Raw genomic sequence first — 57,671 nt, 5'->3', positions numbered from 1 at the left:
ATATTTTTTGGGCCGGGATTGGCGCAGGCATTGTTTCAGACCTGATGAATATTGTCCAAGTTTCTTGGGAGGAAATTCCCCGGAAAAACGCATTGGGGAAGTGAGTGGTGCTATTCGGCCCGGTTCCGCGTTGCTCCGCAACGGGTGCAGCGGTAGCGATTGAGCAATTTTCCCTGTTTGACATCAAACACCTGCGCTTTATCGATGGACCACTTATGATGGCCATTCCGACAGAGTGTATTTCCCTTGTGACGTACACTGGCCTTGGGCTTTTTAAAAGGGAGGATATTTGACATATCAATCGATATAAAATTCCTGCTTCAGTGTTGCCTTGGCAGCACGTTCGCTTCCCTCGGGTGTGATCTCCAGGACGAAGGTGAGCATCTCGCCATCCACGATCGGAAAATCGCCAATATAGTAGATAGCATTGCCTTCTTGAATCTGCTTCAGATCAATATGGTGCCGACGCCCAATCAGGTTTATGGCATAGGCCGAAACATTAGCGCTGACGGGTTGGCCTGTTGTTCCTGGCACATCCTTTATCACGCTGATATTCAAGAGCCCGCGATATTTGCTGCGGGTGATTTTATAACTGCTGGCTACGTCGGGTGTGAGTATTGCCGTGGGTATGGCGTTATGGTGGATGGTAAAGCCATTAAACTGTGTGCTGTTCTCAGCCATTGTGGCTGTTGCCAGTAGCAACAAGGTGAGAAAAGTGGCGACGCGAATTTTCTGGGCTAACATGGTCTTGCCTCGATATACAGTGTGTTGTTAACTAACTTGACACGCTGCATTAAGGATAGCCTTTTATAGCGGGGGTGGAAATTGTTTATGCTGGCAGTGACCTTGTTAGCTGCCTGTTTTTCTCTCTGAAACGAGCTTTGGTTTGGGCCGTTCTGTGCCATCCAGTGGGTAGTTGGCATTCAGTGTATTGTGGATGTTGCGCAATATTGTCAGTTGCTTGGCAACAGCATTATGCTGATTTTCCAGCTCATTAACCCGTGACTCAAGGGTATCCCGTGAGCGACTGATTTTTTGCAGATCGAACAAGCGACGCTCCATCATCTCCTTGTGTTCGCGAATCTGGAAAGTGAGGGGTTCGAGCGCAGTGCTGAGCCAGGTGTCAACCTCTTGCCTGGCCTGGAAAAATATATCTCGGGCACGGCTAACCATGGCGACAAAGAATCGCTTCACCACAAAGTGCTTCTCGGTCATCGCGGTTACAGGGCTTTTGCGGAAGATCTCCGCCTCTTGATAAAGCATCTCCAGTTCAACCCGATAACGCATGATTGAGAACATCTTGGGTTGTACAACAGAAAAGCCGTGTTCATTCTGAAATCGCCGGTAGATGCTGCGGATCAGTTTTCTTGCCTGCTCACTCTGATCCACCACGATCTGCATGTTTCCGCGCATGTCATCAAACAGAGACCGCATGCTGGATTGCAGTCCCAGGGTAGTCCAGTTATCGGCCATGGCATTGTGCGTGGCATTGATGGAGCGTTCCAGCTTCTTTAAGTCCAAGGCTTCCCTGAGTGTAGTGGCTTGGTCTTTAAGAATCTTCCGGCTCGCCTGAAAGCTGTTCACATTGCGCATGTACTCCGCTTGTTCATTGCGGGTTTTGATCATCATGTGCTCTATCATGTCTTGGCTCTTGCCACTGAGTTGGCGCAACTCATCCAGTTGAGACTGAATGCCATTCAGCTTGGTCACCACAATACCTCGGGTGTTTTCTACCATTTGGCTGATTTCAGCCGTTACAGTGTCTTTGATGATCTCCTGCCGGGAATCCATGATGTCGTTCGACAGATAATGCTCAAGCTCAAGTAGCCGGCTCTGTTCCATCAGCTGGCTGTCTTGCTTGATCTTGGCCAGCAGACCCTTATGTGCAGAAACCGGGAAGATGGCATTACGGCTGACGCCAAGAATTTGGGCGGTGTGATTGCGTTGCCGGTTTATGGCGTCGTCAATACTTTCCTGGTCTTGCAGTTCATCCCAGAGCGTATCGATCTTGTTCAGTACCACCATCAAGCCGCGTTGGCGACTGCGGTGAAAACCCTTGATGTGATTCTGCCACATCTCCAAATCACTGCGTGTGACACCGGCATCCGCCCCCAGTACAAATAGGACGGCCTGTGCCGAGGGGAGCATTTTCAGTGTCAGTTCCGGCTCACTTCCCAGTGCGTTGAGTCCGGGTGTATCGAGAATCGTCAGTCCCTGCTTCAGTAAAGGGTGAGGGAAGCTGATCATGGCATGACGCCATTTTGGGATCTCGACAAAATCGGGTGGCCGACTCTGATTGGGGTGCTGTTGCGGATCGTACATGCCCAGGCGTACCGCCTCTGCGAGCGTTACTTTACGGGTCTTGATCACTTCCTGTAAGCAGTCTTCAACCTGGTCCACTGATTCCAGGTCCAGTGGGTAGGTAACCCAAAGGGCCGGTTTTTTCTTCAGTTCACGAATGCCGGTATCCTGGAGGCGGGTCTCGATTGGGAGCAGTCGCACATAGGCCTGATCGGCCTTTTGGTCATAGAACAGCTCTGTTGGGCACATGGTCGTGCGACCGGCTGTAGAGGGGAGGAGTCGACGACCAAAATCAGAGAAGAAGATGGCATTGATCAATTCGGTCTTGCCACGGGAAAACTCTGCAACAAAGGCGATGGTGAGTCGATCGCTATAGAGCGATGCCAGGCACTCCCTGATCCTTTTTTCGCTCTCTGCTGTGGCCAGACGGTGTTTGCTCAGCCAGCTAAAATAGAGCTTGACCGTGCGGATGATGTCCGCCTTCCAATGCTCATAGGCCTTGAGCTTCTGTTCCAATCGCGATCGTTCCACAGAGTTTTCCTTTTATTGCATTACCCGATATTACTACAGGGATATCTCACTATTCGAGAAATTATAGGTAGTATATTGGCTACTGCTTTGAATTTTTGAGGAAAACTTTTCAGTTTTTTGTGGGTTTTGTGAGGGGGATTGGAAATTTCACCGGCTTTTCAATGCGGAAGCCTTTGTTTTTGCAGCTTTCTCCTGAGACTAAGGTGACCTGGTCTCTGCCGACACCAAAGGCTTTTGCCAGAAAGCGTATCAGGTGCGCATTGGCCTTGCCCTCGACAGGCGGTGCAGTAATACGCAGCTTGTACTGTTCGCCATAGGGTGCTACGAACTCATCCTTGCTTGCTCTTGGCTGGACCCTGAGAGAGATATAGAGGTTTTCTCCCTCCCAGCGGAACCACTGTTCACTCACCGATAGGCCTCAATTCAGAGAAACAGGTTTGTAACAAGCAGCTGCATGGGCGGGAGTAGTAGCATCTTTAACAGCTGTAAGCCAACAAGAACAACCATAGGTGACAGGTCAAGCCCACTAATCGGTGGTATGAGGCGTTGTGCCGGTCTTAAGATGGGCTGGGTAATGCTGTGCAGCAGTGCGGTTGCTGGATTGTAATTGCCTGGATTGACCCAGCTCAGAATGACTTGTATCAAAATGGCAAACAGGAAAAAGTTTATCGCAAGCTCAAGCAGGTCTGGGATCGCAAAGGCCAGGGCGGCAAGTGGATGAGCCCCCTTACCAGAAACCAGCATGATGAGGGTGAGTTCAATCGATTTGAGCAGGAGCATCAGGACGATTGAGGCCACATCAATACCCGAGATTCCCGGTATGATTCTCCGTAGTGGTCGAAGGGCCGGGGTGGTCACTTTTACAGCAAACTGGGAGATTGGATTATAGAAATCCGCATGAACCAGTTGCAGGATAAAACGTAACATCACCACCATGATATAGAGGTCGAATATTATCTGGATCAAAAACGCCAGTGGATCGGTGAGATAGTTACTGCCCATCAGTGATTGCCTAATAGCTCTGATAGCTCTTCTGAGCGTTGGCGGGCACCCGTAAGCGCTTCGGAGAACAGCGCTTTCAGATTACCCTGCTCCAGTATCTCCAAGGCGCGCTCTGTGGTGCCGCCCGGGGAGGTGACTTTTTTCCTGAGTGTAGCGGGTCCGTCACTGCTTTCGATCGCCATGCGGGCAGCGCCCAGAGCTGTCTGAATCGTTAACAGGCGCGCGGTGTCAGCGGGAAGTCCATTGTCGATGGCCGCCGCCTCCATTGCTTCCATAACCAGGAAGAAATAAGCGGGTCCACTGCCTGACAGCGCCGTTGCTACATCCATTAGGTCCTCGTTATCTACCCAGCGGGTGAGGCCGACTGCTCGAAGTATCGACTCAGCCAAGTCACGCTGATCATCTGACACGCCCAGACCGGCATGCAGTGCGGTTGCTCCCGCTTGCAACATGGCCGGAGTGTTGGGCATGGTACGAACCAAGGCGATATCGCCACCCAGCCATTGCTGCATGTCCTTTTCCCGGATGCCGGCTGCAATGGAGACAACCAGTGGTTGTTGTTGTTGAACGGCGTCTGCCAGGTCGCAGCAAATTGTCTTTAATATCTGAGGTTTGACTGCCAGTACCAGTACATCCGCCTGTTTGACGGCTGCGTGATTGTTCTGGGCAGACAGAATGCCAAAACGTGCTGACAGATCAGCCAGCTTTTCGCTGTCTGGGTCACTGGCTATGATTTTTTTCGGGTTGTAGCCATCAGCGACCAGGCCAGCAATGAGGCTGGTTGCCATGTTTCCGCTACCAATAAAGGCGATCATCTTGTTTTTCATAGTGGTTGTTCAACTTGTAGCTAATACAGATGCCCGGAGGCTTTGTTCATATCCTATCGCATTCGTATGCGCTGACATATCCCTGAGCGTTCATTTGGCCGGATAGTTTCTTGGACCAAAGATGGCGGTGCCTATCCTGACAAGGGTAGATCCTTCCGCAATGGCGGCCTCTAAATCGTCACTCATGCCCATGGACAGTGTCTCCAGCGGCATGGCTTCAGTGGCCAGTTGGTCACGTAGGAGACGCAATGTTTTAAACGGTTGGCGCTGCTCCTCCAGATTTTCAGCGGGGGCAGGCAGGGTCATGAAGCCCCTGAGTAATAATCGGGGGTAATGCGCCATCTCATCAATGATGCACTTTGCCTGTTCAGGGGAAAGTCCGGCCTTACTCTCTTCGTCATCTATTTTGATCTGCAAGCAGATATTGAGTGGCGGTAGAGCCTTCGGTCGTTGCTCATTCAGTCGCTTAATCTGTTTGACGCTGTCGATACTGTGAACCCAGTCGAAGTTTTCTGCTATGGACCGGGTCTTGTTTCCCTGTATCCTGCCTATGAAGTGCCATTCGATTTGCAGTGCCTTGAGTTGGTCGATCTTGATCAGGGCTTCCTGGATGTAGCTCTCGCCAAAGCGGTGTTGCCCTGCGGTGACGGCCAAGGCGATCTCTTCAGCGGGTCGGGTCTTGCTTACTGCAAGAAGGCTCACTGAATCGGCATCACGATGATACTTTTTTATGGCGTGCTGGATCTGTTGATTTACTGCTTCAAGGCGCGTATTGATTGCGGACATGATCTTGGTGAGCCTGTGTGTCTATAATAGGGTATGGGTGAACGGGTTTTACTGTTTAGCTATTAAAACAAAAAAACGCCAGATTCCCCAATTGCGGCCGCTATCCGTTCAGGGAGACGTCCAGGATGGCTGGTAGTGAGGGTGTTGGCGTCTCATATGCAAATAACACAATAACGGGAGATGGGGTGTATGGATATTGCTGAGCTTCTTGCCTTTAGCGTTAAGCATGAGGCCTCAGACTTGCACATTTCTGCGGGACTGCCGCCGATGATCCGGGTTGATGGCGATATTCGCCGGATCAATGTGCCAGCGCTGGATCACAAAGTCGTACATGGTTTGGTGTATGACATCATGAACGATAAACAGCGGAAAGATTACGAAGAGTTTCTTGAGACGGATTTTTCGTTTGAAATTCCAGGGCTTGCCCGATTCCGTGTGAATGCCTTCAATCAGGATCGCGGTGCCTCTGCGGTGTTTCGTACCATTCCTGCCAAGGTGTTGACCCTGGAAGATCTGGGTTGTCCGGAAACCTTTAAGGACATCGTCAATGTTCCACGGGGGTTGGTGTTGGTGACAGGGCCTACCGGTTCTGGTAAATCCACCACACTTGCGGCGATGATGGATTACAAAAATGACACCGAGTATGGCCATATTCTGACCATTGAGGATCCTATCGAGTTTGTCCATACCAGTAAAAAATGTCTGATTAACCAGCGCGAAGTGCATCGGGACACCCTTGGTTTCTCGGAGGCCCTGCGTTCTGCGTTACGTGAGGACCCAGATATCATTCTGGTGGGCGAGTTGCGCGATCTGGAGACCATTCGTCTTGCGCTGACGGCAGCTGAGACCGGGCACTTGGTGTTTGGTACCTTGCATACCAGTTCAGCGGCCAAGACCATTGACCGGATTATTGACGTATTTCCAGCCGGTGAGAAATCAATGGTGCGTTCCATGCTTTCTGAATCATTGCGCTCGGTAATTGCCCAGACGCTGATGAAGAAGGTGGGTGGTGGTCGAACTGCGGCTTGGGAGATCATGGTGGGTACTCCGGCAATTCGCAATCTGATTCGTGAAGACAAAGTGGCGCAGATGTATTCGGCCATCCAGACTGGGCAAGCAACAGGTATGCAGACGCTTGATCAGCATCTTCAGGAGTTGGTGAAAAAGGGTATGATTAGTCGGTTGGATGCGCGTATGAAGGCGGCCAACAAAGAGATTTTCTCCTGATCTAGTGCAGTTTATGGAACCGGCTCATAGCCGGTAGCGAGGGAAAAGTGGATTTTAATGCAATATTGAATTTAATGGCCCAGAAAAAGGCCTCGGATCTCTTTGTTACCGCCGGTATGCCGCCTTGCATAAAGGTCAATGGCCGCATTATGCCTGTATCGAAGAGCAAATTCAGTGATGAGCAAGCCAAGGAGCTTGTCGTCAGCATCATGTCACCTGCCCAGCGGGAAGAGTTTTCCCAGACCAATGAGTGTAACTTTGCCGTCAGCTCAAAAGGTGCGGGACGCTTCCGTGTGAGTGCCTTTGTACAGCGTGATGCGGTGGGTATGGTGTTGCGGCGGATTGAGACCCGCATCCCAGAGATCCACGATCTGCTGCTTCCCCCTATATTGAAAGATCTTGCGCTGGCGAAACGGGGGCTGGTGATTTTTGCCGGGGCAACCGGTACGGGTAAATCCACCTCCCTTGCCTCACTGGTCGGGTATCGAAACCGCAACAGTTCGGGTCATATCATTACCATCGAAGATCCGATCGAGTTTATTCATAATCACGATGGCTGCATCATCACCCAGCGTGAAGTGGGCATTGATACCGAATCTTACCAAGTAGCCCTGAAGAATACCCTGCGGCAAGCACCCGATGTGATTTTGATTGGTGAAATCCGTACCCGCGAGACGATGGATCACGCGATCGCCTTTGCCGAAACTGGCCATCTGGTACTGTCCACGCTCCATGCCAATAACGCCAATCAGGCGCTGGATCGTATTATTAACTTCTTCCCGGAGGATCGGCGGGATCAGGTATTTATGGATCTCTCATTGAATCTGCGGGCTATAGTGGCCCAGCAATTGGTGCGGCGGCCGGATGGCAAGAGTCGTCGCCCGGTGGTAGAGACGCTGATCAATACCCCTCTGGCTGCGGATTTGATTCGCAAAGGGGAGGTGCATAAGCTGAAAGATCTGATGAAGCGCTCTACCGAACAGGGCATGATGACGTTTGATCAGGCGCTGTATAAACTCTATACCGAAGGTGAGATCACCTACGAAGACGCCATCTTGCATGCTGACTCGGCCAATGAGGTGCGGTTGATGATCAAGTTGGGTGGTACAGACGCGGAGCGCTATGCCGCTCGAATGAACACCGTTACCCTGCTGGACCAGGAAGAGGGCTGACTTTTTTACCCCATCAGCGAACTGATGGGATAAGCCTTAGCTTGGAAAAACCGTCCGCGAATCGAATACCGGGCCATCGACACAGACCCGCTTCATTGCAGGCCCTGTCGCTGTCTCGACCTCTACAACACAGCCCGCGCATCCACCGACACCACAGGCCATGAACTCTTCCAGGGAAACTTGGCAGGGAAGGTCGAACTCGGCGGCCAGTTTTGCAACACCTTCGAGCATTGGATGGGGTCCACAGGAGAATATCTCCACCTGGGTGCGTGCCTCCATGGAGAGTTCGCTAAGCCAATGTCTCGCCAGGTCGGTTACGTAGCCCTCATGACACCCAGGAAAGCCTTGCAAACTCGCCAGGCGACTCGGGATATGCCAGTCATCAAGCAATGGCATGCTGGCGATTACCCCTTCAGGCATTTCCGGTACAAGGATACTTGAAGGTTGCGGCTTAAATGGGAAGGGTACTTCGGAACCCAGGATTACCATCGGTTTATAGGCTGGGTTTCCGGCCAGCGTTTCAGCGATGAATATCATGGGTGGCATGCCGACCCCGCCCCCGATCAATAGGGGTATGGATCGTTCAGGATTCAGTTTGAAGGGCACCCCGATCGGTCCCAGCATACTCAATAGTTCGCCCTTTTTTCTCTGGGCCAGGAGACGCGTACCTTCACCGACCGCTTTGTAGAGAAAATCCACCCAGCCCTGTTTGGCCGATGCGCGCATGATCGATATAGGACGGCGCAAGGGTTTTGATCGGTCACACTGAATGTGGACAAAACTGCCCGGCAGGGCCCGCTCTGCACACAGAGGCGCTTGCACACGGAGAATATACTGTTCGCCTGCATAGGCCTCGTGAGAGAGAATTTCAGCCTCTTCCAGGAAGATGGTGTCGCGATGGGGTTTGTGGCTTGTCATAGATCGTCTTACGCTGCAGTTGTGCTGTCTGATTGGAATACAATGCGTCCCTCAAACAGGGTGTAAGTTACTTTGCCCTGGAATTCCCAGCCGATGAAGGGTGTATTACGTCCCGCGCTTGGAATTTCGTCTTTCTTGAGTAACCAGTGGCGATCCGGGTCGAAGATACAGATGTCCGCACTGCTACCGGGATTGAGTCTGCCATAGGGCAGGTCGAGTATGTCTGCCGGACCGCAGGTGACGCGTGCGATGGCCTCCGATAATGAAAGCACTCCCTCATCGACCAGCTTGAGGGTCAGAGGCAACAACGTCTGTAAACCGGACATGCCGGTTTTGGTCGATGGGAAAGGCGCCTCTTTGGCATCGTCTTTTAAAGGTTGATGGTCTGAGCAGATCGCACCAATCACCCCTTTGGCCAAAGCTGAACGTAAGGCGTCGCGATCCGCCAGGCTGCGCAAGGGTGGATTGAGATGACAATTGCTATCGAAGTATTCAATGTCCATCTCAGTCAAGTGCAGTTGATGTGCCGCCACGTTGGCAGTAACGGGTAACCGCTGCTGCTGTGCCTGCTCAATCATCCGTGCGGCTGTGCCGCTGGAGAGTAGGTGGAAATGAATGCGGCAGCCGGTATGTTCAGCCAGTGCGAGATCGCGGGCAACGGCTACGGATTCAGCCGCCTCCGGTATCCCGGGAAGCCCGAGCCGCGCGCTGACCGGCCCTTCATGGGCATAGCCGTTGTTGCGTAGATGCCGATCTTCTGGGCGCAGAATAGCGGTAATGCCAAAAGTGGCGGCGTATTCGAGTGCGCGTCGCTCAACCAGTGTATTAGCGAGTGGGGCATAGCCGTTGCTCATGGCGACACAACCAGCCCGCTTCAAAGCCACCATTTCACTGAGATGCTCGCCCGCCAGTTTTTGAGTCATAGCCCCGATAGGTAATAGTCGTGCCTTGGCTGCGCGCTTGGCCCGCCGCAGCATCAGCGTGACTACCGCGGGTGTGTCAACAACCGGGTCAGTATCGGGTGGACAGCAGAGTGTTGTGATTCCTGCTTTGGCGGCAGCACTGGTTTCGCTGCTGATGGTGGCAATATGTTCTTCGCCCGGCTCACGCATGCGTGCACTCAAATCAACCAGACCAGGACAGACGATCTGTCCACTGGCGTTGATGGTAAGGTGCGCAGTGAAAGCCTCTGGAGGATCACCTACGGCGATAACTTTCCCATTGTTAATGTAGAGATTGCTGATCTCATCGATGCCGTTGGCAGGATCAATGAGCCGTCCCCCGAGGATTGCAATGCTGTTGGTCGTACTCATCGTCCAGCGGCTCCCTGGGCCAGAGTTCCCATGGTCATCGACATGACCGCCATGCGGACAGCGATACCGAAGCTGACTTGCTGCAAAATGACTGAGCGAGGTCCATCGGCGACTTGCGAGTCCATCTCCACGCCTCGGTTGATGGGGCCGGGATGCATGACAATGGCATCCGGTTTAGCCGCCTTAAGTCGTTTTTCAGTCAGGCCGTAAAGCTGAAAATATTCGTGCTCGCTGGGTAGCAGGGCGCCGGTCATGCGCTCTTTTTGAAGGCGTAGCATGATGACCACATCCACATCCCTGATGCCCTCTTCCAGATCGTGGAAGACATGCACACCCATGGTGCGGGGGTCAGAGGGTAAGAGTGTGCGCGGTGCGATAACCCGAACTTCCGAGGTGCCCAGAGTATTCAGGGCCAGTATCTGTGATCGGGCAACCCGCGAGTGGAGAATGTCTCCGACAATCGCAACGCGTAGCCCGGTGAAATCCCCTTTGTGGCGCCGTATGGTAAACATGTCCAGCATCGCCTGCGTGGGGTGTGCATGCTGACCATCACCGGCATTAATGACACTGATGTGCGGCGCGGCATGTGTGGCGAAGAAGTGTGCTGCGCCGCTGTCTGAGTGGCGTATCACAAACATATCGACATGCATGGCTTCCAGGTTTCGCAGCGTGTCCAGTAGCGTCTCACCTTTGGTGGTTGAAGAGGTGCTGACGTTCAGGTTGAGTACATCTGCCGAGAGTCTCTTGGCCGCAACTTCAAAGGTGGTGCGGGTGCGGGTGCTGTTTTCAAAAAACAGGTTGCAGATGGTTTTTCCACGTAAGAGCGGTACTTTTTTGACGACCCGTTCTGAGACCCCGGTAAAGGATTCCGCGGTGTCCAGAATTTCCGTGAGCATCTCTCTTTTGAGACCATCGATGGTGAGGAAATGTTTGAGTCTGCCACTGCTGTCGAGTTGGATGTTAGGCTTGCTCACGATATTCCCCTGGTCTCCTGTTTTGATGTGCCGATGATGAGGCTGAGTGGATCAGGCCCCGTCAAAGTGATCTGCTGCTCGTTGGTCAGGGGAGGGCGTACGCCCACGACGCTGGGTTGGATGGGGAGCTCGCGCCCACTCCGCTCAACCAGTGTTGCCAGCATAATAGAGGCAGGACGACCGTAGTCAAAGATCTCATTCATGGCGGCACGGATGGTTCTGCCAGTTTGCAGGACATCGTCCACCAGAATGATATGTTGGTCTTCAACTTCAAACGGTATCTGGGACGGCTTTACTTTTGGGTTCATGCCGATGCGGGTAAAGTCATCCCGGTAAAAGGAGATGTCCAGGGTTCCCAGAGGACGGTTTATATGGAGCAGCTGGTGCAGGCGTTCTGCGAGCCAGACGCCGCCGGTATGTATGCCGATCATAACCGGGTCTTTGGCTTGCTGTACTTCAAGCCGGGTTTTGATTGCCTGCGCCATCTCATGAATGAGTCCATCGATGGCCTCGGCTTGCATGTAGGGTTTATTGTCTTTCACTTAACCAGGTTTCCAGAATCAGTTTGGCTGCTATTGCATCAAGTTCGTCATATTTTTTTACGGACCGTCCCAGTTCCTGTCTGGCAACCTGAGAGGTCAGTCGTTCATCGGCCATATGCACCGGGAGCCGGTAGCGCCCTTCTAACTGTCGGGCAAATCTTTTTGCCAGCGGGGCAATTTCGGCTTCCGTGTCATCCATGTCGTAGGGCAGGCCCACCACTAAGGCCTCAGGTTGCCAGCTTTCGATCAGTTGACTGATCTTGTTCCAGTCGGGTTTCTGTTGGATGGCACGAAGAGTCATCAATGGAGATGCCGTGCCGGTCAGTGTCTGGCCTACCGCGATGCCTATCTTAGCGGTGCCGTAGTCAAAGCCCAATAGTGTACCCATTATGCGTGGCTATCGCTGTCTATGCATGCCCGGCTTCACCGGAGAGTAGATTTAAATCTATCCCGAGGGCCTTGGCGGCGGCTTCCCATCTGGCTTCTGCCGGCAGATCAAACAGCACATCTTCGGGTGCAGGTCCATTTAACCAAGCATTGGCGCTGATCTCCTGTTCCAACTGACCCTCTCCCCAACCCGCATACCCCAACGCAATCAGGCTCTTTGCAGGCCCTTTTCCATGTGCGATAGCCTCAAGTATGTCTCTGGAGGTGGTAATGCTGATATCGGGTGTTATTTGCAGTGTGGAGTCCCATTGCCCGCCGTGGGTGTGCAAAACAAATCCCCGGTCAGTCTGCACCGGACCACCTATATAGATAGGTTGCTCTGCACAGGGTAACTCACTGCTGCTGATATCCAGTTGATCAAGGATGTCATTGAGGCGTAATCCTGAGGGGCGGTTGATCACGATGCCCATAGCGCCTTCGTCGCCATGCTGGCAGAGGTAGGTTACGGTATGGTGAAAATTATCGTCTTCCAGCCCTGGCATGGCGATCAAAAATTGATTCGTCAGGAATTCACTACTGTTCATAGCGCTATAGTATCGGATGCAGGGGATGGGTCCGCAACTATTAGCCGAGTTTATTTTGAAAAAAGTTGGTCGTTATTTCTGAACTGCCAGGTTCGAATGATATCGATGATGTCGGCTTCTTTGCGGATTTCGCCGGGAAAGGGGGCGAAAGGCGCTGCAAGTTTGACTATTCTAATTGCCGCATCATCCAGTAACTTATGGCCTGAGGATTTTCTAATGTTTATGGCTTTGACCGTGCCATCCGGCCTGAGAGCAACATGCATGACCAGATTGCCATAGAGTTTGCGTCTTTTTGCTTCATCCGGGTAATTCAGATTACCCACTCGTTCAACCTTGCGTCGCCAGGCATCCAGGTAGTTGGCATATTTGTATTCCTGCGTCCTTGCGGAGAGCGTTTTCCGCCTGGGGCGTTTGGCGTAGGCATGGGTTTTTCGATCGAGTTCCGCTGTCAGGCGGGCGATCTCTTGTGAGGAGCTGGCAAGCAGTTGAGCGGCCGTCACGACCTTTTTCGGGCGTTCCGGCTGCTTTTCAGGCACTGTTTCAACCTTTTTGGTACTGGGTTGTTGGTTTGTCAGTACCTTCTTTGGCTGTTTTGCTACAGGTTTTGCTGTAGGCGGGGGCGTGGGTGCCGTGGCTTGAATGTGTTCCTGTGTACGTGGTGGTGCAACAGGCGTCGCCTCCGTTTTTGGGCGGATTTTCTCTTCCTGGTTGCCGCCACCCTCCTGGCTGGCTTGTGCGAGAAAATCAGGCCTTTCAATCGGCTTCTGTTGTTCCATTTTTTTGGGGTTTTGTACCACCATGATTTCCAGGGTGCGATCGGTTGGTGGGCTTTTCTGTGGTTTTTCGAGTGTAAAGGTAACGCCCAATATGGCTACGGCATGCAGCGTAACCGCTATGAACAGTGTCAGGCCCATACGGTCGATCGAGGTAATCATGCCTGCTCTCTTCATTCTTTGACGGCCGATTCCTGATTGCTTTCGGCACTGAGTGGTGGGCTCAGTTTTACGCTAAAATTATGCTCAGTCAGTTCTACACGTTTTTGCATGGCTGGATTCATGTGAATGTTGTTATCGCTGTCAACCAGCAGTACATAGCCTAATCCCATGCGATTTGCAATTTCAAACCAACGAGATGGCCCGGCAATGAACAGTGCAGTTGCGGCTGCATCGGCAGTTGTGGCGTCATTGTGGATTACCGTCACAGATCGTGTGCCGGTGGCAGGGTAGCCGGTTCTTGGGTCAATAATGTGATGGTAACGTTTGCCGTCCCAAGTGAAATTGCGCTCATAATCACCCGATGTGAAGATGCTTTCACTGCCCTGGGTTGCGATGACACCGAGAACGCCTTCGCCACTTGGGTGGCGGATGGCTATACGCCAGGGTTCCCCGTTCTTAGATCCTATCGCGCGGAGATCCCCTCCGGCATTGAGGATGGCGTTACTGACGCCCAGCTCTTTGAGGTGTTCCATGGCCAGATCGATGCCATAACCTTTACCAAAAGCACCAAAGTCGAGCTTCACCGCGGTATTGGTGCTGTGCATCTGAATGCCATTGAGTCGCAGATTGTTCATGTTGGGGGCTTGTTGGAGTAGTTTTTCAATTATGGCTTGTGACGGTGGCTGGTGTTCAGATGGATCATTACGATGAAATCCCCAGGCATCAATAAGTTGCCCAATGGCAGGGTTGAAAAGGCCGTCACTCTGCTCTGAGAGCACTATTCCCCGGTTAATCAGAGGCAGTACCGAAGGGGGTGTTGAGAAGGTCACGCCAGTCTGTATCAGCCTGTTTACCCTGCCCAGTGGGCCTGGATCCCATGCATGCCAGGAGCGGTGCATGCGTTTGAAATCTTCTTCGATAATATCGGTTGCCGCCTGGGCGTCCTGCTCCATGAGACCGGCAATTGTGATGTCCACGAGGGTCCCAAAGGCGAGGAACTTGCCTTTGTAAAGGGGAGGTGAAGTGTCACAGCCGGTAAGGAATAGTGATGCGAGTAACAGCCAAACGATGGCCAAGGCTCTTTTCATGATGTGAGCTTCTCTTCAATGCAGTCCATTAATTGGGCACTGATATTGAGCTCAAACTGAGCATCGAGTTCCCGGATACAGGTGGGACTGGTGACATTGATCTCAGTGAGGTAATCGCCAATCACATCTAGCCCCGCAAACAGGATGCCTTTCTGCCTCAGGCTGGGCCCCACTTGAAGGGCGATCCAGCGGTCTTGCTCTGAGAGGGGTATTCCCTGTCCTGTTCCACCGGCGGCAAGATTGCCACGGGTTTCTCCCGGTTTGGGAATACGGGCAAGGGAGTAAGGTACCGGTTCGCCGTCAATCATCAGGATACGTTTGTCGCCTTGACTGATTTCGGGCACAAAGCGCTGCACCATAGCATAACGCCGACCATGATTTGTCAGGGTTTCAATAATGACATTGGTATTGGGGTCGCCTATCCGGGAGCGGAAGATGGAGCTGCCACCCATGCCATCCAGTGGTTTGAGGATGACATCCTTCTGCTGATCTATAAAAGTCAGAATGCGCTCTTTATTGCTGGTTACCAAGGTTGGTGTGCAGCACTGAGGAAACCAGGCGGTATACAGCTTTTCATTGCAGTCACGCAGGCTGGCGGGCCTGTTGACGATCAGAACGCCACGCTCTTCGGCCTTTTCAAGGAGATAGGTCGTATAGATGTAATCCATATCGAAGGGTGGGTCTTTACGCATCAGGATGACATCCATCTCGTCCAGTGGAAGTGTTGTCTCGCTTAAAAAGTGGAACCACCCCTGAGGGTTTTCTTCCACCTGTAGTCCCCTTGTCCGTGCAAATGTGCGGTCATTTTCAAGAAAAAGATCACTCTGCTCCATGTAGCAGATGCTCCAGCCGCGTCGCTGCGCCTCTATTAACATGGCAAAAGTGCTGTCTTTTTTGATGTTGATGGACTCGATGGGGTCCATCACAACGCCGAGCGTGATAGTCATGGCTTAATAGTACCTGAGGGTCGGTCGTTTGTCGGTGGCAGTGGAGCAACTTTTGAACCCCGATGTTGCAGTACGAGGTGTCTGTTGCTATTTTCTCTTAGGTTGTAGCTGTAATAAAGTGTTATAGCTAGAAAAATCAGATTCACCCAAGGACCTTATTATACAAAAAACTCAACGGATGAGCGCCGGGCTGAGGCTGGAGCCGATCTCGATGGTGGGGGTGTGGATCTCTATCAAAAGAAATGGGAGGTATGATTCGTTATGGTTTTAAAGGCATATCGATACAAAAACGACCGAAAGCCGCGTTATTGGGCTATTGCTGCAATGACAATTTCTATTTTTGTGACCCCGTTCTCAGTGATGGCCGCTGGGGATGATGATTATCTGAGCGCGCTGAAACAGGAAGCCAAAAAGGTCGACAGCAAGGGAGGGTCTTCCACGGCCTCTGCCGCAACAGGTGATGCGGGCAATGCGGTCAGCCGGGAGGTATTTGAGGCCGAACTAAAGGATAAATATGCAGGAAGCGCCGTTTTTTATGGCAAATTGCCAGCGAGTAGTCAGGAAGAGATTTTTCTTGAGTATCAGGGCGGAGCAACCATCTCTGAATTGCGTAAAAAGATCATGGATCGCTTCCTTCATCGATAAATTATAAAAAAAAAATTCAGGTTAACCCACCACCGGACGATATAAAGCAAAATAAAAGCGTAAAAAGATTATTTCAGGCTACGTCAGATAGCCAGATCATCAGGGAGGCTAAATGAGAATATCTAAGGTCATCATGGCCGCGTCAGTTGCCATGTGTGTTTTTGCTGGACAGGTTTTAGGTGCAGAAGAAGAGGTGGTGGTAGGTGCACAAGGTGCCGTTATTCCACTCTATAAAGATAAGCCTTATCTTCATGTAATACATAAGGGGCGTTCGGTAAAAGTCCAACGAGTTCAGGATACGGATTTTGAACTCCATGGCTATTTTGCCAAAACCAGTCGTCAGTGTCCCCCTTTCTGTCTGGGACCGATGGAAGTACATCCACAGGTCAAGACAGTCGGTGAAATAGAGATTTTTCACTTCATGGAAAATCAGCTGCGGGACGGTACGGGATTACTGATTGATGCGAGAACCCCTGAATGGCACGCCAAAGGGACTATTCCAGGCTCTGTCAATGTGCCGTTTACGACATTGAGTAAGGCTATTGACGACCTAGAGATGATAGAGGCACTTGAATCATTTGGTGCGAAGCCTCGTGAACCGGTAGGTGCAGTCACTAAGACACTCGAAGAATGGGGTGTCATGAAAGCAGAAAATATGACAGACAGTTGGGATTTTACCAATTGCAAAGAGTTGGTGCTTTGGTGCAATGGCCCCGCTTGTGGGCAGTCACCTCGGGCGATTACAGGTTTGTTAGAAGTCGGTTATCCGCCAGAAAAGATTCATTATTACAGGGGCGGTATGCAAGTCTGGCAGCTATATGGGCTTACGACGATAAATTAAGCCGATGGTGCATGTGTCGTGCTGCATGATCGAGGTTTACTAATAAATAGTGTGGAAAAACAGGGTATGTCATTGGCAAGGAGTCACTGTGTCCCTAGTGTAAGGGAATGTGTGAATCAGAGGATGCTGGGAATGAATGAAGAGATCGATATCTCCGGTAAGAAGGTGATGGTCATCGATGATAGTAAAACGATCCGTAGAACGGCGGAGAGCCTGCTTAAAAAAGCGGGTTGTGAAGTGTTTACAGCCAATGATGGTTTCGAGGCACTCTCAGTAATCGCTGATAGCAATCCGGACATTATCTTTGTCGACATTATGATGCCACGTTTAGATGGTTATCAAACATGTGCACTCATTAAACATAACAGTGAGTTCAAAAAGACGCCTGTAATTATGCTCTCTTCCAAAGATGGTCTGTTTGATCGGGCGAGGGGGCGCATTGTCGGTTCGGAAGAGTATCTTACCAAACCGTTTACCAAAGATGAGTTGCTGGGTGCCATACGTAAGCACGTAGTTAAGGCGGCTTGAAATTGAAAGCGTACTGATAAAGTACATTAGCCAGAGTTACAGAGAACAGATTATGAGAAGTTTCTTTAAGAAAGGTAGTGCAGGACAATCGGGTGAAGTGGCTGGCATTGATGCGACCATTTTGATCGTCGATGACTCTCCAACAGAGACGCACATTCTCAAAGGAATTGTTGAGGGCGGTGGTTATAAAGTCATCACAGCAGTGGATGGTGAATCCGGTTTGACAGTGGCTAAGGAATCAAAACCCGACCTTGTATTAATGGATGTGGTGATGCCAGGCCTTAACGGTTTTCAAGCTACTCGACAACTGAGTAAGGCACCCGAAACACAGGATATACCTGTCATTGTGGTGACCACCAAAGATCAGGAGACTGATCGTGCATGGGGATTACGGCAAGGGGCCAAGGATTATGTTGTTAAACCGGTTGCTGCAGAGGAGCTGCTTAGCAAGATCAAGGCTGTTCTTGCGGGTTGATTGGGAATCATGACGGAAACAACATCGGCCGATTTGCTACGACTTCTACAAAATATTGAGAGTAGAAGTCATCAGTATGCAGTGGGCCTTCCTAAACAGAAAATACAGCAGTACTGGGAAGGCGTGCTTTTCAGTATCTCGGGTATGGGTGTTATAGCGCCGCTTGAGGAGGTCAAAGAGATCCTCAATTACCCAGAGGGGGTTACTCGCGTTCCAGGCACCCAGGCCTGGATGCTTGGTATGGCCAATATTCGAGGTAATCTGTTGCCACTCATTGATCTGCAAAAGTTTCTGGGCGGCGCCCCCGTTGTTATTGGCAGACGCAGTCGCGTCCTGGTGATTAATCATCAAGGGCTTTACTCCGGTCTGCTGGTGGGCGATGTACAGGGTATGCGACATTTTCTAGAGGAGCAGCGATCAGTTGTTCCTGCATTACCTGACACGATTAGGCAGTTTGTACAAGGTGCCTATGAAATTGAAGGTGCTATCAGGCCTGTATTCAGTATGAATCTACTTTCAGAAAATACTGAATTCAGGGTTGCGTCGGTATGATTTTTCTCGGGCAAACCCTCACTAGAGAATTGCCTTTATATTAAATGGACGCTTTACAATAACAAGCCTCTTGCGGGAGAGAGACTAGATGAATACCAGGGCTACCAAACGAACAGGTGGTGGAGCTGCCTCAAACAAGCTTGTAGTTGTTTTGTCAATCGGGCTGCTCGTCACACTGTTGGCTACACTTTTGGCGTTTGCCAATGTGGCGAAGTGGGCGGCAAACGATGAGGCCTATATCGTACGTTCAGAGGAACAGCGTGTTGTCTCCCAGGAGATAGCAAAAAGCGCGCTCTCTGCAGCGGCAGGTAATCAGGCGGCATTCCCCCAGTTACGCGACTCCAGGGATAAGTTTGAACGGCTGATGGCTGAACTCAAGCAGGGCGATCCAGCCATTAATCTTCCCGCATCACCAGCGCCTGTGTCAGCACAGTTGCGCGAGGTTGAAAATACCTGGCTGGAGTTGAGGCAGAATGCGGATGACATTCTCTCAAACAAGGATGCGATTCTTTCAGTGCAGGAGTTTATCGGTGTTATTACCGAGTTTATGCCACAACTTCAGGAGCTGTCAGAGCAGGTTGTGAGTGACCTGGTGACAAACAAGGCTGATCCCGCCCAGATCTCTATTGCATCCCGTCAATTGATGCTTTCTGAGCGTATTGATAAGAACGTTAACAAGGTGCTTGCGGGTGGACAGGCAACGGCGGCTGCTATTGACCAGTTCAGTCGTGATTCTGATCGCCTGGGTCGAGTCCTTGATGGCATGCTTGAAGGCAGTCCGTCATTAGGTATTGAAAAAATCACCAACCCAGATGCGGTGCAGAAGCTTCGTGAAGCGGCGATGCTCTTCAGCTCAATTAATGATCATGCTGAGGAGATTATTGAAACGGTTCCTGCAGTGCTACCTGCGCTGGAAGCCGCCGGCCAGGTAACCACCGTATCTGACCGCGTGAATGATGCGGCAGAGAAACTGGTAGCTGCCTATGGTGAGAACCCCGGACTGGTCTCTGTAATGGGCATTAAAGCGGGTCCAGTGCTGATTGCTGTATTGGGTGGTTTATCTATCGCACTCCTCGTTGCCTTGGGATATATCCTGCTTTTGACAGCGCGTCGCCGGGAGGTTGAGAGTAGCCAGCTGAATGAACGAAACCAGCAAGCTATTTTACGACTACTGGATGAGATGGGCGATTTGGCTGATGGCGACTTGACGGTAACCGCCACCGTTACAGAGGATGTGACGGGCGCGATCGCGGACTCTATCAACTACGCTATTGAAGCGCTCCGCAGTCTGGTTACCACCATTAACGAAATTTCCGAACAGGTGTCGACATCGGCTCAGGAGAGTCGTGCGACAGCTATGCATCTGGCCGAGGCAAGTGAACATCAGGCCGATCAGATTGCGTCCGCAACATCTTCTATCAACAGCATGGCAACGACCATTAACCAGATGTCTTCTGATGCTACCGAATCCGCATCCGTTGCACAGCACTCGGTAGAGATTGCAGCCAAGGGCAATGAGACAGTAAGACGCACCATTAACGGCATGGACACCATTCGTGAGCAGATTCAGGAGACCTCCAAACGAATCAAGCGATTGGGTGAAAGCTCGCAGGAGATTGGAGATATCGTTGAGTTGATTGATGATATTGCTGACCAGACCAACATTTTGGCTTTGAACGCGGCGATGCAGGCGGCTATGGCCGGTGAAGCGGGTCGTGGTTTCGCGGTGGTTGCAGATGAGGTACAGCGATTGGCTGAACGCTCAGGTAATGCGACCAAACAGATCGAGGCGCTGGTAAAAACTATTCAGGCGGATACCAACGAAGCGGTCTCCTCTATGGAAGCAACAACGACAGAAGTGGTTGCGGGTGCCAAGTTGGCAGAGGACGCGGGTGAGGCGTTGAAAGAGATTGAGAGCGTATCAAATCAGATCTCTGAACGTATTCAGCGTGTGGCTGATTCGGCCCAACATCAGTCAGAAGAGGCCTCCAGGGTTAACGATACCATGAGTGTAATCCAAGAGATTACAACGCAGACATCAGACGGTACTAACCAGACCGCTGCGTCGATTGGCTCGCTGGCAGACATGGCTGACGAACTGCAACGATCGGTAGCCGGTTTCCGACTCCCAGAATATAACTAACGGAATGTGACCAGTAATGAATGGATGCCCAGGAAAAGTCATGCTTGAGTTATTGAGCCCGTTGCTGGGTTCAAGCTCAACCCAAAGTGGTTATGACTGTTCGTCATCTGTTGAATGCCAGATGAATACTGGGATTGTGAATCTACTACTGGCGTATATGAAGGCTTAGTATGAGTGACGCCCAAGATCATAGTGCGCTGAAATGGATCAAGGCCGAGCTTGATTCTTCACTGGAAAAGGCGAGGCATGCGTTAGAAGCGTATGTGGACGAGGAAGGTCCAGAATCCGAACTGGATAGTTGTATCGCTAATATCCATCAGGTTCGTGGCACACTGCAACTGATTCAGTTGTATGGTGGTGCCATGCTGGCTGAAGAGATGGAGTTAGTGGCCAATGCACTGAGCAGTTTGGGTGAGCAGAAACGCAAAGAGTCTGCAGAAGCCCTGATGGTTGGATTGGCCCAACTGCCGGATTATTTGGAGAAGATTGAGTCCGGTGCCAGTGATACACCGCTCTTGTTACTCCCGCTGATGAATGAACTACGGGCTGCGCGTGATGCTGCCCTGCTCTCAGAAGTGGCACTTTTTTCGCCTAATCTGGACCAAAAGCTGCAGCCCGCTGATGGTAGTGAGGAGGGTAATGTTGAATTACCCAAGCTGGCTCGAAAACTTCGCTTTCAATACCATAAAGCACTGCTGGATTGGTACCGTGATGTTGACATGTCGGGTGGCTTACGGCGTATCGCTGACCTATTTAAAGAACTTGGTGAAAGTGCCGGAACGACCCAGGTCAGACAGCTTTTTCAGGTAGGTGAGTCGACTGTCAGTGCCTTGCATGATGGAAGCATTGACTCAGGTATTGCCACCAAGCTGCTTATTGGAAAAATTGATCGCGAGATCAAGCGCATTATAGACGATGGTGAATTGGCGGTAGCCGAGAAACCCGCGAATGACCTTATTAAGAACCTGCTTTACTATACCGCATGCGCCAATTCATCCAACGAGGCGGTGCAGCGGGTTAAGCGGGAGTTTGACCTTGATACGGGCTTGTTTGGTCAATCGATTCAGGGTGACGATCAGAGTGATTTGCATGCCCCTGGTCGAGACTTGTTGGAATCGCTGCGCAGCGCAATTGGCGCTGATCTGACTGCGATCAAGGATCAACTGGATCTCTTTATCAGGAGCAAACAGGATGATTTGAGTCGTCTACAGGCACAACAGGAACCGCTGAAGAAACTGGCTGACACCTTGGGTATGGTAGGTCAGGGTGATTTGCGGAACCGATTGATGCGTCAGGCGGATAAAATCACTGAGCTTGTTGCGGCTAACACCTATCCCGATGAGCAGGATCTGATGGCGATGGCCAGTGATATCCTGTTTATAGAAACATCGCTGGAAAATCTTTCTGTTGTCAGGCGTTATGCCAAACAGGAGAAGGGTGATCAGGCCGTATCGACTTTGCCAGCAGGCGAATTTGAGCGATTAGTTGACTCGGTTATGCATGAAGCTGGCATTGATATGGCCCGTAACAAGGAAGCCATAATCAATTATATTGAGCAGCCTGAGAATAAGTCATTACTGAAAGATGTACCGCGGCGTTTTAATGGTATCGCGGGTGCCTTCAGCGTATTGAATTTGTCCGATGCGGCCGAACTGATGAGTCGGCTGAATCGCTATGTAGAACACAATCTACTGTTCGACAGTGGTGTGCCAACCGTTGCTGATCTGGATATCTTTGCGGATGCTGTAACGGGCATTGAATACTATATGGAAGCCGTGACGGAAGGTCGTGGCATTCATCCGGAAATTTTGGATGTCACCCGGGACGCGCTGTCGCAACTTCATGTACCAGAAGTCGAAACAACAGGTCTGGGTGAGTCTGCAAGTGAAGCGCATGTTGAATCACCGGCTGATTCTGTAGCTCTGGAAGTCGTTGAGCTACCCGATGTTGAAGCTGTTGCTGATCAAAAGGCAGAAATCCGTACCCCATCAGCCGATAAGCCTTCGCTTGAAGACATTGATCCGGAAATACTCGAGATCTTTATTGAAGAAGCAGAAGAAGAGTTGGCAGTCATCGAGGAGTACCTGCCGCGTTGGTGTGATAACAGAGATGACCGCGATGCCCTGACCACCTTCCGTCGTTCTTTCCATACCCTGAAGGGTAGTGGACGTCTGGTCGGTGCTAAAGTTATTGGTGAATATGCCTGGTCTGTAGAAAATCTACTGAACAGAATTATTGATGAGACGGTCGAAATATCGCCTGACGTCATAGACCTATTGCTGGAATCGATAACTGTTCTTCCTGTATTGATTGAATCACAGAAGCAGGGAACTGTCCCGGATATCGATACACAGCCACTTATTGATAGGGCTGAAGCACTTTCAAAACCGGAAAAAAGCCAGACTTCATCTACCACTGATGAAGCCCAGACTTCGAGTAATGAGCAAACCGCTACGGAGCGGAATCTGGACGCTCTGGAAAATGAGATTGCTTCGGATGAAGTCAGTCCGTTTTCAATGTCTGACGAGATGGAAGATGCGTCAGAGGTAGATCAGGCACAAGAACAAGATCAGGAAGCGGACTCAGCTGAGCCTGCATCTTTGGTTGGTACTATTGATGAAGCTGCGGCACCTGAGGCTATTGATGAGCCTGAAGAAGAGATAGCGCCTGCTCCGATCACCATGGATGAGACACTGCTTGAGATTTTCGAAGCTGAGTCCCTCACGCATATCGATACACTTAATCATTTCCATGATACATGCAGTGAGAATCCACTTGCCTGTCGGATAGACAAGGAGTTGGTGCGTGCGCTGCATACACTGCATGGCAGTGCTGAGATGGCCGGTGTTGACTCCATCGCTCAGGTCAGTACAGCGCTTGAGTCTATGGCATCACTACTGAATGGCCTTGGAAAGCCAGTCGATTCGCCTGCGCTCGAGTTGATTGATCGTAGCGTGGATTTGTTCAGGACCACATTGGGTTCGATTAACGTTCCTGGCGCTGAGCTCCCGGATTGGCGTGAGTTGATTGATGATATCCATCACTATCGGCGAGATCCTGGTTTGGTGCCGGAGTCTGACGATGAGGAAGATTCATCACTCGTATCGGTAGCCGACGAATCGATAGCACACTTGCCTCTTGAACAAGAGAGTAATGATGACCTGTCATGCATTGATGAGGATTTTCATGCTGCCGAGGCATTGGGTGAGAATGATTTATCAGCGGTTGGTGACGAGTATTCTGAGCCCGAGGCGGAAACTTCGGAATCAGTAGAGGCGCATTCCACTGAAGTTATTGATCTAACACTTCTGGAACTCCCAGAAGAATCAACTGATGAAATTGTTTTAGACGGTGCCAGAGAGATAGAGATCAATCTTGATGATGCGCTTGAGTCTGAAACAGAAGCACTTGAAGAGCCTGATCAGGATGACAGCATCGGTGTCGATGCTCTGTCCGTAGACGAGTCGGTATTGGCCGCTGAAGACGCGGTGGATGAAGAGGTCGCGTTTCAGGAAGAGCCCCAGGAAGATATTGCGGTTGAGGCATCGGCATCTGAAGCCGATGAGTCAGTGGAGGCGGCTGTATCAGATATCTCTATTGAAACACCAATAGCTGAAACGGCTGATGAAAAGGTGTCAGACCCTGCAGTTTCCCACATGGTGGCGCTTGAAGGTGATCCTGAGCTGGTGGATATCTTCCTTGAAGAAGCCAGAGAGTTACATGAATCACTTGAAAGCACACTCCAGTCGGGCAACTTCAATCTTGCCGATAAACAAGTATCAGAAGAGTTACAGCGTACACTCCATACACTGAAAGGTGGTGCGCGGTTAGCCGGGGCTATGCCCATCGGTGACTTGAGTCATGGTTTTGAGTCATTGCTGACGGCGGTTGATCAGGCACGTATTCAAACGGGAGAGGCCCTAACTTCACTTACACATGAAGTTATCGATCGACTGGCAGAACAGATTGATGACCTTGGGCATGGTCCAGAGTTACGCAGTGCTGAGGATCTGGTTGCTAAGCTCGACCTTTGGCTGAAAGAGGGTGGGGAGCCTCTGCCTGAAGATGAGCCTGCTGAATTAGCGGCAGAGGCTGACTCCGAGATTGTCGAGACAATTGCGGCAAAGCCGATCGACAAGATAGTTGAAACGACACAGGAAGTGTTGGAGGAATCGACGGAGTCTCAGGCGATTCTTGATGAATCGCTATCGGAGCAGATAGAAGCTATTGACGAAGCAGTAGCGGCGACGGAAAACCCTGAACAACAGTTACCTGTTGAGAGTGATGTGCCAGCAGAGTCTGTGCTTAGCCTAGCCATGGATGATGCCCGGGCAATTCAATCGGGTAGCCGGGGGCAGCGTGAGCAAGTTCGTGTTCGTTCAGACCTGCTTGATCGTTTGGTGAATTATGCGGGTGAGGTCAGTATCTACCGTACCCGTATTGAACAGCAGAATGGTCAGTTGGGATTCAACCTCACAGAGCTTGAACAGACCATCAGTCGTTTGCGTGAACAGCTAAGGCAACTCGAGATCGAGACTGAAGCGCAGATTTTGTTCCGCTACGAACAGGATCGTGGCGATGAGGCTGTGCACGACGCCACTTTCGATCCGTTGGAGTTGGACCGTTTTTCTGCCATGCAACAGGTCTCCCGAAGCTTGATGGAGACGGTTAACGATCTTGCCAATATCAATGGGTTCCTTGAGGACCTGCAATCGGATACCGATACGTTGCTGTTACAGCAATCGCGTATTACTACGGATCTGCAAGACGGTTTAATGCGCACGCGCATGGTTCCTTTTGCGCAGATTGTGCCGCGTTTGCATCGGGTGGTTCGTCAGACCTGTAATCAATTGGACAAGAAGGCGGAGCTGGTTATTCAGGGTGGAGGCAGCGAGATCGATCGCGGTATTCTGGAGCGCATGATCGGGCCACTGGAGCACATTCTTCGCAATGCGATTGCACATGGGATCGAGACGCCTGCAGAGAGACGAGACTCGGGTAAGAGTGAGACGGGCAAAATCAGATTACAGCTGTCACGTGAGGGATCAGATATCCAGCTGATCATTTCCGATGATGGTGCCGGCGTGAATATGGCTAAAATCAGGGCGCAGGCGATAAAGAGTGGTTTGCTCGATCCCAATGCGGAGGTGTCGGATACTGATGTATTACCCTTTGTGCTCGAGCATGGATTTAGTACGGCGCAGGAAATCACTCAGATCTCCGGTCGTGGTGTTGGGCTGGATGTAGTGGTCAGCGAGGTTAAGCAGCTGGGCGGTTCTCTGGATATCACCTCGCAGTCTGGTGAGGGTGCCCGGTTTATCATCAGATTACCCCTGACATTGGCTATTACGGATGCTCTGCTAGTTGAGTTGGGCGGCGAAATATACGCTATACCACATACCAGTATCGAAGGTGTGGTGCGGGTCTCGCTTCAGGAGTTGGAGGCTTGCTACAGCGGACGGCAAAAAGTCTATAACTATGCGGGACAGGATTATCAAATCCGCTATCTTGGCAGCATGTTGAATGTGGCTCAAGTGAGTCTCTCTGATCAGCGAAAATGGTATCCGCTATTGCTGGTGCGTGCCGGCGAGCACCATGTGGCGCTACAGGTCGATGGCCTGCTGGGCAATCGACAGATTGTAGTGAAATCAGTCGGCATACAGGTCGCCACTGTACGGTGGATTTCTGGCGGAACGATTCTAGGTGATGGGCGTGTGGCCTTGATTCTGGATGTGACCGCGCTGGTCAGATCTGACATGGCTCATGCGGCAGCGCCAAAGCATGAAGTGGCACGCGTCGAAACGACTGCGCAGGAACCGGGTGTCGGTCGAACAGTTATGGTGGTCGACGACTCCATTACTGTACGTAAGGTTACCGGCCGATTACTGGAAAGACACGGTATGAATGTAATCACGGCAAAGGATGGTGTGGATGCCGTGGCCACCTTGCAAGAGCAGCGGCCAGATATCATGCTTCTCGATATTGAGATGCCACGGATGGATGGTTATGAACTGGCCAGGCATATGCGTAACTCTGAAGCACTAAAGACAATCCCGATTATTATGATTACCTCACGAACGGGAGATAAGCATCGTAACCTGGCAATGGAATTAGGCGTTAGGCGTTATCTGGGTAAACCGTATCAAGAGAATGAATTGCTGGATAATATCTATTCTGTATTGGGTGAGGAGGCAAGATGAGTGTTGCACAGGCCTCCGGTGAGGTGAGGGGTGTATTACTGCCATTGCAAGAAGGGCAGTTACTGTTGCCCAATGCAGCGGTCTGTGAAGTGGTCAGCTATCGGGCACCCAGCGCCATTGAGAATGATAAGCCTAACTGGCTTCTGGGTAAGTTCAGCTGGCGCAATAATGATATTCCCTTGGTGTCATTTGAGACCCTTTTAGGGCGAGATCCAGGAGCAATTGGTCACCGGGCGCGGGTTGCCATCTGCAATACATTGAATGGTGATGAAACACTACCCTACATCGGTATTTTGCTCCGCTCAGCGCCGCATCTTGTGCGAATTACCGAAGAGGCAATTGCGCCCTTCCCTCATTCTGATCCACTCAATGAGATGATTTCCAGTCATGTTGTTGTTAACGGTGTTGAAGCCTTGATCCCGGATCTTGATGCACTGGAACTGGTGCTTACTGATATCCAGTTCTAGATCCGTTATCGCTTCCTTGGGATGATCTGGGAAGCATTTTTCTTAGGTGAGCACCCTGTTATTTTTAGGTGCTCGCGTGTAAGATCCCCGTTTTTCTCCCTTCTCCTGCGTGGCCCGCTATGCCTGAACTTCATTTAAAACAGAAAACATCGAATAACTTCAATAAGTTAAAGAAGCGTCTGCAGCGTGAAGTCGGTAAGGCTATTGGCGACTACAACATGATCGAGGAGGGCGATCGGGTTATGGTCTGTCTCAGCGGGGGCAAGGATTCCTACACTTTGCTGGATATCCTGTTGACGCTCAAGTCGCGGGCACCGATTAATTTTAGTCTGTTGGCGATGAATCTTGATCAGAAGCAGCCGGGCTTTCCTGAGCACGTGTTGCCAGCATATCTTGATAAGCTCGGTGTTGAGTATCGTATTGTTGAAGAGGATACCTACTCCATCGTTCAGGATAAAATCCCTGAAGGGAAGACCACCTGTTCACTCTGCTCGCGGTTGCGCAGGGGTATTATTTATCGGGTAGCCAGTGAAATGGGCGTGACCAAAATCGCACTCGGCCACCATCGAGATGACATTGTAGAGACGCTTTTCCTGAATATGTTTTTTGGTGCCAAGCTCAAGGCAATGCCGCCAAAGCTGCACACGGATGATGGCCGTCATGTGGTGATTCGTCCTTTGGCTTATTGCACTGAGCGGGATATAACCCGCTACAGTAATCAGCGTGAGTTTCCAATTATTCCCTGTAATCTGTGTGGCTCTCAGGAAAATTTACAGCGCAAGCAGATCAAACAGATGTTGGCCGACTGGGAGTTACAGTACCCTGGCCGCATGACGAGCATTTTCAATGCGCTTTCCAATGTGGTGCCTTCACATCTGGCCGATTTGAAGCTTTTTGATTTTCAGACGTTGGGAACCACCGCGCCGGAAGAGGATACGGTCTTTGATCCCCCCGAGATTGCCGCGCCGGCACTTGGCATCTATAAGATTGGTTGAGCATTTATAGCGCTAGTTGAAATCCCCCCAGAGGGTTTGGATGGCCGCGATGGCTGCAAGAGGTGCAGTCTCTGTTCGCAACACCCGAGGTCCAAGGCGAATGCCCATAAAGCCACAGGTTTTCGCCTCTCCTCGTTCGGCCTCCGATAATCCCCCTTCTGGCCCAATTAATAGCCGGATATCTCTGGAGGGTCTTGCCATATCATGCAGCGATCTGTTTGCACGATGATCAAGCAAGATACCCATTGAATCGTTATCTGCAACGAGCCATTCATTCAGTGATATGATTTCCTGACAAACAGGTACCCTTTTTCTATGCGATTGTTCACAGGCTGAAATGATGATTTGCTGCCAATGCGACACTTTTTTCTGCTGCCGTTCACTGTTCAATCGCACCATGCAACGTTCGGTAATCAGTGGCGAGACACTAGCTACTCCCAACTCAACGGCCTTCTGAATAGCGAAGTCCATGCGTTCACCCTTGGAAATGCCAATCGCCAGATGGATGTCGCAAGCTGTTTCGGGTTCGATGGGATCTATACGGGAGACGACTCGTGCCATCACGTCACGCCGTAAGGCCTGGGTGAGCGTTGCAATATAGTCGTAGCCATCCCCGTTGAACAGGATGAATTCAGTGCCTGGTTTTATGCGGAGCACCTGAGTCAGGTGTCGGGCAGGGCCCTCTTCAAGGGAGAGTTCCTGATCCACAATGAGGGGTTGATAGGTATGGATGCGGCGGTGTTGCATGTCAGCTCCTGGTCGCCTGATCGATTCCTTCTGTCGCTATTTGAGCGAGTGTCTCGATCTGCTCCGGGGAAATCACATAGGGTGGCATCAAGTAGGTGACATTCCCTAATGGTCGTAAGAGTGCGCCTTTTTTTAATGCATGCTGATAGACACGTAGCCCACGACGCTCTTGCCAGGGGAAGGGCTCCCGAGTCTGTTTGTTTTTTACCATCTCAATTGCCACGATCATTCCGTGCTGCCGAACCTCGGCTACATGGGGGTGATCTACCAGGTGGGCTGTTGCCTCGGTCATTACCTTGGCTAAACACTGATTGTTGGCGATGACGTTATCGTCCCGGAAGATATCCAGGCTGGCCAAGGCAACAGCGCAACCCAAGGGGTTGCCGGTGTAACTGTGGGAGTGCAGAAAGGCAGTCAGGTTTTCATAATCATCATAAAATGTACGATAAGTCTGTTCGCTGGTCATTACCACAGAGAGGGGCAGATAACCTGCCGTTAGGCCCTTTGAGAGGCAGAGGAAGTCGGGTGAGATTTTGGCCTGTTCGCAGGCGAACATTGTCCCTGTCCGGCCAAAGCCGACCGCGATCTCATCGGCAATCAGGTGTACCTGGTATCGGTCACAAGCTTCTCGAAGCAGCGTCAGATAGATAGGATGATACATGCGCATATTCCCGGCACACTGTACCAGTGGTTCTACGATTACCGCACTAATCTCATTGCCTTTGTTTGCGAGCAGTGTTTCCATTTCGGCAAACTGGCGGATTGAGAAAGACTCCCAGGATTCGCCCGGTTCACGTCCAAAGCAGTCGGGTGAGGTTACCGTGTCGACTTTCATTAACAGGGGTTCATAGGTCTCTTTGTAGAGTGCGACATCACCCACGGCCAAGGCGCCCAGCGTCTCTCCGTGATAGCTGTTGGAGAGTGTGACGAAGCGGTGCTTGCCTTTATGGCCCTGGTTTTTCCATGAGTGGTAGCTCATTTTTAGGGCGGCTTCTACGGCGGATGAGCCGTTGTCGACATAGAAGCAGCGGTCGAGTCTTTCGGGGGTAATCTCTACTAATCGCTCTGCGAGTTGTATGGCGGGCTCATGTGAAAAACCGGCCAGCATGACGTGTTCCAGTTGATCAACCTGTGACTTGAGCGCGGAATTAATACGGGGGTTGGCATGGCCAAATAGATTCACCCACCATGAACTAACCGCATCGATATAACGATTCCCGTCAAAGTCCTCCAGCCAGACTCCTTCGCCTCGCTTGATGGGGATCATGGGGAGCCATTCATGATCTTTCATCTGAGTGCAGGGGTGCCAGAGTACGGAAAGATCTCGAGCGGCTATTTGTTGATTGTTGCTCATGGTTTTATGACAAATCTTCCTCAGATAGCTAAAGCTTTTGGGGCGTTTTGTAAAAAAAGGCCATCACTACCCGAATAATATAGTGTAAGAGGCCAACGAGGATCAGAAGTAATCCCCATCCTTGTTCTGCAAGTATTAGCAGGCCTCCCAACATAAACAGTGCTGAGCGCCCAGCACTGTGTCTTCCCAATAGTATACGCAGTTGTAATTCTCGATCACGCTGTTGTGCCTGTGTCATCCACAGGGGCAGCAGGTGGCTACTTGCTCCCGTTACCAACGGAAGCAGAAATAGTGGGATGAATGCCTGAGTTGTAGGGGGCGCCGATAGCCATCCCAAACTATGAGCCCCCCCGCTTAAGAGCAGTATCAGCAACCCAATGACGGCGCATGCCAGGGGTGTGGTGGCGCCATGCGGTTGCCAGATCACCAACCGATGAGTTGTGATCAGTGGCAATAAGAACTGGCCCATCGGTATCAACCAAACTATTAAGCCAAAGAGGGCGAGTGGGGAATACCACGCCGCTCCTATTGCAATCAGGAGTGTCCCACCCACAAGCCAAGGCCACTGACGAAGAAGCCAGACACCGGCTTGTGGATCGGGGTAACTGCCGGTGGTTGGGAGGAGCACGCGCAGTGTGCCTAGAGCAGTGAAGCCGATAAATCCGAGTATGTTGACATGCAGATGAAATCGTCTGAGTGCTGCCCAGTGATCCGGCATGAAATACCCCGCCAGAATCGACACCAGGCCTAGCAGTAATGCGCCGAGCGCGAGTTGATACCAGAGTAGACCGGGATGAGGATTTCCCAGCATTGCCCGCTTTCGTCCGCGAATCCAAATGAGCTGCCAAATCACCGCGATCAATCCGGTGATTGCTGCATAGGGATAGATGCTGAATGAGTAAAACAGGCTGAAACTGACCAAGCTACCTGCAATGAGAGCCAGTAAGGTGGGGGCAAGTGATTGGGGTTCTGCCGTACGGGAGCGCGTTAAGACCGGTACAAAATAGGTCATGGCGCCGAGTATTAAAGGTAGTATGCCAATAGCGAAGATCAGGTGAAGAGGGGCTGAGGGCCGCACGGAGAAAAGATGCGGTAAGAGCAGGCCTGACACAAATGAAACGAGGCCAATGAGCAGCAAAGCGATTAAAAACTGGAATCTCCTCACCCTTGGTTCACTTCCATTCCCTGCCAGGTGACTTTAAGTAACTCCTCATAGAACGTGGGTAGCGGTTGTTCAATTACGCCGTCAAGGCGTAAGTGGATCATTCGGATGGCACCACCAAATACGTTGGCGGCAGCTACCCACGGGTCACATTGGCGTATCTCGCCATTCGCCATTCCAGTTTGCACAATATCACGCATTGCCTTGAAGGGCGTTGCACTGCAAACGGGGGGTTCTTCTGGTAAGAATTCACGATGCTTGGCATGGAGAACAAAGGAGATAGTATTGCGCTGGCTTTCAGTCTGTTCAAACAGCAACCGGATCAGCTGGTTACAGCTTTCTACGGCCCCTAATTTCTGTGCCACTACGCTATTGACCAATTCTTCCATCTCACTCAGGACATGATAGTAGAGTGCCTTTGCAATACCTTCTTTGCCGCCAAAATGGTTGTAAATCGAGCCAATGCTGACGTTGGCCTGCTTCTGGATGTCGTGAACTGAGACATTGTAATATCCACACTCAACAAACAGATCAAGCGCTGTATTAAGAATTCGGCGATCGATTGACTCGGAGGCCTCTCTCAGTTTCATTATGTAGGACATGGTGAGTTATTCGCGAAAGATAGGGAATAGTATACCAACATACCCGCCCGATGATTATAGATAATGCACTGATCAGCATTGGGATTACTTGCTGGGATGCTCCCTCCAACATGAATCAGTTACTAATCGCGTAGTGTGAGGCTGTCCCATATCTTCAATGTGGGGCCGGATTGATTCATGGTATAGAAATGCAGGCCCGGTGCGCCATTGTCGAGCAACCGCTGGCACAGTTCACTCACGACATCGAGGCCAAAGTCGCGGATGCTCACGACATCATCAGCATAAGCCTCCAGGCGTTTACGAATCCAGCGAGGGATCTCTGCGCCGCAGGCATCGGAGAAGCGACTCAGGCTGCTGTAGTTGGTGATTGGCATAATGCCGGGAACAATAGGAGCGGTGATGCTGAGCTTTTCGCAGCTTTCTACAAATCGGAAATAGGCGTCTGCATTGTAGAAATACTGGGTAATGGCGGCATTGGCGCCGGCTTCTACCTTACGTTTGAAATTTTTCAGGTCTGCATCCGCATTAGTGGCCTGGGGATGGAATTCCGGATAGGCTGCCACTTCGATGTGGAAGTGATCACCGAACTCTCGACGCACCAGTGACACCAGTTCATTGGCATAATTGAGTTCCCCACGTCCTGCCAAACCAGTACCAGACGGCATGTCTCCACGTAGTGCAACGATTCGCTTTATTCCTTGGCGCTTATACTGATTGAGCATTTGGATGATTTCTTCGGCACTGCTACTAATGCAAGAGATATGGGGTGCGGCCTCTATGCCTTCAGAGACCAGCCACTCAACACTCTGGAAGGTGCGCTGCTGGGTTGATCCACCTGCGCCAAAGGTAACGGAGACATAGAGTGGATTGATGCGATTCAGTTTTCTGACATTATCTTGGAGTTTGCTCATTCCCTCTTCTGTTTTTGGTGGGAAGAGTTCAAAGCTGAACAGCTTTTGATCGGTTTGATTGGCAGTCATTATTTATCTTCGTATACAGGCAACATTGAATACTCCCCCTGCGACAGTTGCATAGGGGGAGCGAATAGATCAGTCAGGCCCCGCGCGAGGCCTTGCTTGCATTAATAGCGGTAGTGATCGGGCTTGTAAGGGCCTTCTACCGGAACACTGATATAGTCTGCCTGTTCCTGAGACAGGGTCGTGAGTTTAACGCCAATTTTCTGCAAATGCAGGCGCGCGACCTCTTCATCCAGTTTCTTTGGCAGGGTGTAGACCTTGTTCTCATATTGACCCGTGCTATTCCAGATCTCCATCTGTGCCAGCGTCTGGTTGGTGAAGCTGTTTGACATTACGAAGCTGGGGTGACCCGTGGCGCAGCCAAGGTTTACCAGTCGCCCCTCAGCCAGCAGGATGATCCGCTTGCCATCGGGGAATATGATGTGATCTACCTGAGGCTTGATGTTATCCCACTCGTACTGTTCCAGGCTGGCGACATCGATCTCATTATCAAAGTGGCCGATATTGCAGACGATGGACTGGTCTTTCATGCGGATCATGTGGTCATGCTGAATCACATGGTAGTTACCTGTCGTGGTCACAAAGATGTCCGCTTCAGCGCAGGCGGTGTTCATCTCTACCACCCGGAAACCTTCCATGGCGGCTTGTAGTGCGCAGATCGGGTCGATCTCACTGACCCACACTGTAGCGCCAAGGCCTTTCAGTGACTGCGCGCAACCTTTGCCCACATCGCCATAGCCGAGCACCATAGCGATCTTGCCCGCGATCATGACGTCGGTTGCTCGCTTGATGCCATCCACCAGAGATTCACGGCAACCATAGAGGTTGTCGAACTTGGATTTGGTCACCGAGTCGTTAACATTGATGGCTGGGAAGGGGAGGTCACCCGCAGCGGCCATCTGGTAGAGGCGATGAACGCCCGTGGTGGTCTCTTCGGTGACACCCTTAATGTTCTTCAAATTATTTGAATACCAGCCAGGCTGAGCGGCGATGCGGGATCGAATTGCCGCGTACATCACCTTCTCTTCTTCACTGCCTGGGTTATCCAGCACGCTGATATCTTTCTCCGCCTTGGTGCCGAGGATCAACAGCCCGGTGGCATCGCCGCCATCATCCAGGATCATATTTGGCGTACCACCATCGTGCCATTCCATGATCTTATGGGTGTACTCCCAGTACTCCGCCAGACTCTCGCCCTTAAAGGCGAATACCGGGATGTTCTGGTTGGCTATCGCTGCCGCCGCATGGTCCTGGGTAGAGAATATGTTGCATGAGGCCCAGCGCACTTCGGCACCCAGCTTGATGAGGGTTTCGATCAGTACAGCGGTCTGAATGGTCATGTGCAGACTGCCGGCGATGCGTGCGCCCTTGAGGGGTTTGCTGTCGCCGTACTTTTCCTGCAGTGCCATCAGGCCCGGCATTTCAGTATTGGCAATAGCGATCTCCTTATGGCCCCACTCGGCCAGTGAGAGATCGGCGATCTTGTAGTCGGTAAAGTTGTTATCAACAACGGCATTCATGATTTAGTCTCCGAAAAAACTAAGCGCCGTTCATATTGATCGAATCCCCCTCATGAGCCTGGCAGGTTGACCTGTTGCAGCGCTTCTCAAGAGGAGGGGTTTTGGGGGCTTGCGTGCTCTCCTTGATTGAACCAGAACGAGGCACGCAAAGCCGTCGGGTCAGGTCTTCAGAGGCCTGCAGCGTCCCTTAACGCTTCTGCCTTGTCGGTCCGTTCCCAGGTGAATTCTGGCTCTTCACGACCGAAGTGTCCATAAGCGGCTGTTTTCTGATAAATCGGTTTTATCAGATCCAGCATCTGCAGGATGCCGTAGGGCCGCAGGTCAAAGTGTTCCCGCACCAGTTGGGCAATCTTATCTTCATCGACCTTAGCGGTGCCAAAGGTCTCGATAGAGATCGAGGTAGGCTCTGCCACGCCAATGGCATAAGAAACCTGGATTTCGCAGCGATCAGCCAGTCCTGCCGCCACGATATTCTTTGCGACATAACGACCTGCGTAGGCCGCCGAGCGGTCCACTTTTGAGGGATCTTTGCCGGAGAAAGCACCGCCACCGTGACGGGCTGCGCCGCCGTAGGTATCAACGATGATCTTTCGGCCGGTGAGGCCGCAATCGCCGACGGGACCACCAATTATGAAGGAGCCTGTGGGATTGATGTGGATCTTGTTTTGCGGACACTTGTCCAGCCACTCTTTGGGCAGGACGGGTTGCAGGATATTCTCCATGACGGCCTCAACCAGGTCGCTCTGTTTGATGTCGGGGTCATGTTGGGTGGAGAGTACGACGGCATCGATACCGGTAACAACACCATTCTGATAGCGCAGGGTCACCTGGCTCTTGGCATCTGGGCGCAGCCAGGGGAGTACCCGCTTTTTACGCATTTCCGCCTGACGCTCTACCAACCGGTGGGCATAGGTAATTGGGGCAGGCATTAAGACTTCAGTCTCATTGGTGGCGTAGCCAAACATCAGGCCTTGATCGCCAGCACCCTGGAGCTCAGGTGCGGTACGATCAACACCCATTGCGATATCACTGGATTGTTTGCCAATCAGCGACATCACCGCACAGGTGCTGCCATCAAAACCTACGTCTGAACTGGTATAGCCGATATCACAAATCACCTTGCGCACCAGGTCATCCAGGTCAACCCAGGCGTTGGTCGAAATCTCACCAGCCACGATAACTACGCCGGTCTTGACCATGGTCTCGCAAGCAACACGGGCATGTTCCGGATTGGGGTCCTGAGTCAGAATGGCGTCCAACACGGCATCAGAGATCTGATCGGCTACCTTGTCAGGATGCCCTTCAGAGACAGATTCTGAGGTAAAGATGTAATCGCTCATAATTTATTTCTTCCAGAAAATGAAAAACCCGTCCAGCTAAGGCTAAAGACGGGTTCGCAGTGTTTCCACTGTTCCCTCGCTTTAGCTGCATTTATTAAGCGCCCGCAATCTGAGTTCAAATTGGCGCAGCGCAAAGTTAGCCTCAACCCGGCTTAAAGTCAATTAATCCACGGTAATGACTTCCATAAGAATTTTATATGATTCTAGCCATTTTTTTAAGGTAGGATTATGTTCCGTTGATTTTGCGCCAATTAATATAGGGTAGACCATATGGCTTCACTGGAAACTCCGGTCTGTGAATTTGGTGCTCCAGCTATCGATTTTACGCTTCCGGGTGTGGATGGCGGGCAGTGGACGCTGGATATGTGCCGGGGCGAAAAGGGTCTACTGGTGATGTTTATCTGTAATCACTGCCCCTATGTGAAGTCAGTGCGCGACCGTATCGTACGCGATGCGCTGGAGTTGAAGACACTCGGTATTAACAGTGTGGCGATCATGTCAAATGATCCAGCTGATTATGAAGAAGACTCTTTTGAGAATATGATTCGGATTGCGGAAACCTATCAGTATCCATTTCCCTATCTGCTGGATGAGCGTCAGTCTGTCGCCAAGGCTTACGGTGCTGTCTGCACCCCCGATTTCTTTGGCTATAATGCCGACCTGAAATTGCAGTACCGCGGACGATTGGATGCCAGCCGAAAAGAGGCGGCCCCTGCTGATGTCAGGCGAGATCTGTTTGAGGCGATGCAGCAGGTTGCTGAGACAGGAGCAGGGCCGAAAGAACAAATTCCCAGCATGGGCTGTTCAATCAAGTGGAAAGATACCGTGTGATTTATCTAGAACTGACCTGATATAACATTTAAAAATCAGTGGGTTAGTTTTTGTTTTAGGGGTTTTTTTACCCCCATAAGTGGATCTGACTTGCTCCGCAGGATCGATGGCGCAAGAATGACATCCCCGCTGCGCCTCTTCTGCGGTGACAAGAAAGGGTGCTGAAAGTCGATTTACATCCACTTCAACAGGGATAAACGACGAACCAATGAATAGAGTGTGAAAACGCCAACTGAATTAAGTGGGCGGTTTCAGTCGAACCGGCGATGCGGTTGATCCCTTCGACAACAAGACAGAATTACTTAACCATCCTTTAGACAGGAGAGACACATGTCCTCACGCAGAAATCTTGCAAACGCCGTTCGTGCACTCAGTATGGACGCGGTCCAGAAGGCCAATTCCGGCCATCCGGGAGCCCCGATGGGCATGGCAGACATTGCCGAGGTGCTCTGGAACGATTACATGAAGCACAATCCGGCTAACCCAAAATGGGCCGACAGGGATCGCTTTGTGCTCTCCAATGGACATGGCTCGATGCTCATCTACTCCTTGTTGCATCTGACCGGCTACGATCTGAGTATTGATGATCTGAAACAGTTTCGTCAGCTGCATTCAAAAACCCCGGGTCATCCCGAGTATGGTTATGCCCCAGGCGTAGAGACCACTACCGGTCCACTCGGACAGGGCATCACCAATGCCGTCGGTATGGCGATTGCAGAGCGTGCACTGGCGGCTGAATTCAATCGTGACGGCCACACTGTGGTTGATCACAACACCTATGTGTTCCTGGGTGACGGTTGTCTGATGGAAGGCATTTCACATGAGGCTTGCTCACTGGCTGGCACCCTGGGTCTGGGTAAGCTGATCGCCTTCTGGGATGACAACGGCATCTCTATCGATGGTCATGTGGATGGCTGGTTCTCTGATGATACGCCCAAGCGTTTTGAAGCTTACGGCTGGCATGTCATTGCTGACGTGGACGGACATGATCCCGAAGCGATCAACAAGGCATTGGAATTCGCCAAGGCGATGACTGATAAGCCAACCATGATCTGCTGCAAGACCACTATCGGTTTTGGTTCGCCGAATAAGGCTGGCAGTCATGCCTGCCATGGTGCGCCCTTAGGTCAAGAAGAGATTAATTTGACCAAGGCTGCGTTGGGTTGGGATCACGCAGCCTTTGATGTGCCAGCGGATGTCTATGCCGGCTGGGATGCCAAAGAGAAAGGCGCTGCAGCTGAGGCTAACTGGAACAGTAAATTCGCCACCTACCAAGCAGCACACCCAGAATTGGCGGCTGAGTTCAAACGCCGGATGGCAGGTGATCTGCCTGAAGACTGGTCTGCAAAGTCAGATGCCTTTGTTGCGCAAATGAATGAAGAGGCAAAAAGCCCGGCAACACGTCAGGCATCACTGGCTGCCATTGAAGGTTATGCAGCCCTGTTACCCGAGCTGTTTGGTGGTTCTGCTGACCTGGGTTGCTCCAACCTTACTGAATGGTCTGGCTACAAACCGATGCGTGCAGAGACCCCCAAGTCCAACTACATCAATTATGGTGTACGTGAATTTGGCATGTCAGCCATCATGAACGGTGTGGCTTTGCACGGTGGCCTTATTCCGTTTGGCGCAACTTTCCTGATGTTCTCGGAATATGCACGAAATGCCCTGCGCATGGCGGCCCTGATGAAGCAGCGCTCTATCTTTGTTTACACCCATGACTCAATCGGCCTGGGTGAAGATGGACCGACTCATCAGCCGGTTGAGCAGATCGCCACCATGCGCATGATCCCCAACATGGCGTTGTGGCGTCCCTGTGACACGGTTGAGACGGCGGTTGCCTGGAAGTCGGCTATTGAAAGACAAGATGGCCCATCATCATTGATCTTCTCACGTCAGGGTCTACCCTTCATGCAGCGCTCAGCGCAGCAGATTGCTGATATTGCCAAGGGTGGTTATGTTTTGCGTGACTGTGATGGAACGCCTGATGCAATCATTCTTGCCACGGGTTCTGAAGTGGGTCTTGCGGTTGATGCAGCGACAGAATTGTCCGGTAAAGGAAAAAAGATCCGGGTCGTTTCCATGCCCTCTGTTGACGCCTTTGAATCACAAGATGCGGCCTATCGTGAATCGGTACTGCCTGCCGCTGTGACCGCACGCGTGGCCGTTGAAGCCGGTGTCACCGCCAGCTGGTACAAGTATGCGCAAAAGGTGGTGGGTATCGATCATTTTGGTGAGTCCGCACCAGCGGATCAGCTCTTCAAAGAATTTGGCTTCACGGTTGAGAATGTTGTCAAGGCAGTGGAAGAGACGCTCTGAAACTGATGGGAATATAAAAGGGGCAGTGGGAATCTGCCCCTCGATTTTGATTTTAAATAGTAGTAATACAATTATTTGGAGGTTTGTCTAATGACTATCAAAGTAGGCATTAACGGTTTTGGTCGAATCGGGCGTATGGTATTCCGTGCGGCAGTTCAGGATTTTTCAGATATCGAAATTGTTGGTATCAATGACCTGTTGGATCCCGATTATCTGGCATACATGCTGAAGTATGATTCGGTACATGGTCGCTTCAAAGGTGATGTCTCCGTTGATGGCAATACGCTGATTGTCAACGGTAACCGGATTCGTCTGACCGCCGAGCGTGATCCAGCCAACCTGAAATGGAATGAGGTGGGTGCAGATGTGGTTGTTGAGTCTACCGGTCTGTTCCTGACCAAAGAGACCTGCGAAAAACACATCCAAGCTGGCGCCAAAAAGGTTATCCAGAGTGCTCCGAGTAAAGATGACACCCCGATGTTTGTGTATGGCGTGAACCATGACAAGTATGCTGGCGAGACCATCATCTCTAACGCTTCCTGTACCACCAACTGCCTGGCACCGATTGCCAAGGTCCTGAATGATAGTTTTGGTATCAAGCGTGGTCTGATGACCACTGTGCACGCAGCAACCGCTACCCAGAAAACCGTTGATGGTCCTTCCATGAAGGACTGGCGCGGTGGTCGTGGCATCCTCGAGAACATGATCCCTTCATCCACCGGTGCTGCAAAGGCGGTGGGCAAGGTTATTCCTGAACTGAATGGCCTGCTGACCGGTATGTCTATCCGCGTGCCGACCTCTGATGTGTCTGTTGTAGATCTGACCGTCGAGCTCAACAGTGAAGCCTCTTATGAAGATATCTGTAATGCCATGAAGGATGCCTCAGAAGGCAACATGAAAGGCGTTCTCGGTTATACCAATGAAAAAGTGGTTTCAACCGATTTTCGTGGTGAGTCCTGCACATCTACCTTCGACGAAGGCGCTGGTATTGCACTGGATAGCACCTTTGTGAAAGTGGTCTCCTGGTATGACAATGAGTGGGGTTACTCCAGCAAGGTACTGGAGATGATTCGTGTTATGCAGAGCTGAACTACCGTCATACCCGACTGACATGCTGTCTTGTGTCGGTCGGTAGAAGAGAATGATGCCCCGGTGCCTGTTATTTCACACCGGGGCACTCATTTGCTGTAAGAGAGGCCTTAGTTGAAATAATCCTTTCACCTAATTCCTTTTTAATATTAAACAGTTGCTCGTAGGAGATTCTTCCATGTCCGTTATAAAGATGACTGACCTTGACCTGGCCGGTAAGAGGGTGTTGATCCGTCAGGATCTGAACGTGCCAATCAAAGAAGGTAAGGTGGCTTCAGCTAAAAGAATCCAGGCTTCCATTCCCACGATTGAACACTGTATCAAAGCAGGTGCTCAGGTCATGCTGATGTCCCATCTGGGTCGTCCGACTGAGGGTGAGTATGCAGAGGAGTTTTCACTCGCACCTGTTGCAAGCTACCTTTCAGAGGCATTTGGAAAAGAGGTGAAGCTGGTCAGTGACTATTTGCAGAACAGTCCGGTGCTGAATAATGGCGATGTGGTGCTGCTTGAGAACGTTCGCTTCAATGTAGGTGAAAAGAAGAATGATGAGGCCCTTTCAAAGCAGTATGCGGCACTGTGTGATATCTATGTAATGGATGCCTTTGGAACAGCGCATCGTGCGCAAGCTTCCACTCACGGCGCTGGTACCTATGCACCTACAGCTTGTGCCGGACCGCTACTCGCAGGCGAACTTGAGGCACTTGGCAAGGCATTGGATAACCCTGCACGCCCAATGGCGGCGATTGTCGGCGGCTCAAAAGTCTCCACAAAACTAACGGTGTTGGATGCGCTTTCAAAGATTGTAGATCAGCTGATACCCGGTGGTGGTATTGCCAATACGTTTATTGCTGCAGCTGGGTACAATGTAGGTAAGTCACTTTATGAGGCTGATCTGATTCCAGAGGCCAAACGACTGATGGAAGTGGCTAAATCTAAAGGCGGCGAGATTCCGGTGCCGACCGATGTGGTATGCGGCAAGGCGTTTTCAGAATCGGCTGAAGCCACGGTCAAGCGGGTGGAAGATGTGGCGGATGACGATATGATTTTTGATATCGGCCCTGAGACCGCCGCTCGTTTTGCCGATATGATGAAGTCTGCTGGAACCATTGTCTGGAATGGCCCGGTAGGTGTTTTTGAGTTTGACCAGTTCGGAGCAGGTACGCAGACGCTAGGTTTGGCTATTGCAGAATCGGCGGCCTTCTCAATTGCGGGTGGCGGCGATACCTTAGCCGCTGTGGATAAATATGAGATTGCTGACCGCGTCTCTTATATCTCAACGGGTGGTGGTGCCTTCCTGGAATTCCTGGAAGGCAAGAAACTGCCTGCTGTAGAGATGCTGGAGACCCGAGCGGCAGGATAAATCATGAGGGATCATCGCTGTGAGGATTCAGCGGTGATCCCGGAGACACTATGTTAAGAAGAACAAAGATATTGGCGACACTGGGGCCAGCAACAGACGACCCCAAGGTGTTGGATCAACTGATTGGTGCCGGCGTGGATGTGGTACGGCTCAATCTTTCCCACGGTACCCATGAAGAACATCGTCGACGTGCAGAGAGTGTGCGTGACCGGGCTAGGGCCAGTGGGCGTCAGGTCGGTGTGCTGGTTGATTTGCAGGGGCCCAAGATCAGGATTACGGGATTTAAGCAGGGGAAGATTGAGCTACAGACTGATGATCCCTTCATACTGGATACACAGTGTGGAGCAAAAGACGGGGATCAAACGCGGGTTGGAATGACATTCCCCGAATTGATAAAAGATATCAAGCGTGGAGATACCCTGGTCTTGGCTGATGGTGCCATCGTCCTTTGGGTTAATGAAGTCTCGGACATTGAGATCTTCTGTAAGGTGGTGACAGGTGGTGAGCTCTCCAATAGCAAAGGTATCAATAAACAGGGTGGCGGACTTTCAGCGCCAGCACTGACCGAAAAAGATAAAGAAGATATCCGATTTGCGGCGAGTATTGAGGCCGATTATTTGGCGGTCTCTTTTGTACGCAGCGCCGACGATGTTGATGAAGCACGGATGTTGTTGCGTGAGGCGGGTGGTACAGGCGGTATCGTCTCGAAGATCGAGCGTGCTGAAGCACTGGAAGTAATAGAACCGATTATTGAGGCCTCTGAGGCGATCATGATCGCTCGTGGTGATCTCGGTGTGGAGATTGGTGATGCAGAGTTGCCTGCCGTACAGAAACGTCTGATTAGACAGGCCCGCTCACGTAACAAAGTGGCAATCACAGCAACCCAGATGATGGAGTCAATGATTGAACATCCGATTCCAACACGGGCAGAGGTGTTTGATGTTGCGAATGCAGTGTTGGATGGTACCGATGCCGTAATGCTCTCTGCAGAAACTGCTGCAGGTAAATATCCGGTGCAGACTGTCGAGGCAATGAGCAAGATCTGTCGCGAAGCGGAAAAACAGCGCAAGGTACTCAAATCACACCATCGACTGAACAGCGTTTTTGGCCGTATCGATGAAGCGATTGCCATGGCCGCAATGTATACAGCCAACCACCTGAACGTGGCGGCCATTGCGGCCTGGACAGAGACTGGTTATACGCCAATGTGGATGTCAAGAATCAGTTCAGGCATTCCGATTTATGCATTGACTTCTCACGTGGCTACGCGCCGAAAAGTTACGCTTTTCCGTGGTGTCTACCCCGTTAGCTTCGACATATCAAGCTCGGATAATCAAGATATTAACAAGGCCATCGTTAGTGAGATGTTACAGCGCGGTGCCGTGCGCAATGGTGATTTGATCATTATTACCAAAGGTGACACCAATGGAGTGATGGGTGGCACTAACGTCATGAAGATTTTACGGGTAGGTGAACACTGTTGAGCATGCCGATCGGGCATTAATTACTGCTTGAACAGGATACGGATACAGAGCCAGATATAATTCATAACTGGCGGATTTAAAAATTTATTAAGAAGGAGAAAATCATGCCTCTGATTTCCATGCGACAACTGCTGGACTATGCTGCCGAAAACCAATTTGGTATGCCAGCTTTCAACGTTAATAATATGGAGCAGGTACACGCCATTATGCAGGCGGCGGACGAAACCGATAGTCCCGTGATTATGCAGGGCTCTGCGGGTGCACGTGCTTATGCGGGTGAAACATTCCTGCGACATCTGATTCTTGCAGCTTTAGAGGCCTATCCACATATCCCTATTGTTATGCACCAGGATCACGGTACTTCGCCTGCCGTCTGTCTACGTTCTATTCAGTCTGGTTTTTCGTCGGTCATGATGGACGGTTCCCTGCTGGATAACGGCAAGACGCCTTCATCCTATGAATATAACGTCGACGTGACGCGTAGAGTGGTTGAGATGGCCCATGCCGGTGGTGTCTCCGTTGAGGGTGAACTGGGCTGTTTGGGCTCGCTTGAGACGGGTGAAGCCGGTGAAGAAGATGGCATCGGAGCTGAAGGTAAGTTGGATATGGATCAGCTGCTGACCGATCCAGAGCAGGCAGCTGATTTCGTAAAGCTGACTCAGGTTGATGCGCTGGCTATTGCCATCGGTACCTCTCACGGTGCCTATAAGTTCACCAAGAAACCTACTGGAGAGGTATTACGCATCGATCGAATCAAAGAGATCCATCAGCGTATTCCTAATACCCATCTGGTGATGCATGGCTCTTCTTCCGTACCGCAGGATTGGCTGGCGATCATCAATAACTTCGGTGGCGACATGGGGCAGACCTATGGTGTACCTGTTGAAGAGATCGTTGAAGGTATCAAGCACGGTGTGCGTAAAGTGAATATCGACACCGATCTGCGTATGGCCTCAACCGGATCAATTCGCCGTCATCTACATGAAAATGCCGCTAACTTTGATCCGCGGAAGTTCCTGAAAGAGGCGACCAAAGGAATGAAAGAGATCTGTAAGGCTCGCTATGAGGCCTTTGGTTGTAGCGGTCATGGTTCAAAGGTTAAAGCCCAATCTCTGGAGACCATGTTTGCGCTCTATGAAAGTGGAGAGCTGGATCCAAAAATCAGCTAAATTGAGTGCTTAATGAGCATTTTTTAGAAGGGGCGCCCAAAAGGCGCCCCTTTTTTATGGGAATTAAGATTTAGATTTTCACTTCCTTGACATAGAATTCATTGATAGTGCCTCGATATGTAGAGATATTCATAGTAAAGAGCACCGGTTTACCAGATGGCCACTCAGTCAATCTGAGGCGGAAGCAGGTCAAGCAAGCATTGAACCAAAGAGAGGAGCGGGAACGTGGGGGAACTTTACCGAGTGGTCTACACTGGACAGTTGCGTTTAGGGATGGAAAAGCGTGAGGTGATTGCCAGTTTCTGTCAGCGCTTCAAGGTATCAGAAGATAAGGCGAGAAAGGTACTCTCCTCAACAAAAGATCTTACTTTAAAAAAAGATCTGGAAAAGGCCAAAGCTGAAAAGTATCTGCAGGCACTTGAATCAATCGGCATGATTGTAAGGCTGGAACCGATGGCGCAGGCTTCGGGGTTGGATGGACTCTCTTTGGTGCCTCTGGACGGTAAAGAGGAGGCTCCAAAAAGTGAGCCTGCTGCTGTAGTGGCTGAACCCAGTAAACCGAAAAAGCCCCGTTGTCCAAAATGTGGCTCTGATAGAGTCGAGGGCGATAACTGCCTTGCCTGCGGTATTGTGCTCTCCAAGTTTCTGGCCAGACAGGCCGCAGAGGCTGAAAATGAGGCGCTTAATACTGAGTGGACATCTGACGATCAAACTGGACAAGCACAGGGGGTACGTGATCCTTACGCCGCACCAGAAGCTGACTTGGTATCTGGTGCGTTGGCGGGGGAGTTGTCGGACCCGGTGTCACATTCCGCGGGACATGGGTGGGAATGGATCACTCGAGGGTTTTGGCACTTCAAGCAAAATCCACTGGCCTGGATTCTAACGATAGTGATTTGGGTCGTTATTTCGCTTGCGGTCAGTATGGTTCCTTTCATTGGCTCATTAGCCATTACACTCTTCTCCCCAGTCGTCCTTGCGGGATTTATGTTGGGCTGTGCAGCCCAGGATCATGGCGACGATTTTGAGATCAGCCATCTGTTTGCAGGTTTCTCCTCCAGTGTTGGGCAGCTGGTGCTGGTGGGTCTGCTTTATCTGGTTGGCTTTATCATTATCATGTTTGTCATGACCCTGTTTGGTGGCGGTGTGATGTTCGGCATGATGGGTGGGATGGAGTCGATGGAGAATCCCGATCCAACCATGCTTTCATCTGCGGCGGGCGTGGGTTCCGTGATCCTGATGATATTGGTGGCCTTTGGTCTCTCAATACCCTTGATGATGGCGTACTGGTTTGCCCCGGCGCTGATTGCCATGGAAGGACTCTCAGCCATAGAGGCTATGAAATTGAGCTTTGCTGGTTGCCTAAAAAATATTCTGCCGTTCCTGATTTACGGTATTGTGATGATGATCATTTTTGTCATCGGGAGTATTCCGGTTGGCCTTGGCCTGTTAGTGGTCATGCCTGTTATCACGGCTTCAATTTATACGGCCTATCGCGATATTTATTACAACTGACTATTGATGAATGCTTGATACCGCTCGCCGTTATGAGATACCAGAAGGTATCGAGCTGGGCTTTCGGGTTGCCGGTCCCGTGGTTCGGGCCTGTGCCTGGGCTATTGATCTGTTAATACGCGCGGGTCTCTATCTGGCTATTGCCATTCCTTTTTCATTTATGGGTGGTTTGGGGCTTGGCGTAACGCTAATTATTTTCTTTTTGATTGAATGGTTCTATCCGGTTGTTTTTGAGTTACGTCAGGGTGCCACACCGGGAAAAAAGGCCATGGGACTGGAGGTAATCCATGATGATGGTACACCAATAGCCTGGTCTGCATCGTTAATCAGGAATCTCCTCAGAACAGCCGATTTTTTGCCTTTTCTCTATGCTACGGGACTGATTTCCATGTTGTTGAATCAGAACTTCAAGCGGTTGGGCGATCTGGCCGCCGGTTCGATCGTAGTCTATCGGGATAAGGTTGGCGTGCGTCCTGAGTTGCCGAGTGTTAAACCATTGCATCCGCCCCAGGCAATGATGCGTGATGGAGGCCGGACCCTGTTGGCGTTTGCCGAACGTTCTGCTGTATTGACATCAGATCGTCGTATTGAATTGGCCGAGATACTGTCTGATCTGACAGATAGAAAGGGTGAAGAGGCGGTTGCCGAGCTTCACGCCTACGCCAGCTGGCTGGCGCAGGGACGTTAGCGTGCGACAACGCGCGTTTGAGCAACACCATCGGGATGATTGGGAACAGTTACGTCATGTACTGAATGATCTTGATCGCCCAAGGCGAAAACGCCAACTCAACTCCGTAGCAACCGGTTGTTTACCAAAACTCTATCGTGCTGTTTGTAATCACTATGCATTGGTCTGCAGTCGTCATTACAGCCCTGCCCTGGAGATGGAGTTGCATGAGTTGATTGTGCGTGGGCATCGCCATCTCTATAAAGGGCGCGGTGCCCACCTATGGCGCTTGGTTATCTTTGTCAGCGTTGGTTTCCCACAAGTCTTTAGAAAACATATCGCCTACTTCTGGATCGCAACCTTTCTCCTATTAGCGCCGGGTCTGTTGGTGGGTGGCTACTGCTATTTCAACTCTGAACTGATCTACAGTGTGATGGATGATGCCCAGGTGGCACAAATGGAGGCGATGTACGATCCTTCAAACAGAAAGCCGGGGCGGGCGTTGGATCGCAGTGCTGAGACCGATATGTTGATGTTCGGACACTACATTTCAAACAATATTGGCATTGGATTTCGTACCTTTGCGGGCGGCATGCTGTTCGGTATTGGCTCAATGTTGCTGCTGCTCTTTAACGGTGTCTTTATAGGGGCCGTGGCAGGGCATTTAACACGCATGGGTTATCAGGATACTTTTTGGCCCTTTGTAAGCGGACATGGCTCTTTTGAGCTAACGGCCATTGTGATTTGTGGCGCTTCGGGTTTGATGCTCGGGCACGCACTGATTGCACCCGGACAGCGTACGCGGATTGAATCATTGAAGTGGCGAGCGGCAGATGCCCTGAAACTGGTGATGGGTGCGGCACTGATGTTATTAGTGGCGGCATTTATTGAGGCGTTTTGGTCTTCGAGTGATGCCGCGATAGTGGTTAAGTATAGTGTTGCGGCGATTCTGTGGCTGTTTGTTGCGCTCTACCTTGGATTTGCCGGGAGGGGATCGCATGGAGCTGGATAAAATTGCGGTCAAGGTGAGACCAAGAACACCCTGGGAAGCGATTGATCTCGGCTTTACGATGGCGAGGGCATGGTTTCTCCCGTTGTGGTTACTCTGGATGGCTGTGGCTCTTCCTGTCTATCTGTTAGCGGTGTTGCTGCTGCCGGATGAGCCGGTATGGGTGATCTTGATCTTCTGGTGGTGCAAGCCAATGTATGAGCCGATGTTACTCTTCTGGATGAGTCGGGCACTGTTTGGAGAGCGAGTCAGTTTGTCGTCTGTACTCAAGCGAGGTTGGAACATTGTCTGGCCTCAATTGCTTAATAATCTCACCTGGCGTCGGTTAAATCTTAATCGTTCATTTAGTATGCCGGTGTCTGTACTCGAAGGCTTGAAAGGTAAGGCTCGAAAAAAGCGTATTGCTGTATTGGGTCGTGGTCAGCAGGGGAGTGTGTGGCTGACCATCGTGGGCGCTCATTTTGAAATTGCCCTGGAGGTTTCGTGCATACTGCTGATTGTTGTCATGCTGCCTGAGGAGCTTCAGTGGTTGGATATTGATGCGTTCCTATTGCAGCCTGGAAATCTTGAGCAGTGGTTGCAACACGTCGGCGATATTCTTGCTATGTCACTGATAGCCCCTTTTTACGTGGCCGGTGGTTTTGGTCTCTATCTCACTCGGCGGACAGAATTAGAGGCGTGGGATATTGAGATCGATTTTCGCCAACTCATGAATAGAGCATCCAAACAAAAAGCAGCGGCACCGACCTTGGCCATAATCTCACTGTTGAGTGTCATGTTTGTGGGGCTGTTTTTTACGCCTTCTTATGTGGAGGCGGAGACCCTGAGCCGCGATCAGGCAAAGAGCCATATTGAAGCGGTACTTACCGATGAAGTATTTGGCAAAAAGAAGGTCATCACCTATTGGAATCCGATCGACAAAGAGAAGAGTGATGCAGATCTGGGTTGGCTAATGGAATGGATCCTCTCTGCACTGGAGGGCTTTACCCAGGGTTTTGCTGCATTTGGAAAAGGGGTTCTATTGGTGACGGCCGGTTTTTTACTGGCTTGGCTAATCTATAAGGCATTGGCTAATCGTGGCGAGTGGGCCATCAATGGCCGAGGGAAAGCTAAATCAATATCCCGACCTGTTACGTTATTTGGGTTGGCTATGGACACAGAAAGCCTACCGCCTGACATCACGGCAGAGTGTCAGCGACTTGTTAATCTTGGGCAGATTAGAGCGGCGTTGAGTTTGCTCTATCGTGGCGCATTGGTGGCATTGCTTGAGCAGGATCAGCTTGAAGTACCCGGTAGTGCAACAGAACAAGAGTGTCTTGAACTGGTTCAGGCGAATTGTCCCGGACCACTTTCTGATTTCTTTGCTGTTCTGACGCCGGTCTGGATTCAACTCGCCTATGATCACCAAACCCCGAGCGAAGATGAGGTTGTGGCTTTTTGTAATCATTGGGACCGGCTGTTTGGTGGAGTAGTTAAGCATGCGGACTAAAGTGGTCCTCACCATCATCGGTTTGTTGTTGCTGCTTCTACTGGGTTGGTGGGTGCAGTGGTTTTTTGCCAATCATGAGCAGAAGAGTCGAGAAATCAAGGCCGATGTATCGCCATTGGCAAAGCGAAATTCAATGTTGGCCGCCGATCTCTTTCTGCAACGTTTGGGCAAGGCAAGTGAGAGTATCAGTGGACGTGATTATCTATTGAATCCACCTGTAGATCCGGGCTTGCTAGTAGTCAGTCGACTTGGCAGCTCTCTTCCTGAAGAGCGACAGACCTTGCTGCTGGAATGGGTGGGTCGTGGCGGCCATCTGGTTATCGCTCCTGAAAAGAGTCTGGATGATGAAGGGCGTAGCAATAGCCTGTTCGAATATCTGGGAGTAGAGATCAATCGGTATGAGAAGGCCGAAGTTGATGAGCAAGATGTTGCGGCTACGATAAAAATAGATCAGTCCGATAAGTTACTGCCGGTGATATTTGAAATGTCTGATCTCCCCGGTGAGATTGCCGTGGCATTTACGGATAAGTATACGTTGTTCGATAGTGCGGGACATGCAGATTGGCAGGTCGAAACCGACGAAGGTGCCCATCTCCTGCAATTTGATATTGGGCAGGGAAAGGTCACGGTGTTGAGTGATCTGGTTATTTTTACTAATGATCAGATTGGTGAGCATGATCACGCCCTTTTTTTGGCCCGGCTGGCAAATGACCTGCCCCATGTCTGGTTACTTTATAGCAGTGATATGCCGTCATTGATCCAGTTGCTTTGGCGGCACGCGACAGCGCTGATGATTTCTCTATGCACTCTTTTCGTGCTGTTGATGTGGTCACTGACCCAACGTAGCGGCCCCCTTCTCGAGAATAGGCACGAGATTAGGCGTAATCTGATGGAACACCTAACTGCAGTGGGCCACTACCTTTGGCGTACAGACAAGGCCGCTGAAACATTCAAAAACGCTCAGGCGGCTTTAGAGCAGAGCTGGCTACGCAGGCATCCGGTCTTAGTGAATATGCAACAAGCAGAGCGCTGTCACTGGATTGCCGATCATATTGATATGACACAGCACGCCGTTGAACGTGCCCTGTATGGTAGTTACCAGGGTGAGCATGAATTTATTCAAGTAACGGCAATACAGCAGAAACTTGTCGCCGCGTTATTCAAATAGCAGGTAGGGCATAAGGGGAGGATGAAAGTGACTGACGAGGGAAATATGGCAGCAGAGCCTGAAGCCGAGATAGCGCCAGAGATTGTGGCTCAAGTTCAGGGGTTGGAACGCGAAATTCAGCGCGCGGTCATTGGGCAGAGGGTGGTGATCCGTGAAGTAGTCATCGGTCTGTTGGCGGCTGGTCATGTGCTAGTGGAAGGTGTGCCTGGGTTAGGTAAGACTTTGCTGGTACGCGCTTTGGCGGCAGCCGTTGGTGGGCGTTTCAGTCGGGTGCAGTTCACCCCGGATTTGATGCCCAGTGACATCAGTGGACATGTGATGTTTGATATGAAAAGGGATGCCTTTCGTGTGCGTAAGGGGCCCGTTTTCTGTAACTTTCTGTTGGCAGATGAGATTAATCGGGCCCCGGCCAAAACCCAATCGGCCTTGCTGGAGGTGATGCAAGAACAGCAGGTAACCATTGAGGGTACCTCCTATGCGTTAGAACGTCCGTTTTTAGTGTTGGCTACCCAAAATCCTATCGAACAGGAAGGCACGTATCCCCTGCCTCAGGCACAGCTTGATCGTTTTCTATTGAAGGTGTTTATTGACTATCCCACGCAGGATGATGAGCAGGCGCTGGTACAGCATGTCACACAGGGGGCAGTGGGCGATCTGCTGGATATATCAGCAGTTAATCAACTGCTTGAGCCGCAACAGATTGTGCAATTACAACAGTATGCGGCCAATCTTAGGGTAGATGATCAGATTATTGCTTACGCTGTGCGGATTGTGCGGACAGCCCGCGATTGGAGTGGTGTGGAAGTGGGGCCTGGCCCTCGTGGCAGCATTGCTTTGCTGCGTGCTGCCAGAGCCAATGCCTTGCTGTCAGGCAATCATTTCGTGACTCCCGATGATGTAAAGGCGGTGGCACCGGCTGTTCTGAGGCATCGGATGAAGCTCACTACCGATCTGGAAATAGAGGGTTATCGGGCTGATGATGTGTTGGCGGATATCCTGGTTAATGTAGAAGCTCCGCGAATATGACCCCAGCCAAGTCACTGCTTGGTGTTGCTGTTGTAATGAGTCTGTTGGCATTGGTCGCGGCGTTTTTCCCGCAATTGGCAACGACCTGGTTGATTTTGGTCTTTGTTTCATTGGGTGTTGTGCTGCTTGATGCACTGCTAGTCTGGAAGCCACCGGCTGTATCAGTGACGCGTGTTGTGCGTCATAGTATTCCTGTCGATGTATGGTCGAAGCTGGTATTGACGTTGGCCAATGCGGGCAGCTCACCACTCAAGCTGCGAATTCATGACCACTACCCCTCCTGGTTTGAGGCTGAGTCCATGCCATACTCATTGGTTCTACCTGTGGCGCGTACTGCGCAGGTCCAGTATCGAGTTAAACCATCCAGACGGGGTGATGCAGAGTTCAGCTGTGTGGATCTTGTGGTGCTTTCACCGCTGGGGTTTTGGAACAGGACATACGAGTATCCACTGTTTGACCGGGTTAAGGTCTTCCCCAATTTTCAGGCCATTGGCCGCTATGCCTTGTTGGCCACAGACCATCGCTTGAGTCAGATGGGTGTAAGAAGACGCCAGCGTCGGGGTGAAGGTAATGATTTTCATCAGCTGCGTGAATACCGGTCGGGTGATGCACTGCGCCAGATTGATTGGAAGGCGACTTCCCGCTATCGAAAACTGATCTCGAAGGAGTATCAGGATGAACGGGATCAGCAAGTACTCTTCTTGTTGGATTGTGGTCGGCGTATGCGTCATGCGGAAGCGGGCCGGGTCCATCTGGACCAGGCCCTGAATGCCATGCTGTTATTGGCTCATGTTGCCTCACAACAGGGAGATGCTGTGGGTATGCTGGCATTTGGTGGTCCGCATCGCTGGTTGCCACCACATAAGGGTAGCGGGGTAGTGAAAGAGCTTCTATCCCGGGTCTATGATCTGACTGCTTCACAGGAGGCTGCCGATTTTCTAGTGGCGGCAAAACAGATCCTTTCACTGCAACAGCGCCGCGCATTGATCGTGATTCTGACCAATACCCGGGATGAGGACCATGGAGATCTTATATCGGCCGTTCAACTGTTAAAAAGAAGGCATCTGGTGGTTGTGGCTAATCTACGTGAGTCTTTTCTGAATGAAACGCTTCAGCGACCCGTGTCACAGCTTGATGGGGCGCTGCAATTTCATGCCGTAAATGAGTATCTGGAGAGTCGTCGCAAGAGCCTTGATCGCCTAAAATATCAGGGTGCAATAACGCTTGATCTTGAGGCGCCCCAATTGCCTGTGGCCTTGGTCAATGGTTATTTGATGATCAAATCCTCAGGGGCGCTATAACAAATAATGTACCTTTAGCTACAGTTTCAGATTCACCTGACGCTAATAGGCTTATATCCGGGAATCAGATAAATTCGCTAAGGAAGGTGACATTAGGGGGTGCCGATGGCTCTTTTTGGTAATGGTGAGCAGAAAAAAAGGTTGGCTGAGCTGGAACAGGAAAATAATCGCCTGATCGAGGAGATTTCTCAGCTTAAAGGTCAGGTTTCAGCGCAGCAGGTGGAATTGGAGAGTTTACGTGGATCTGCTAATGCTGAAACGCAACTCGATAGCTTGATGCGTTATGAAAATGAAAATTTAAAATCAGGATTGCTTGATATACAGGGCAATCTGGCGGAATCCGTCAATGCAGCTAAACACTCATTGAGCGGTTTTGGTGAATTGAATAGTGAATTCTCCACTCTTTCCAGTAGCATTCAGGGAATCATGGGCGATTTGGATGCGCTTTCTGAGGTATCAGGACGATCCGGTGAGTCGGTAGAGGGTATGTCTTCCCGTGCTGGGGAGATCAGTTCCATTCTGGCGCTGATCAAGGGTATTGCAGAGCAGACCAATCTGCTGGCGCTGAACGCGGCAATTGAGGCAGCTCGTGCTGGAGAGCAGGGTAGAGGGTTCGCGGTTGTGGCGGATGAGGTGCGAGGGCTTGCGGATAAAACCCAGTCAGCGATTACTGAGATTAATGATGTTATTCAGGCGATGCAAGATAATGTTAAGTCGGTTGCAACAGCCTCGACCCAGGTTATTGAGAAGGTTGGTAGAGTCTCTTCGGCGGTTTCAGGGTTCCAGGCAAACCTGACCGAGATGGGAGCGGGTGTGAAGTCCTATTTTGTTGATGTGAACGTGATGACCGACAGTGTCTTCATGAGTCTGGCGAAACTGGATCATGTCCTTTGGAAGGTTAATACCTATCTCTCAGTGAATATGAATGAACCGGCGTTTGATTTTGTGGACCACCACAACTGCCGACTGGGTAAGTGGTACTACGAAGGTGATGGTAAGAACTATTTCTCCCACTCCACTCATTACCACGGTATAGAGCATCCACACTCTGCAGTGCATCAGGGGACCAAAGGGGTATTTGAGCTGTTAGGTGCAGGTCCACGTAACTATACGGCCTTGTTACAGGCCTTCCATGTCATGGAAGAGAGTAGCCAAAAAGTGTTCTTATTATTGGATAAGGTAGAGGATGATGCCAGACGAACAGGCTAATTAAGAATATGCCGACAAGTTGGACATTAAAAGCCCGGTTGATTTGACCGGGCTTTTTACGTTTCAACATGAGTTTAATTGGCAGATCAGTAGATGGGTAGCGGTGGTTCTTCTAGCGCCCGAAGTTGCTGTTCCAGCTGTAACAGATGCTCTTGCCAATATTGATGGGTGTGAAACCAAGGGAAGGCATGCGGGAATGCGGGGTCAGACCAGCGCCTTGCCAGCCAGGCGGCGTAGTGAATCATGCGCAGTGTACGTAGGGGTTCTATCAGGGCTATCTCACGGCTATCCAGCTCTCTGAAGGTCTCATAGCCCTCCCGAATGTAACTCAGTTGCAGTGCCATCTCCTGGCGATCTCCGGAAAGTAGCATCCATAAATCCTGTATGGCCGGACCCATTTGGCAATCATCCATATCGACAAAGTGAGGTCCACGGTCTGTCCAGAGTATATTGCCAGGGTGACAATCGCCATGAAGGCGGATTTTTTTGCATTGATTGGTGGAATTAAATATTTCCTCAATGAGCTGCTGCAGTGCTTCCGTAATCCTGCGATAGCTTGACTCGAGTTCTAATGGGATAAACTGCCCCTCCAGAAGGTACTCTGCTGAGAGACGACCCATCCTGTTAGGGTCGATATCTGGACGGTGCTGGAAGGGTTCGACCGATCCCAATTGATGGATGCGGGCAATGAATCGACCGATCCACTCCAGGTTGTCAGGGTTATCCAGCTCAGGCCAGCGTCCACCGCGACGGGGGAACAAGGCAAAACGGTAGCCCTGGTATTCGTGCAGGGTATGCCCATTAGTATCGACCAGTGGGGCTATGACCGGTATCTCATCTCTCTCCAGTGCCAGACTGAACTGGTGCTCCTCAAGGATCGAATCGTTGCTCCAACGATTAGGTCTATAAAACTTTGCCACCAACGGTGGCGTTTCATCCATGCTGATCTGGTAGACCCGGTTTTCGTAGCTGTTCAGTGCAAGCATGCCACCGCTCGGCCTGTAGTCAACGGATTCGATAGCTTGGAGAATGGTTTCGGGTGTTAGGCTGGCGTAGGGGGCGGTTTGCTCAGACATCAAATCCGGCCTGACGAAGTGCCTTTTGCAATTGTCGGGGTTCAAATCCCTGGAGCGGTTGATCACCGATCAGGATCAGCGGTACGCCACGTCCCCCTGCACGCATAAAATCCAGTTGAGCGCGGCGGTTGCGTTCTACGTCCTGCTCTGAAAAGGGGATGTGATGTTCCTGTAAAAAGGCCTTGGCGCGACGGCAATGGCTGCAGTTGCGAGTGCTGTAAAGAGTGATCCGGGCCTGTCTCTTTTTCATGTTGGTCACTCTACCTCTCTACACTGGTCTTGTGTGGCACACAGGCCTCGGGTGATGAGGCCTGTGCTAACGCAGTGTTTAGCGTCCCGTCAGGATGCTTTCCGCCTCATGATATTTTTCAGAGGTACGGCTGATTACTTCCTCTGGAAGGGTTGGACCAGGGGGTGTTTTATCCCAATCCAGGGTTTCCAGATAATCACGAACGAACTGCTTGTCAAAGCTTGGTGGGCTGATGCCTGGCTGGTATTGATCTGCAGGCCAGAATCGTGATGAATCAGGTGTCAGCACTTCATCGATTAGGTAGAGCTGGCCATTGCTGTCCAGCCCAAACTCGAATTTGGTGTCAGCGATGATGATCCCTTTCTGTAGCGCATAGTCTGCACACTCGGTATAGATTCGAAGGCTGACGTCACGCACTTGCTCCGCAAGCTCTTGCCCGACCAGATCTATCATCTGCTGGAAGCTGATATTTTCATCATGGTCACCTACTTCCGCTTTGGAGGAGGGCGTGAATATCGCTTCAGGCAGTTTGTCGGCCTGGCGTAATCCCTCGGGCAGTTTAATGCCGCAAACTTCACCGCTCTTCTGGTAATCCTTCCAGCCGGATCCAATCAGGTAACCGCGGACGATCGCTTCTACAGGTAGTGGTTTAAGTTTACGCACCACAATGGCCCGATCTCCTAGCATTGCCCGCTGTTCTGGGTCAGGCACGACTTGTTCGAGCGGTAGGTCGGACAGGTGGTTTGGTAGGATATGGTGAGTGCGGCCGAACCAGAAATTGGCCACTCGGGTCAACACCTCGCCTTTACCCGGAATCGGTTGGGGCAGCACCACATCAAAGGCCGAGAGTCGGTCGCTGGCAACGATCAGCATATGATCGTCGTCAATGTCGAAGATATCGCGCACCTTTCCGCGATTCAACAGCTTAAGGTGGGGCAGTTTTGTTTCAAACAGTGCGTCAGCTTGGCTCATAATTGTGAAACTTAGTGACTGAAAAAACGAATTATACCCTGTTATTTCGCTTCTTATAATCCATTAATACATTTTGATTTCAAAAAAACAGTCGGTTATGGGAAACTCCAGGACCGAGTTGTGGGTTTGAGATATCTTTAGTTATGCCGTTGTTATTAAATGAATTTATGTCTGCTTTTAATGGGAGTTTTACCGCAGCCCTGCGTTGGCATCAATTGGATGCGCTCTGGGCTGTGCTTCGCGACCAGGCGGATGATGATTGGTATATTTATGCAGTGGGTGAGGCGCCTCCTGAATCGCCCTCATCGATGTCTGAACTGCATCGTTTTATCGATGAGATGGATAGTTTTCTCCGGCGGGAACATGATGAAGCCTACTGCGGGATTGTTTATGCGGATAATCTGCTGCAGCCCGGGTTTATAAAGATTTACGATCCCCATAATCTGGGTGTCTCTTGCGGATATAGCCTAAACCCGCCTTTACCGGGCTGGATACTCAGTAAATTGGCCCCCTGCGACCTCCCGTCTACCCGGGTTTTACCGAATAATCGGCGCCGCTGGTGGCGCAAACTGTTTGAATGAGCTTTTTCGGGGATTTGCTGGTAGACTATTACCTACTAAATAACTCGGAAATAGAAGTGACGGGAGGTTGTTTCATGAATGCTGTATCCATGAATCAAACATTACACAAGACTCAACAAACCATGGAGATCCTGCGTGGATGGCGCTTAGGTGTTGAGCAGGTTTGCTTTGTGCTCGGTCTGCCAGAGACGCGTTTGCGCAAACTTAATCGATTGGGACAGGACCAGATGCTTCCAGATGATCCTGATATCCAGCGTCGTGCCTCTTATGTGAGGCGCATTGCTGAGGCCTTACACACCAGCTACCCGACCAATCCTACCATGGGTGCGCGCTGGCTCAGGCAGAAGCACCGTCGTTTAGGTCAGGAGCCGCTAAGGCTTATTCTGGAGAAAGGCGAGGATGGCCTGGAGCAGGTGCTGGCGGAACTTGATTGTACTTTCTGTTGGGAATTGAACAGCCCTAAACTGAATTGATATCAATTATTTCCATCGAGTAATTGTTGCAACCCGGCCTGCCAGTCATCGACAAACTGATCAATTGATTCAATGAACGCCGGTTCGTGATCAGTGCGATTTATCGTGCAGTGGATGGTGATCAAGGCTTGCTCTGTGGTGATGCTCCATGCCAGTGCATTGGGGCAGCCGGGAAGAGAGAAGCGGACGCCATGCCGAATGGGCTCACGGTTCACTTTGAAACTGCCCCAAAGGCAATAGATCTGTCCACTCTCGCCATGATACTCCAGCAGGCTATCGATGGAGGCGCAAAGGTCTGGTAGTCGTTCCAGCGTCAGCAGTTCCTGTAGATCGACGGGATTGATGTTGCTCTCAAATTGCCTGAAAAACTCCACTTTCACTTACCGCTTTTTTCCTGGCGTTTAAGCCACACCTCAACTCCCTGGGCGCATAACGCGATATCCATGCCCAGGACTTCGTCAATCTCCTGCTCAGGCAGGGTTGATCCGTGAGCACGCAGTCGTTGAAGATAGTACTGGCTCATGGCTTCCTTGATCTGTTGTTCGCGCTGTTCACCGTGCGCGTTCTTGGCGATGGCCACATAGGCATCGATCTCTTCGTGCAG

54 protein-coding genes and 1 riboswitch (1 of these 55 cut by a window edge) are annotated in these 57,671 nt (G+C 51.0%); of the genes, 27 read left to right on the top strand and 27 right to left on the bottom strand.

From position 1 onward, the window contains the following. Positions 1 to 297: 297 nt before the first annotated feature. The 6 genes from FHP88_RS15485 to FHP88_RS15460 form a co-directional block, all read right to left on the bottom strand. The gene (locus FHP88_RS15485; RefSeq protein WP_260843336.1) at positions 298 to 744 is read right to left on the bottom strand and encodes a DUF4426 domain-containing protein; all 447 of its coding nucleotides are present in this window, start codon (positions 742 to 744) and stop codon (positions 298 to 300) included. Positions 745 to 849: 105 nt separating this feature from the next. Continuing rightward, positions 850 to 2,832, bottom strand: a complete 1,983-nt coding sequence (locus FHP88_RS15480; RefSeq protein WP_144359993.1) for a dynamin family protein — start codon at positions 2,830 to 2,832, stop codon at positions 850 to 852. A gap of 109 nt (positions 2,833 to 2,941) precedes the next feature. Beyond that, positions 2,942 to 3,241, bottom strand: coding sequence for a DUF167 family protein (locus FHP88_RS15475; protein WP_144359992.1), 300 nt, complete (start codon positions 3,239 to 3,241; stop codon positions 2,942 to 2,944). 14 nt (positions 3,242 to 3,255) lie between these two features. After that, positions 3,256 to 3,834, bottom strand: coding sequence for a YggT family protein (locus tag FHP88_RS15470; RefSeq protein ID WP_186297749.1), 579 nt, complete (start codon positions 3,832 to 3,834; stop codon positions 3,256 to 3,258). Further along, on the bottom strand, positions 3,834 to 4,661 hold the full coding sequence (proC, locus tag FHP88_RS15465) for a pyrroline-5-carboxylate reductase (protein ID WP_144359990.1): 828 nt from the start codon (positions 4,659 to 4,661) through the stop codon (positions 3,834 to 3,836). The genes FHP88_RS15470 and proC overlap by 1 nt, the downstream gene beginning before the upstream one ends. Before the next feature lie 90 nt (positions 4,662 to 4,751). After that, positions 4,752 to 5,447 carry a YggS family pyridoxal phosphate-dependent enzyme gene (locus FHP88_RS15460; RefSeq protein ID WP_144359989.1) on the bottom strand — a complete coding sequence of 232 codons (696 nt, stop codon included), beginning with the start codon at positions 5,445 to 5,447 and terminating at the stop codon, positions 4,752 to 4,754. Between the two features lie 189 nt (positions 5,448 to 5,636). Between FHP88_RS15460 and FHP88_RS15455 the strand changes: the two genes are divergently transcribed. Together FHP88_RS15455 and FHP88_RS15450 are read left to right on the top strand one after the other, a co-directional pair. After that, the gene (locus FHP88_RS15455) at positions 5,637 to 6,674 is read left to right on the top strand and encodes a type IV pilus twitching motility protein PilT (protein ID WP_144359988.1); all 1,038 of its coding nucleotides are present in this window, start codon (positions 5,637 to 5,639) and stop codon (positions 6,672 to 6,674) included. Positions 6,675 to 6,721: 47 nt separating this feature from the next. Then, positions 6,722 to 7,846, top strand: coding sequence for a PilT/PilU family type 4a pilus ATPase (locus tag FHP88_RS15450; protein ID WP_144359987.1), 1,125 nt, complete (start codon positions 6,722 to 6,724; stop codon positions 7,844 to 7,846). A 36-nt stretch (positions 7,847 to 7,882) separates the two neighbouring features. Here FHP88_RS15450 and FHP88_RS15445 read toward each other — a convergent pair whose 3' ends face one another. Genes FHP88_RS15445 through gshB form a run of 9 tightly spaced genes read right to left on the bottom strand, consistent with a single transcriptional unit; the run spans position 7,883 to position 15,534 of the window. Next, entirely contained in the window at positions 7,883 to 8,764 is an 882-nt protein-coding gene (locus tag FHP88_RS15445; RefSeq protein ID WP_144359986.1) for a dihydroorotate dehydrogenase electron transfer subunit, read from the bottom strand. 8 nt (positions 8,765 to 8,772) lie between these two features. Beyond that, positions 8,773 to 10,077, bottom strand: coding sequence for a dihydroorotase (locus tag FHP88_RS15440; protein ID WP_144359985.1), 1,305 nt, complete (start codon positions 10,075 to 10,077; stop codon positions 8,773 to 8,775). After that, positions 10,074 to 11,051 (bottom strand): aspartate carbamoyltransferase catalytic subunit, encoded by a 978-nt coding sequence (locus FHP88_RS15435; protein WP_144359984.1) that lies wholly within the window; start codon positions 11,049 to 11,051, stop codon positions 10,074 to 10,076. The genes FHP88_RS15440 and FHP88_RS15435 overlap by 4 nt, the downstream gene beginning before the upstream one ends. Then, the gene (gene pyrR / locus FHP88_RS15430) at positions 11,048 to 11,572 is read right to left on the bottom strand and encodes a bifunctional pyr operon transcriptional regulator/uracil phosphoribosyltransferase PyrR (RefSeq protein ID WP_144360134.1); all 525 of its coding nucleotides are present in this window, start codon (positions 11,570 to 11,572) and stop codon (positions 11,048 to 11,050) included. Before pyrR ends, FHP88_RS15435 begins: the two co-directional genes overlap by 4 nt. Positions 11,573 to 11,579: 7 nt before the next feature. Then, a complete protein-coding gene (ruvX, locus tag FHP88_RS15425; protein ID WP_144359983.1) occupies positions 11,580 to 11,981 on the bottom strand; it encodes a Holliday junction resolvase RuvX in 402 nt (133 codons plus the stop codon). Positions 11,982 to 12,000: 19 nt separating this feature from the next. Then, positions 12,001 to 12,564, bottom strand: coding sequence for a YqgE/AlgH family protein (locus tag FHP88_RS15420; protein ID WP_144359982.1), 564 nt, complete (start codon positions 12,562 to 12,564; stop codon positions 12,001 to 12,003). A 50-nt stretch (positions 12,565 to 12,614) separates the two neighbouring features. After that, positions 12,615 to 13,499 carry an energy transducer TonB gene (locus FHP88_RS15415; RefSeq protein ID WP_260843335.1) on the bottom strand — a complete coding sequence of 295 codons (885 nt, stop codon included), beginning with the start codon at positions 13,497 to 13,499 and terminating at the stop codon, positions 12,615 to 12,617. 11 nt (positions 13,500 to 13,510) lie between these two features. After that, positions 13,511 to 14,587, bottom strand: a complete 1,077-nt coding sequence (locus FHP88_RS15410; protein ID WP_144359980.1) for an FAD:protein FMN transferase — start codon at positions 14,585 to 14,587, stop codon at positions 13,511 to 13,513. Next, positions 14,584 to 15,534, bottom strand: coding sequence for a glutathione synthase (gene gshB, locus FHP88_RS15405; protein ID WP_144359979.1), 951 nt, complete (start codon positions 15,532 to 15,534; stop codon positions 14,584 to 14,586). The genes FHP88_RS15410 and gshB overlap by 4 nt, the downstream gene beginning before the upstream one ends. Before the next feature lie 324 nt (positions 15,535 to 15,858). Between gshB and FHP88_RS15400 the strand changes: the two genes are divergently transcribed. The 9 genes from FHP88_RS15400 to ttcA all read left to right on the top strand — a co-directional run bounded on the left by FHP88_RS15400 (position 15,859) and on the right by ttcA (position 28,380). Then, the gene (locus FHP88_RS15400) at positions 15,859 to 16,179 is read left to right on the top strand and encodes a hypothetical protein (protein ID WP_144359978.1); all 321 of its coding nucleotides are present in this window, start codon (positions 15,859 to 15,861) and stop codon (positions 16,177 to 16,179) included. Between the two features lie 112 nt (positions 16,180 to 16,291). Beyond that, positions 16,292 to 17,020: a rhodanese-like domain-containing protein gene (locus tag FHP88_RS15395; protein WP_260843334.1), complete on the top strand. Its 729-nt coding sequence runs from the start codon at positions 16,292 to 16,294 to the stop codon at positions 17,018 to 17,020. 132 nt (positions 17,021 to 17,152) lie between these two features. After that, complete coding sequence (gene pilG / locus FHP88_RS15390; protein ID WP_144359977.1) at positions 17,153 to 17,548, top strand: twitching motility response regulator PilG; 396 nt, start codon at positions 17,153 to 17,155, stop codon at positions 17,546 to 17,548. Positions 17,549 to 17,600: 52 nt separating this feature from the next. Beyond that, positions 17,601 to 18,023, top strand: coding sequence for a response regulator (locus tag FHP88_RS15385; RefSeq protein WP_144359976.1), 423 nt, complete (start codon positions 17,601 to 17,603; stop codon positions 18,021 to 18,023). A 9-nt stretch (positions 18,024 to 18,032) separates the two neighbouring features. Further along, on the top strand, positions 18,033 to 18,575 hold the full coding sequence (locus tag FHP88_RS15380) for a chemotaxis protein CheW (RefSeq protein WP_144359975.1): 543 nt from the start codon (positions 18,033 to 18,035) through the stop codon (positions 18,573 to 18,575). 88 nt (positions 18,576 to 18,663) lie between these two features. Further along, positions 18,664 to 20,718, top strand: coding sequence for a methyl-accepting chemotaxis protein (locus FHP88_RS15375; RefSeq protein ID WP_144359974.1), 2,055 nt, complete (start codon positions 18,664 to 18,666; stop codon positions 20,716 to 20,718). A 170-nt stretch (positions 20,719 to 20,888) separates the two neighbouring features. Then, a complete protein-coding gene (locus FHP88_RS15370) occupies positions 20,889 to 26,918 on the top strand; it encodes an Hpt domain-containing protein (protein WP_144359973.1) in 6,030 nt (2,009 codons plus the stop codon). Next, a complete protein-coding gene (locus tag FHP88_RS15365) occupies positions 26,915 to 27,385 on the top strand; it encodes a chemotaxis protein CheW (protein ID WP_144359972.1) in 471 nt (156 codons plus the stop codon). The genes FHP88_RS15370 and FHP88_RS15365 overlap by 4 nt, the downstream gene beginning before the upstream one ends. 119 nt (positions 27,386 to 27,504) lie before the next feature. Beyond that, complete coding sequence (gene ttcA / locus FHP88_RS15360; protein WP_144359971.1) at positions 27,505 to 28,380, top strand: tRNA 2-thiocytidine(32) synthetase TtcA; 876 nt, start codon at positions 27,505 to 27,507, stop codon at positions 28,378 to 28,380. Between the two features lie 12 nt (positions 28,381 to 28,392). Here ttcA and FHP88_RS15355 read toward each other — a convergent pair whose 3' ends face one another. From FHP88_RS15355 to metK, 7 genes are all read right to left on the bottom strand, one after another. Further along, positions 28,393 to 29,127, bottom strand: coding sequence for a 16S rRNA (uracil(1498)-N(3))-methyltransferase (locus FHP88_RS15355; RefSeq protein ID WP_144359970.1), 735 nt, complete (start codon positions 29,125 to 29,127; stop codon positions 28,393 to 28,395). Position 29,128: 1 nt separating this feature from the next. Continuing rightward, positions 29,129 to 30,481, bottom strand: coding sequence for an adenosylmethionine--8-amino-7-oxononanoate transaminase (locus FHP88_RS15350; protein ID WP_144359969.1), 1,353 nt, complete (start codon positions 30,479 to 30,481; stop codon positions 29,129 to 29,131). A gap of 28 nt (positions 30,482 to 30,509) precedes the next feature. Beyond that, positions 30,510 to 31,559, bottom strand: coding sequence for a hypothetical protein (locus FHP88_RS15345; protein ID WP_144359968.1), 1,050 nt, complete (start codon positions 31,557 to 31,559; stop codon positions 30,510 to 30,512). Positions 31,560 to 31,642: 83 nt separating this feature from the next. Then, a complete protein-coding gene (locus tag FHP88_RS15340) occupies positions 31,643 to 32,233 on the bottom strand; it encodes a TetR/AcrR family transcriptional regulator (protein WP_260843333.1) in 591 nt (196 codons plus the stop codon). Positions 32,234 to 32,367: 134 nt separating this feature from the next. After that, positions 32,368 to 33,225, bottom strand: coding sequence for a methylenetetrahydrofolate reductase [NAD(P)H] (metF, locus tag FHP88_RS15335; RefSeq protein WP_144359966.1), 858 nt, complete (start codon positions 33,223 to 33,225; stop codon positions 32,368 to 32,370). Between the two features lie 101 nt (positions 33,226 to 33,326). Next, the gene (ahcY, locus tag FHP88_RS15330) at positions 33,327 to 34,742 is read right to left on the bottom strand and encodes an adenosylhomocysteinase (RefSeq protein WP_144359965.1); all 1,416 of its coding nucleotides are present in this window, start codon (positions 34,740 to 34,742) and stop codon (positions 33,327 to 33,329) included. A 14-nt stretch (positions 34,743 to 34,756) separates the two neighbouring features. Beyond that, positions 34,757 to 34,836: riboswitch (S-adenosyl-L-homocysteine riboswitch) on the bottom strand. Positions 34,837 to 34,909: 73 nt separating this feature from the next. Next, positions 34,910 to 36,082, bottom strand: a complete 1,173-nt coding sequence (gene metK / locus FHP88_RS15325; protein WP_144359964.1) for a methionine adenosyltransferase — start codon at positions 36,080 to 36,082, stop codon at positions 34,910 to 34,912. A gap of 270 nt (positions 36,083 to 36,352) precedes the next feature. On the opposite strand from metK, the gene FHP88_RS15320 reads away from it, so the two are divergent. The 14 genes from FHP88_RS15320 (at position 36,353) to FHP88_RS15255 (ending at position 53,715) form a co-directional block, all read left to right on the top strand. Next, complete coding sequence (locus FHP88_RS15320; RefSeq protein WP_144359963.1) at positions 36,353 to 36,913, top strand: thioredoxin family protein; 561 nt, start codon at positions 36,353 to 36,355, stop codon at positions 36,911 to 36,913. A gap of 330 nt (positions 36,914 to 37,243) precedes the next feature. Continuing rightward, positions 37,244 to 39,229 carry a transketolase gene (gene tkt, locus FHP88_RS15315; protein WP_144359962.1) on the top strand — a complete coding sequence of 662 codons (1,986 nt, stop codon included), beginning with the start codon at positions 37,244 to 37,246 and terminating at the stop codon, positions 39,227 to 39,229. 90 nt (positions 39,230 to 39,319) lie between these two features. Further along, on the top strand, positions 39,320 to 40,318 hold the full coding sequence (gene gap, locus FHP88_RS15310; RefSeq protein ID WP_144359961.1) for a type I glyceraldehyde-3-phosphate dehydrogenase: 999 nt from the start codon (positions 39,320 to 39,322) through the stop codon (positions 40,316 to 40,318). Between the two features lie 178 nt (positions 40,319 to 40,496). Then, a complete protein-coding gene (locus FHP88_RS15305; RefSeq protein ID WP_144359960.1) occupies positions 40,497 to 41,678 on the top strand; it encodes a phosphoglycerate kinase in 1,182 nt (393 codons plus the stop codon). A 50-nt stretch (positions 41,679 to 41,728) separates the two neighbouring features. Next, positions 41,729 to 43,162, top strand: a complete 1,434-nt coding sequence (gene pyk, locus FHP88_RS15300; RefSeq protein ID WP_144359959.1) for a pyruvate kinase — start codon at positions 41,729 to 41,731, stop codon at positions 43,160 to 43,162. 104 nt (positions 43,163 to 43,266) lie between these two features. Beyond that, a complete protein-coding gene (fba, locus tag FHP88_RS15295) occupies positions 43,267 to 44,331 on the top strand; it encodes a class II fructose-bisphosphate aldolase (protein WP_144359958.1) in 1,065 nt (354 codons plus the stop codon). Between the two features lie 225 nt (positions 44,332 to 44,556). After that, positions 44,557 to 45,846 carry a BPSS1780 family membrane protein gene (locus tag FHP88_RS15290; protein ID WP_144359957.1) on the top strand — a complete coding sequence of 430 codons (1,290 nt, stop codon included), beginning with the start codon at positions 44,557 to 44,559 and terminating at the stop codon, positions 45,844 to 45,846. Between the two features lie 10 nt (positions 45,847 to 45,856). Continuing rightward, on the top strand, positions 45,857 to 46,534 hold the full coding sequence (locus FHP88_RS15285) for an RDD family protein (RefSeq protein WP_144359956.1): 678 nt from the start codon (positions 45,857 to 45,859) through the stop codon (positions 46,532 to 46,534). Between the two features lies 1 nt (position 46,535). After that, the gene (locus FHP88_RS15280) at positions 46,536 to 47,525 is read left to right on the top strand and encodes a stage II sporulation protein M (protein WP_144359955.1); all 990 of its coding nucleotides are present in this window, start codon (positions 46,536 to 46,538) and stop codon (positions 47,523 to 47,525) included. Next, the gene (locus FHP88_RS15275) at positions 47,512 to 49,011 is read left to right on the top strand and encodes a DUF4129 domain-containing protein (protein WP_144359954.1); all 1,500 of its coding nucleotides are present in this window, start codon (positions 47,512 to 47,514) and stop codon (positions 49,009 to 49,011) included. Before FHP88_RS15280 ends, FHP88_RS15275 begins: the two co-directional genes overlap by 14 nt. After that, positions 49,001 to 50,179: a DUF4350 domain-containing protein gene (locus FHP88_RS15270; RefSeq protein ID WP_144359953.1), complete on the top strand. Its 1,179-nt coding sequence runs from the start codon at positions 49,001 to 49,003 to the stop codon at positions 50,177 to 50,179. The genes FHP88_RS15275 and FHP88_RS15270 overlap by 11 nt, the downstream gene beginning before the upstream one ends. 27 nt (positions 50,180 to 50,206) lie before the next feature. Next, positions 50,207 to 51,205, top strand: coding sequence for a MoxR family ATPase (locus FHP88_RS15265; RefSeq protein ID WP_335341538.1), 999 nt, complete (start codon positions 50,207 to 50,209; stop codon positions 51,203 to 51,205). Next, positions 51,202 to 52,506: a DUF58 domain-containing protein gene (locus FHP88_RS15260; RefSeq protein WP_144359952.1), complete on the top strand. Its 1,305-nt coding sequence runs from the start codon at positions 51,202 to 51,204 to the stop codon at positions 52,504 to 52,506. Before FHP88_RS15265 ends, FHP88_RS15260 begins: the two co-directional genes overlap by 4 nt. 105 nt (positions 52,507 to 52,611) lie before the next feature. Next, positions 52,612 to 53,715 (top strand): methyl-accepting chemotaxis protein, encoded by a 1,104-nt coding sequence (locus FHP88_RS15255; protein WP_144359951.1) that lies wholly within the window; start codon positions 52,612 to 52,614, stop codon positions 53,713 to 53,715. Positions 53,716 to 53,801: 86 nt separating this feature from the next. Here the strand turns inward: FHP88_RS15255 and FHP88_RS15250 are convergent, their stop codons facing one another. The 3 genes from FHP88_RS15250 to FHP88_RS15240 all read right to left on the bottom strand — a co-directional run bounded on the left by FHP88_RS15250 (position 53,802) and on the right by FHP88_RS15240 (position 56,013). After that, positions 53,802 to 54,791 (bottom strand): serine/threonine protein kinase, encoded by a 990-nt coding sequence (locus FHP88_RS15250; RefSeq protein ID WP_144359950.1) that lies wholly within the window; start codon positions 54,789 to 54,791, stop codon positions 53,802 to 53,804. After that, positions 54,784 to 55,041 carry a glutaredoxin family protein gene (locus FHP88_RS15245; protein WP_144359949.1) on the bottom strand — a complete coding sequence of 86 codons (258 nt, stop codon included), beginning with the start codon at positions 55,039 to 55,041 and terminating at the stop codon, positions 54,784 to 54,786. Before FHP88_RS15245 ends, FHP88_RS15250 begins: the two co-directional genes overlap by 8 nt. A 78-nt stretch (positions 55,042 to 55,119) precedes the next feature. Then, positions 55,120 to 56,013 (bottom strand): phosphoribosylaminoimidazolesuccinocarboxamide synthase, encoded by an 894-nt coding sequence (locus FHP88_RS15240; RefSeq protein WP_144359948.1) that lies wholly within the window; start codon positions 56,011 to 56,013, stop codon positions 55,120 to 55,122. 167 nt (positions 56,014 to 56,180) lie between these two features. On the opposite strand from FHP88_RS15240, the gene FHP88_RS15235 reads away from it, so the two are divergent. Together FHP88_RS15235 and FHP88_RS15230 are read left to right on the top strand one after the other, a co-directional pair. Continuing rightward, the gene (locus tag FHP88_RS15235) at positions 56,181 to 56,594 is read left to right on the top strand and encodes a hypothetical protein (RefSeq protein ID WP_260843332.1); all 414 of its coding nucleotides are present in this window, start codon (positions 56,181 to 56,183) and stop codon (positions 56,592 to 56,594) included. Positions 56,595 to 56,668: 74 nt separating this feature from the next. After that, positions 56,669 to 57,067: an antitoxin Xre/MbcA/ParS toxin-binding domain-containing protein gene (locus FHP88_RS15230; protein WP_186297748.1), complete on the top strand. Its 399-nt coding sequence runs from the start codon at positions 56,669 to 56,671 to the stop codon at positions 57,065 to 57,067. 2 nt (positions 57,068 to 57,069) lie between these two features. On the opposite strand, the gene FHP88_RS15225 is transcribed toward FHP88_RS15230, so the two are convergent. Together FHP88_RS15225 and FHP88_RS15220 are read right to left on the bottom strand one after the other, a co-directional pair. After that, positions 57,070 to 57,441, bottom strand: coding sequence for a hypothetical protein (locus FHP88_RS15225; protein WP_144360131.1), 372 nt, complete (start codon positions 57,439 to 57,441; stop codon positions 57,070 to 57,072). Between the two features lie 2 nt (positions 57,442 to 57,443). Further along, positions 57,444 to 57,671, bottom strand: the final stretch of a protein-coding gene (locus tag FHP88_RS15220; protein WP_260843331.1) for an MBL fold metallo-hydrolase. Its footprint extends 726 nt past the window's final position; 228 of the gene's 954 nt are visible here — the last part of the coding sequence; its start codon lies beyond the right edge, outside the window; the stop codon is at positions 57,444 to 57,446.

Source organism: Sedimenticola selenatireducens (assembly GCF_007625115.1).
In the GTDB taxonomy this organism is placed as follows: Bacteria; Pseudomonadota; Gammaproteobacteria; order Chromatiales; family Chromatiaceae; genus Sedimenticola; species Sedimenticola selenatireducens_A.
The sequence above is the reverse complement of the archived record's forward strand: the minus strand, read 5'-3'. Positions and strand labels throughout refer to the sequence as shown.

Bases quoted from the DNA above. Each gene is read 5' to 3' on its own strand.
- FHP88_RS15485 (WP_260843336.1), bottom strand. From the start codon at position 744: ATGTTAGCCCAGAAAATTCGCGTCGCCACTTTTCTCACCTTGTTGCTA.
- FHP88_RS15470 (WP_186297749.1), bottom strand. From the start codon at position 3,834: ATGGGCAGTAACTATCTCACCGATCCACTGGCGTTTTTGATCCAGATA.
- proC (WP_144359990.1), bottom strand. From the start codon at position 4,661: ATGAAAAACAAGATGATCGCCTTTATTGGTAGCGGAAACATGGCAACC.
- FHP88_RS15460 (WP_144359989.1), bottom strand. From the start codon at position 5,447: ATGTCCGCAATCAATACGCGCCTTGAAGCAGTAAATCAACAGATCCAG.
- FHP88_RS15455 (WP_144359988.1), top strand. From the start codon at position 5,637: ATGGATATTGCTGAGCTTCTTGCCTTTAGCGTTAAGCATGAGGCCTCA.
- FHP88_RS15445 (WP_144359986.1), bottom strand. From the start codon at position 8,764: ATGACAAGCCACAAACCCCATCGCGACACCATCTTCCTGGAAGAGGCT.
- FHP88_RS15440 (WP_144359985.1), bottom strand. From the start codon at position 10,077: ATGAGTACGACCAACAGCATTGCAATCCTCGGGGGACGGCTCATTGAT.
- pyrR (WP_144360134.1), bottom strand. From the start codon at position 11,572: ATGCAAGCCGAGGCCATCGATGGACTCATTCATGAGATGGCGCAGGCA.
- ruvX (WP_144359983.1), bottom strand. From the start codon at position 11,981: ATGGGTACACTATTGGGCTTTGACTACGGCACCGCTAAGATAGGCATC.
- FHP88_RS15420 (WP_144359982.1), bottom strand. From the start codon at position 12,564: ATGAACAGTAGTGAATTCCTGACGAATCAATTTTTGATCGCCATGCCA.
- FHP88_RS15415 (WP_260843335.1), bottom strand. From the start codon at position 13,499: ATGATTACCTCGATCGACCGTATGGGCCTGACACTGTTCATAGCGGTT.
- FHP88_RS15410 (WP_144359980.1), bottom strand. From the start codon at position 14,587: ATGAAAAGAGCCTTGGCCATCGTTTGGCTGTTACTCGCATCACTATTC.
- gshB (WP_144359979.1), bottom strand. From the start codon at position 15,534: ATGACTATCACGCTCGGCGTTGTGATGGACCCCATCGAGTCCATCAAC.
- FHP88_RS15400 (WP_144359978.1), top strand. From the start codon at position 15,859: ATGACAATTTCTATTTTTGTGACCCCGTTCTCAGTGATGGCCGCTGGG.
- FHP88_RS15395 (WP_260843334.1), top strand. From the start codon at position 16,292: ATGAGAATATCTAAGGTCATCATGGCCGCGTCAGTTGCCATGTGTGTT.
- pilG (WP_144359977.1), top strand. From the start codon at position 17,153: ATGAATGAAGAGATCGATATCTCCGGTAAGAAGGTGATGGTCATCGAT.
- FHP88_RS15385 (WP_144359976.1), top strand. From the start codon at position 17,601: ATGAGAAGTTTCTTTAAGAAAGGTAGTGCAGGACAATCGGGTGAAGTG.
- FHP88_RS15380 (WP_144359975.1), top strand. From the start codon at position 18,033: ATGACGGAAACAACATCGGCCGATTTGCTACGACTTCTACAAAATATT.
- FHP88_RS15375 (WP_144359974.1), top strand. From the start codon at position 18,664: ATGAATACCAGGGCTACCAAACGAACAGGTGGTGGAGCTGCCTCAAAC.
- FHP88_RS15370 (WP_144359973.1), top strand. From the start codon at position 20,889: ATGAGTGACGCCCAAGATCATAGTGCGCTGAAATGGATCAAGGCCGAG.
- FHP88_RS15365 (WP_144359972.1), top strand. From the start codon at position 26,915: ATGAGTGTTGCACAGGCCTCCGGTGAGGTGAGGGGTGTATTACTGCCA.
- ttcA (WP_144359971.1), top strand. From the start codon at position 27,505: ATGCCTGAACTTCATTTAAAACAGAAAACATCGAATAACTTCAATAAG.
- FHP88_RS15355 (WP_144359970.1), bottom strand. From the start codon at position 29,127: ATGCAACACCGCCGCATCCATACCTATCAACCCCTCATTGTGGATCAG.
- FHP88_RS15350 (WP_144359969.1), bottom strand. From the start codon at position 30,481: ATGAGCAACAATCAACAAATAGCCGCTCGAGATCTTTCCGTACTCTGG.
- FHP88_RS15340 (WP_260843333.1), bottom strand. From the start codon at position 32,233: ATGAAACTGAGAGAGGCCTCCGAGTCAATCGATCGCCGAATTCTTAAT.
- metF (WP_144359966.1), bottom strand. From the start codon at position 33,225: ATGACTGCCAATCAAACCGATCAAAAGCTGTTCAGCTTTGAACTCTTC.
- ahcY (WP_144359965.1), bottom strand. From the start codon at position 34,742: ATGAATGCCGTTGTTGATAACAACTTTACCGACTACAAGATCGCCGAT.
- metK (WP_144359964.1), bottom strand. From the start codon at position 36,082: ATGAGCGATTACATCTTTACCTCAGAATCTGTCTCTGAAGGGCATCCT.
- FHP88_RS15320 (WP_144359963.1), top strand. From the start codon at position 36,353: ATGGCTTCACTGGAAACTCCGGTCTGTGAATTTGGTGCTCCAGCTATC.
- tkt (WP_144359962.1), top strand. From the start codon at position 37,244: ATGTCCTCACGCAGAAATCTTGCAAACGCCGTTCGTGCACTCAGTATG.
- gap (WP_144359961.1), top strand. From the start codon at position 39,320: ATGACTATCAAAGTAGGCATTAACGGTTTTGGTCGAATCGGGCGTATG.
- FHP88_RS15305 (WP_144359960.1), top strand. From the start codon at position 40,497: ATGTCCGTTATAAAGATGACTGACCTTGACCTGGCCGGTAAGAGGGTG.
- pyk (WP_144359959.1), top strand. From the start codon at position 41,729: ATGTTAAGAAGAACAAAGATATTGGCGACACTGGGGCCAGCAACAGAC.
- fba (WP_144359958.1), top strand. From the start codon at position 43,267: ATGCCTCTGATTTCCATGCGACAACTGCTGGACTATGCTGCCGAAAAC.
- FHP88_RS15285 (WP_144359956.1), top strand. From the start codon at position 45,857: ATGCTTGATACCGCTCGCCGTTATGAGATACCAGAAGGTATCGAGCTG.
- FHP88_RS15275 (WP_144359954.1), top strand. From the start codon at position 47,512: ATGGAGCTGGATAAAATTGCGGTCAAGGTGAGACCAAGAACACCCTGG.
- FHP88_RS15270 (WP_144359953.1), top strand. From the start codon at position 49,001: ATGCGGACTAAAGTGGTCCTCACCATCATCGGTTTGTTGTTGCTGCTT.
- FHP88_RS15260 (WP_144359952.1), top strand. From the start codon at position 51,202: ATGACCCCAGCCAAGTCACTGCTTGGTGTTGCTGTTGTAATGAGTCTG.
- FHP88_RS15255 (WP_144359951.1), top strand. From the start codon at position 52,612: ATGGCTCTTTTTGGTAATGGTGAGCAGAAAAAAAGGTTGGCTGAGCTG.
- FHP88_RS15250 (WP_144359950.1), bottom strand. From the start codon at position 54,791: ATGTCTGAGCAAACCGCCCCCTACGCCAGCCTAACACCCGAAACCATT.
- FHP88_RS15245 (WP_144359949.1), bottom strand. From the start codon at position 55,041: ATGAAAAAGAGACAGGCCCGGATCACTCTTTACAGCACTCGCAACTGC.
- FHP88_RS15240 (WP_144359948.1), bottom strand. From the start codon at position 56,013: ATGAGCCAAGCTGACGCACTGTTTGAAACAAAACTGCCCCACCTTAAG.
- FHP88_RS15235 (WP_260843332.1), top strand. From the start codon at position 56,181: ATGTCTGCTTTTAATGGGAGTTTTACCGCAGCCCTGCGTTGGCATCAA.
- FHP88_RS15230 (WP_186297748.1), top strand. From the start codon at position 56,669: ATGAATGCTGTATCCATGAATCAAACATTACACAAGACTCAACAAACC.